This window comes from Nonomuraea aurantiaca (assembly GCF_020215705.1).
Classification (GTDB): Bacteria; Actinomycetota; Actinomycetes; order Streptosporangiales; family Streptosporangiaceae; genus Nonomuraea; species Nonomuraea aurantiaca.
The window spans coordinates 337,050-394,097 of sequence record NZ_JAIWNB010000001.1 but is presented as its reverse complement, the minus strand read 5'-3'; the positions used below and the strand labels follow the sequence as shown (position 1 = coordinate 394,097).

52 protein-coding genes (1 of these 52 cut by a window edge) are annotated in these 57,048 nt (G+C 70.7%); 30 read left to right on the top strand and 22 right to left on the bottom strand.

The window, feature by feature from the left end; translation table 11 throughout:
- Positions 1–241: 241 nt before the first annotated feature.
- The gene (ppgK, locus tag LDL49_RS01860; protein ID WP_225289093.1) at positions 242–955 is read right to left on the bottom strand and encodes a polyphosphate--glucose phosphotransferase; all 714 of its coding nucleotides are present in this window, start codon (positions 953–955) and stop codon (positions 242–244) included.
- A gap of 220 nt (positions 956–1,175) precedes the next feature.
- On the opposite strand from ppgK, the gene LDL49_RS01855 reads away from it, so the two are divergent.
- Entirely contained in the window at positions 1,176–2,204 is a 1,029-nt protein-coding gene (locus tag LDL49_RS01855) for a TIGR03118 family protein (RefSeq protein WP_308016051.1), read from the top strand.
- Between the two features lie 152 nt (positions 2,205–2,356).
- On the opposite strand, the gene LDL49_RS01850 is transcribed toward LDL49_RS01855, so the two are convergent.
- Genes LDL49_RS01850 through LDL49_RS01840 form a run of 3 tightly spaced genes read right to left on the bottom strand, consistent with a single transcriptional unit; the run spans position 2,357 to position 5,097 of the window.
- Complete coding sequence (locus LDL49_RS01850; RefSeq protein WP_225289091.1) at positions 2,357–2,947, bottom strand: HAD family hydrolase; 591 nt, start codon at positions 2,945–2,947, stop codon at positions 2,357–2,359.
- A complete protein-coding gene (locus LDL49_RS01845; RefSeq protein WP_225289090.1) occupies positions 2,944–3,549 on the bottom strand; it encodes a response regulator transcription factor in 606 nt (201 codons plus the stop codon). Before LDL49_RS01845 ends, LDL49_RS01850 begins: the two co-directional genes overlap by 4 nt.
- A gap of 24 nt (positions 3,550–3,573) precedes the next feature.
- Positions 3,574–5,097 carry a carboxylesterase/lipase family protein gene (locus LDL49_RS01840; RefSeq protein ID WP_225289089.1) on the bottom strand — a complete coding sequence of 508 codons (1,524 nt, stop codon included), beginning with the start codon at positions 5,095–5,097 and terminating at the stop codon, positions 3,574–3,576.
- Positions 5,098–5,227: 130 nt separating this feature from the next.
- Here LDL49_RS01840 and LDL49_RS01835 point away from each other — a divergent pair, with 130 nt between their 5' ends.
- Positions 5,228–6,046 carry a DUF4253 domain-containing protein gene (locus LDL49_RS01835; RefSeq protein ID WP_225289088.1) on the top strand — a complete coding sequence of 273 codons (819 nt, stop codon included), beginning with the start codon at positions 5,228–5,230 and terminating at the stop codon, positions 6,044–6,046.
- A 282-nt stretch (positions 6,047–6,328) separates the two neighbouring features.
- Here the strand turns inward: LDL49_RS01835 and LDL49_RS01830 are convergent, their stop codons facing one another.
- Together LDL49_RS01830 and LDL49_RS01825 are read right to left on the bottom strand one after the other, a co-directional pair.
- Positions 6,329–7,159 (bottom strand): SAM-dependent methyltransferase, encoded by an 831-nt coding sequence (locus tag LDL49_RS01830; protein WP_225289087.1) that lies wholly within the window; start codon positions 7,157–7,159, stop codon positions 6,329–6,331.
- A gap of 174 nt (positions 7,160–7,333) precedes the next feature.
- A complete protein-coding gene (locus LDL49_RS01825) occupies positions 7,334–8,548 on the bottom strand; it encodes a helix-turn-helix domain-containing protein (protein WP_225289086.1) in 1,215 nt (404 codons plus the stop codon).
- A 368-nt stretch (positions 8,549–8,916) separates the two neighbouring features.
- On the opposite strand from LDL49_RS01825, the gene LDL49_RS01820 reads away from it, so the two are divergent.
- The 10 genes from LDL49_RS01820 to LDL49_RS01775 are packed head-to-tail and all read left to right on the top strand — an operon-like array spanning position 8,917 to position 18,663.
- On the top strand, positions 8,917–9,576 hold the full coding sequence (locus LDL49_RS01820) for a hypothetical protein (protein ID WP_225289085.1): 660 nt from the start codon (positions 8,917–8,919) through the stop codon (positions 9,574–9,576).
- The gene (locus LDL49_RS01815) at positions 9,573–11,168 is read left to right on the top strand and encodes an MFS transporter (protein WP_225289084.1); all 1,596 of its coding nucleotides are present in this window, start codon (positions 9,573–9,575) and stop codon (positions 11,166–11,168) included. The genes LDL49_RS01820 and LDL49_RS01815 overlap by 4 nt, the downstream gene beginning before the upstream one ends.
- 11 nt (positions 11,169–11,179) lie before the next feature.
- Positions 11,180–11,509 (top strand): hypothetical protein, encoded by a 330-nt coding sequence (locus LDL49_RS01810; RefSeq protein ID WP_225289083.1) that lies wholly within the window; start codon positions 11,180–11,182, stop codon positions 11,507–11,509.
- Between the two features lie 30 nt (positions 11,510–11,539).
- Entirely contained in the window at positions 11,540–11,737 is a 198-nt protein-coding gene (locus tag LDL49_RS01805) for a tautomerase family protein (RefSeq protein WP_225289082.1), read from the top strand.
- On the top strand, positions 11,737–12,126 hold the full coding sequence (locus tag LDL49_RS01800) for a glutamyl-tRNA reductase (RefSeq protein WP_225289081.1): 390 nt from the start codon (positions 11,737–11,739) through the stop codon (positions 12,124–12,126). The genes LDL49_RS01805 and LDL49_RS01800 overlap by 1 nt, the downstream gene beginning before the upstream one ends.
- Positions 12,123–12,851 carry a maleate cis-trans isomerase family protein gene (locus LDL49_RS01795; RefSeq protein ID WP_225289080.1) on the top strand — a complete coding sequence of 243 codons (729 nt, stop codon included), beginning with the start codon at positions 12,123–12,125 and terminating at the stop codon, positions 12,849–12,851. The genes LDL49_RS01800 and LDL49_RS01795 overlap by 4 nt, the downstream gene beginning before the upstream one ends.
- Positions 12,848–14,038: an FAD-dependent oxidoreductase gene (locus tag LDL49_RS01790; protein ID WP_225289079.1), complete on the top strand. Its 1,191-nt coding sequence runs from the start codon at positions 12,848–12,850 to the stop codon at positions 14,036–14,038. Before LDL49_RS01795 ends, LDL49_RS01790 begins: the two co-directional genes overlap by 4 nt.
- A 1-nt stretch (position 14,039) precedes the next feature.
- Complete coding sequence (locus LDL49_RS01785; RefSeq protein ID WP_225289078.1) at positions 14,040–14,840, top strand: aspartate/glutamate racemase family protein; 801 nt, start codon at positions 14,040–14,042, stop codon at positions 14,838–14,840.
- A 5-nt stretch (positions 14,841–14,845) separates the two neighbouring features.
- Positions 14,846–15,823, top strand: coding sequence for a porphobilinogen synthase (hemB, locus tag LDL49_RS01780; RefSeq protein ID WP_225289077.1), 978 nt, complete (start codon positions 14,846–14,848; stop codon positions 15,821–15,823).
- A 59-nt stretch (positions 15,824–15,882) separates the two neighbouring features.
- Entirely contained in the window at positions 15,883–18,663 is a 2,781-nt protein-coding gene (locus LDL49_RS01775; protein WP_225289076.1) for a hypothetical protein, read from the top strand.
- Between the two features lie 43 nt (positions 18,664–18,706).
- On the opposite strand, the gene LDL49_RS01770 is transcribed toward LDL49_RS01775, so the two are convergent.
- Positions 18,707–20,623, bottom strand: a complete 1,917-nt coding sequence (locus LDL49_RS01770; RefSeq protein ID WP_225289075.1) for a Xaa-Pro dipeptidyl-peptidase — start codon at positions 20,621–20,623, stop codon at positions 18,707–18,709.
- Between the two features lie 186 nt (positions 20,624–20,809).
- Between LDL49_RS01770 and LDL49_RS01765 the strand changes: the two genes are divergently transcribed.
- Both LDL49_RS01765 and LDL49_RS01760 read left to right on the top strand, forming a co-directional pair.
- Complete coding sequence (locus tag LDL49_RS01765; RefSeq protein ID WP_225289074.1) at positions 20,810–21,451, top strand: thermonuclease family protein; 642 nt, start codon at positions 20,810–20,812, stop codon at positions 21,449–21,451.
- 90 nt (positions 21,452–21,541) lie between these two features.
- The gene (locus LDL49_RS01760) at positions 21,542–22,201 is read left to right on the top strand and encodes a FadR/GntR family transcriptional regulator (RefSeq protein WP_225289073.1); all 660 of its coding nucleotides are present in this window, start codon (positions 21,542–21,544) and stop codon (positions 22,199–22,201) included.
- Between the two features lie 25 nt (positions 22,202–22,226).
- On the opposite strand, the gene LDL49_RS01755 is transcribed toward LDL49_RS01760, so the two are convergent.
- From LDL49_RS01755 to LDL49_RS01725, 7 genes are all read right to left on the bottom strand, one after another.
- On the bottom strand, positions 22,227–22,865 hold the full coding sequence (locus LDL49_RS01755; protein WP_225289072.1) for a class I SAM-dependent methyltransferase: 639 nt from the start codon (positions 22,863–22,865) through the stop codon (positions 22,227–22,229).
- A gap of 140 nt (positions 22,866–23,005) precedes the next feature.
- Complete coding sequence (locus tag LDL49_RS01750; protein WP_225289071.1) at positions 23,006–23,410, bottom strand: nuclear transport factor 2 family protein; 405 nt, start codon at positions 23,408–23,410, stop codon at positions 23,006–23,008.
- Between the two features lie 553 nt (positions 23,411–23,963).
- Positions 23,964–24,293 (bottom strand): nitrite reductase small subunit NirD, encoded by a 330-nt coding sequence (nirD, locus tag LDL49_RS01745; RefSeq protein WP_225289070.1) that lies wholly within the window; start codon positions 24,291–24,293, stop codon positions 23,964–23,966.
- Positions 24,290–26,722, bottom strand: coding sequence for a nitrite reductase large subunit NirB (nirB, locus tag LDL49_RS01740; protein WP_225289069.1), 2,433 nt, complete (start codon positions 26,720–26,722; stop codon positions 24,290–24,292). The genes nirD and nirB overlap by 4 nt, the downstream gene beginning before the upstream one ends.
- Positions 26,719–28,113, bottom strand: coding sequence for an FAD-dependent oxidoreductase (locus LDL49_RS01735; protein ID WP_225289068.1), 1,395 nt, complete (start codon positions 28,111–28,113; stop codon positions 26,719–26,721). The genes nirB and LDL49_RS01735 overlap by 4 nt, the downstream gene beginning before the upstream one ends.
- The gene (locus LDL49_RS01730) at positions 28,110–30,131 is read right to left on the bottom strand and encodes a molybdopterin oxidoreductase family protein (RefSeq protein ID WP_225289067.1); all 2,022 of its coding nucleotides are present in this window, start codon (positions 30,129–30,131) and stop codon (positions 28,110–28,112) included. Before LDL49_RS01730 ends, LDL49_RS01735 begins: the two co-directional genes overlap by 4 nt.
- Before the next feature lie 10 nt (positions 30,132–30,141).
- The gene (locus LDL49_RS01725; RefSeq protein ID WP_225289066.1) at positions 30,142–31,452 is read right to left on the bottom strand and encodes an MFS transporter; all 1,311 of its coding nucleotides are present in this window, start codon (positions 31,450–31,452) and stop codon (positions 30,142–30,144) included.
- Positions 31,453–31,762: 310 nt separating this feature from the next.
- Between LDL49_RS01725 and ligA the strand changes: the two genes are divergently transcribed.
- From ligA to LDL49_RS01705, 4 genes are all read left to right on the top strand, one after another.
- Positions 31,763–33,844: an NAD-dependent DNA ligase LigA gene (gene ligA, locus LDL49_RS01720; RefSeq protein WP_225289065.1), complete on the top strand. Its 2,082-nt coding sequence runs from the start codon at positions 31,763–31,765 to the stop codon at positions 33,842–33,844.
- Between the two features lie 466 nt (positions 33,845–34,310).
- Positions 34,311–34,898 (top strand): dihydrofolate reductase family protein, encoded by a 588-nt coding sequence (locus tag LDL49_RS01715; protein ID WP_225289064.1) that lies wholly within the window; start codon positions 34,311–34,313, stop codon positions 34,896–34,898.
- Entirely contained in the window at positions 34,895–35,233 is a 339-nt protein-coding gene (locus LDL49_RS01710) for a YciI family protein (RefSeq protein WP_225289063.1), read from the top strand. Before LDL49_RS01715 ends, LDL49_RS01710 begins: the two co-directional genes overlap by 4 nt.
- On the top strand, positions 35,230–36,612 hold the full coding sequence (locus tag LDL49_RS01705; RefSeq protein WP_372470289.1) for an RNA polymerase sigma factor: 1,383 nt from the start codon (positions 35,230–35,232) through the stop codon (positions 36,610–36,612). The genes LDL49_RS01710 and LDL49_RS01705 overlap by 4 nt, the downstream gene beginning before the upstream one ends.
- Positions 36,613–36,694: 82 nt before the next feature.
- Here LDL49_RS01705 and LDL49_RS01700 read toward each other — a convergent pair whose 3' ends face one another.
- The 6 genes from LDL49_RS01700 to LDL49_RS01675 all read right to left on the bottom strand — a co-directional run bounded on the left by LDL49_RS01700 (position 36,695) and on the right by LDL49_RS01675 (position 41,401).
- A complete protein-coding gene (locus LDL49_RS01700) occupies positions 36,695–37,189 on the bottom strand; it encodes a cupin domain-containing protein (RefSeq protein ID WP_225289062.1) in 495 nt (164 codons plus the stop codon).
- 75 nt (positions 37,190–37,264) lie between these two features.
- Positions 37,265–38,800 carry an MFS transporter gene (locus tag LDL49_RS01695; RefSeq protein ID WP_225289061.1) on the bottom strand — a complete coding sequence of 512 codons (1,536 nt, stop codon included), beginning with the start codon at positions 38,798–38,800 and terminating at the stop codon, positions 37,265–37,267.
- Entirely contained in the window at positions 38,797–38,988 is a 192-nt protein-coding gene (locus LDL49_RS01690; protein WP_225289060.1) for a hypothetical protein, read from the bottom strand. Before LDL49_RS01690 ends, LDL49_RS01695 begins: the two co-directional genes overlap by 4 nt.
- A 67-nt stretch (positions 38,989–39,055) precedes the next feature.
- Positions 39,056–39,526, bottom strand: coding sequence for a carboxymuconolactone decarboxylase family protein (locus LDL49_RS01685; protein WP_225289059.1), 471 nt, complete (start codon positions 39,524–39,526; stop codon positions 39,056–39,058).
- 400 nt (positions 39,527–39,926) lie between these two features.
- Positions 39,927–40,235, bottom strand: a complete 309-nt coding sequence (locus tag LDL49_RS01680) for a cupin domain-containing protein (protein ID WP_225289058.1) — start codon at positions 40,233–40,235, stop codon at positions 39,927–39,929.
- A gap of 197 nt (positions 40,236–40,432) precedes the next feature.
- Positions 40,433–41,401: an NmrA/HSCARG family protein gene (locus LDL49_RS01675; protein WP_225289057.1), complete on the bottom strand. Its 969-nt coding sequence runs from the start codon at positions 41,399–41,401 to the stop codon at positions 40,433–40,435.
- Positions 41,402–41,495: 94 nt separating this feature from the next.
- On the opposite strand from LDL49_RS01675, the gene LDL49_RS01670 reads away from it, so the two are divergent.
- Positions 41,496–41,969 carry a MarR family winged helix-turn-helix transcriptional regulator gene (locus LDL49_RS01670; RefSeq protein ID WP_225289056.1) on the top strand — a complete coding sequence of 158 codons (474 nt, stop codon included), beginning with the start codon at positions 41,496–41,498 and terminating at the stop codon, positions 41,967–41,969.
- A 159-nt stretch (positions 41,970–42,128) separates the two neighbouring features.
- Here the strand turns inward: LDL49_RS01670 and LDL49_RS01665 are convergent, their stop codons facing one another.
- Both LDL49_RS01665 and LDL49_RS01660 read right to left on the bottom strand, forming a co-directional pair.
- Positions 42,129–42,551 carry an antibiotic biosynthesis monooxygenase family protein gene (locus tag LDL49_RS01665; RefSeq protein WP_225289055.1) on the bottom strand — a complete coding sequence of 141 codons (423 nt, stop codon included), beginning with the start codon at positions 42,549–42,551 and terminating at the stop codon, positions 42,129–42,131.
- A 681-nt stretch (positions 42,552–43,232) separates the two neighbouring features.
- Positions 43,233–43,970 carry an SDR family NAD(P)-dependent oxidoreductase gene (locus tag LDL49_RS01660; RefSeq protein ID WP_225289054.1) on the bottom strand — a complete coding sequence of 246 codons (738 nt, stop codon included), beginning with the start codon at positions 43,968–43,970 and terminating at the stop codon, positions 43,233–43,235.
- 284 nt (positions 43,971–44,254) lie between these two features.
- On the opposite strand from LDL49_RS01660, the gene LDL49_RS01655 reads away from it, so the two are divergent.
- The 11 genes from LDL49_RS01655 to LDL49_RS01605 all read left to right on the top strand — a co-directional run.
- A complete protein-coding gene (locus LDL49_RS01655) occupies positions 44,255–47,014 on the top strand; it encodes an ATP-binding protein (RefSeq protein WP_225289053.1) in 2,760 nt (919 codons plus the stop codon).
- Positions 47,015–47,137: 123 nt separating this feature from the next.
- Positions 47,138–47,914: an SDR family NAD(P)-dependent oxidoreductase gene (locus LDL49_RS01650; RefSeq protein WP_225289052.1), complete on the top strand. Its 777-nt coding sequence runs from the start codon at positions 47,138–47,140 to the stop codon at positions 47,912–47,914.
- Between the two features lie 43 nt (positions 47,915–47,957).
- Complete coding sequence (locus LDL49_RS01645) at positions 47,958–50,210, top strand: ATP-binding protein (RefSeq protein ID WP_225289834.1); 2,253 nt, start codon at positions 47,958–47,960, stop codon at positions 50,208–50,210.
- A 141-nt stretch (positions 50,211–50,351) separates the two neighbouring features.
- A complete protein-coding gene (locus tag LDL49_RS01640; RefSeq protein ID WP_225289051.1) occupies positions 50,352–51,536 on the top strand; it encodes a low temperature requirement protein A in 1,185 nt (394 codons plus the stop codon).
- A gap of 9 nt (positions 51,537–51,545) precedes the next feature.
- The gene (locus LDL49_RS01635; protein ID WP_225289050.1) at positions 51,546–51,968 is read left to right on the top strand and encodes an FAD-dependent oxidoreductase; all 423 of its coding nucleotides are present in this window, start codon (positions 51,546–51,548) and stop codon (positions 51,966–51,968) included.
- A gap of 78 nt (positions 51,969–52,046) precedes the next feature.
- The gene (locus LDL49_RS01630; protein WP_225289049.1) at positions 52,047–52,889 is read left to right on the top strand and encodes a class I SAM-dependent methyltransferase; all 843 of its coding nucleotides are present in this window, start codon (positions 52,047–52,049) and stop codon (positions 52,887–52,889) included.
- A complete protein-coding gene (locus tag LDL49_RS01625; RefSeq protein ID WP_225289048.1) occupies positions 52,823–53,053 on the top strand; it encodes a hypothetical protein in 231 nt (76 codons plus the stop codon). The genes LDL49_RS01630 and LDL49_RS01625 overlap by 67 nt, the downstream gene beginning before the upstream one ends.
- Positions 53,046–54,692 carry a ferritin-like domain-containing protein gene (locus LDL49_RS01620; RefSeq protein WP_225289047.1) on the top strand — a complete coding sequence of 549 codons (1,647 nt, stop codon included), beginning with the start codon at positions 53,046–53,048 and terminating at the stop codon, positions 54,690–54,692. Before LDL49_RS01625 ends, LDL49_RS01620 begins: the two co-directional genes overlap by 8 nt.
- Before the next feature lie 20 nt (positions 54,693–54,712).
- Entirely contained in the window at positions 54,713–55,429 is a 717-nt protein-coding gene (locus tag LDL49_RS01615; protein WP_225289046.1) for an alpha/beta fold hydrolase, read from the top strand.
- A 42-nt stretch (positions 55,430–55,471) separates the two neighbouring features.
- A complete protein-coding gene (locus LDL49_RS01610) occupies positions 55,472–56,386 on the top strand; it encodes an RNA polymerase sigma-70 factor (protein ID WP_225289045.1) in 915 nt (304 codons plus the stop codon).
- 46 nt (positions 56,387–56,432) lie between these two features.
- On the top strand, positions 56,433–57,048 hold the 5' portion of the coding sequence (locus LDL49_RS01605) for a sigma-70 family RNA polymerase sigma factor family protein (RefSeq protein ID WP_225289044.1). Its footprint extends 56 nt past the window's final position; only the first 616 of its 672 coding nucleotides appear in the window; it begins with the start codon at positions 56,433–56,435; the stop codon falls past the right edge of the window.

Here is a 57,048-nt window from a genome sequence, read left to right as displayed (position 1 = left end):
GCCCACTCTCCCCAGAGTTGTCGTCTTGGACGACCACGGTCACTAATGAGACTCCCGAGAAGCCCATCAGGTTGCGCTCCGGACCAACCTTTCTTGATCACCCAGGTCGGAGCGTTGCGAAGCAGATGGTCTCACCGTCTCGTACCGGCGCCCGGCCCGCTCCACCGGAGGAGCGTCCCCCTGGATAGAGGCCGGCCACGGGCGGCGGGTGGGGATCACCGTGCCGTGCCGTAAAGAAGTGTCATTTGACGGCGAGAGCCGCTCCTATGATGCCCGCGTCGTTGCGCAGGCGAGCGGGGACGACGGCGGTATCCACGTGCACGTACGGGAGGAACTTGTCGGCCTTCTTGCTCACCCCGCCGCCGATGACGAACAGCGACGGCGAGAAGAGCATCTCCACGTGCCGTAGATACTCCTCCACCCGCCCGGCCCACTTCTCCCACCCGAGGTCGTGCTCCTCGCGCGCGTGATCGGAGGCCCGGCGCTCGGCGTCCTTGCCGTGGATCTGCAGGTGCCCCAGCTCGGTGTTGGGTACCAGGACGCCGTCGACGAACACCGCGCTGCCGATGCCCGTCCCGAACGTCAGCATGATGACGGTCCCCATCCGGTCTTTGCCCTCGCCGAACCGCATCTCCGCGATGCCGGCCGCGTCGGCGTCGTTGAGGACGGTCGCGCCGTCGAAGAGCTTCCCCGCGTCGACGCCGATCCAGGAGTGGTCGACGTTCGCGGCCGTCATGATCACGCCGTCCACGACCACGCCGGGGAACGTGACGCCGACCGGCCCCGTCCAGTCGAAGTGCTTGACGATCTCCACCACGACCTCGGCCACCCCGCGCGGCTTGGCCGGCTGCGGCGTGGGGATGCGCAGGCGCTCCTCCGTCAGCCGTCCCGACGCGGTGTCCACGGGGGCGCCCTTGATCCCGGATCCGCCGATGTCAATGCCCAAAACTTCCATGTACCTCAACTCCCCAGGAAAACGCTCGATTGACGTCCGAGGCCAATATTTCTGACCGTTACTGAACCGCACTTGCGTCCCCCACGTATCTCCGGCCACAAGCGCTAACAAGGAGGCACGGATGCGGCTCCGCATCATCACACTCTGCGCTGGTGCGGTCGTCTTGAGCACGACCCTCACCGCCCCCGCACAGGCAGCGACGAATACCAAGTTTGACGTCGTGAATCTCATTTCCGACATCCAGGGGAAGGCAGCAGTCCACGATCCTAAACTGGTCAACCCGTGGGGACTGGCCATGGGCAAGACCCTGTGGGTCTCCGACACGGGCACCGGCACCGCGACCGTCTACTCCGGAGCGGGCAGGAAGGAGGCGACCGAGGTGGCCATTCCCGGTGGCGCTCCGACCGGCCAGGTGTTCAACTCGGGCGAGGGCTTCACCGTCAAGGGCAAGCCCGCCACGTTCATCTTCGCCAGCCCGAGTGGCGCGATCACCGGCTGGAACGCCGAGGTGGACCCGAAGAACGCGATCATCGCGGCCTTCACCCGGGGCGCCGACTACAAGGGCCTCGCGATGGTGAACACCGACGACGGCGACTTCCTGCTGGCCGCCGACTTCGCCAACGGGCGCCTCGCCGCGTGGAACTCGGAGTTCGAGAAGATCAACCTGTCCCGCAGGGCGTTCAGGGACCCGTCGGTTCCCTCCAATTACCACCCGTACAACGTGACGTTCAGCGGCGGCAGCGTATGGGTCGCCTATGCCCTGCGTGACTCGGAGACCGGGAAGTCCATCGCGGGCGCCGGCAAGGGTTTCGTCAGCCGCTTCAACGTGAACGGGCGCCTGGTCGGGCGCATCGCGCGTACCGGGCTCAACGCCCCTTGGGCCGTGACCGCCGCGCCGAAGCAGTTCGGTGCGTTCGCCGGATCGGTCCTGGTCGGCAACTTCGGCGACGGGACGATCCACGCCTACCGCGGCAACCGCCACCTGGGCGCGCTGCGCGATGGCAATGGCAAGACCATCTGGCTGCCGGGCCTGTGGGACCTTGAGCCGGGCACCGCCGCCACCGGCGGCGAGAACGCCCTGTGGTTCTCGGCGGGCATCGATAAGGCCCAGCACGGCCTGGTGGGCGTGCTCCGGCCCGCAGGCTCGGGATCGCAGGTAAGCACACCGTCGACGAGCCCCACGCCGACGAACCATTCGTCGCACAAGCCGACGACGACGTCCAGCCAGTCTCCGTACGGGAGTTACTGACCGGACCCGCTGAACGTTTCCGGCACGGCAGGCGCGAGCCGTGCCGGAAACAAGCACTTGTTTTATACGAGTTGTGTACGTCTTTTATGCGGCTTGGATGGGATATCACGCATCCTGTGCAAGTCCATAGGCATTTATGATCGTTCTTCCCACTAGTCGAAGAGCCCGGTGAGCGCGGGAGCCAGGTCGGCGATGCTCCGGTAGTGCACGCCGGTCATCCCCAGGGCTGTGGCGCCCGCCACGTTCTCCAGCCGGTCGTCGACGAACAGGCAGCGTTCGGGCGCGGCGCCCGCCACTTCGGCCGCGAGCTCGTAGATCCGCCGGTCGGGCTTGGCCACCCCCACCCGGGCACTGCTGACCACCGCGTCGGCGAAGTAGGCCAGCCCGAGCCCCTCCAGGTGCTCCTCCAGCGTGTCCATGGCGTTGGTGACCAGCACCACGGGCACCCGCTCCTGCGCCCGCGCCAGCAGCCCCCTGACCTCCTCGTCCACCCAGAACGGCACCGCCGCGAACTCGGCGACCGCCTGGCGGGCATGCTCGTCGCCGCCCAGCGCCACGACGACGGCCTCGACCCACTGGGCCTCGGTGATGTGACCGAGCGAGGCGGGGCCGATCAGGTCCGGATCGAAGGCGGTCTTCCTCAGGGGCAGGCCGTAACGGGCCTCGATGTCGGCCTGAACCGCGTGGTCGAAATGGCGGAGCACTCCATCGAGATCACAGAGAACCGCGTCAAATAGGGTCACAACCACCCATTGTGCCGTGCCAGCTGGGCGGCCTCGATCCTGTTCCGGGTGTTCGTCTTGCCGATGGCGGACGACAGGTAGTTGCGTACCGTGCTCTCCGAGAGGTGCAGCCGCGCCGCCACGTCCGCGATCGTGGCGCCGCCGAGCGCCGCGGCCAGCACGTCGCGCTCGCGGTCCGTGAGCGGACTGGGCCCGGCGTTCAGGGCGGCGGCGGCCAGGGCGGGATCGAGGATCCGCTCCCCCGCCATCGCCCGCCGGATCGCCGCGGCCAGTTCCTCCACCGGCCCGTCCTTGACCAGGAACCCCGCCGCCCCCGCCTCCATCGCCCGCCGGAGATATCCCGGCCTGGCGAACGTCGTCACGATCAGCACCACGCACTCCGGCAGCGCGGCCCGCAGTACGGGCAGCACGTCGAGCCCGCTGCGGCCGGGCAGCTCGATGTCGAGCAGCGCCACGTCCGGCCGATGCTCCGTGGCGGCCGGCACGATCGCGTCGCCGGAGGACACCTGGGCGACGATCTCCAGGTCGTCCTCCAGCCCGAGCAGCAGCGCCAAGGCGTCGCGCATCATCCCCTGATCCTCGGCGATCATGACCCTGATCACGGCGGCTCCCCTCGCGCTGCGCGTCTACTTCCAGAAGGCCAGCTGGTGCTCGGCAGCGTAGTCGACCGGCCGGACGGCCCCCGGAGCCAGGGACAGGGTGCCGGACGAGACCCGCGGCCAGGCGGACAGCCCGCGGCCGTTGGGGTCGCCGGTGCGGGCGAAGTTCGTCCAGTAGCTCATCATCTGCCTGGACAGCCGCTCCTGGGCGGGCGACAGCTCGGCCTTGGCCTCCGGGAAGATGTACGGCAGGTCGCTCGCGTGGTAGGCGCCCCAGTCGAAGTCCGCCTCCAGCGGCAGGAACATCGGCGCCTTCCGGTCGGCGAACTCGTAGCCGTAGACCGGCGCCTTCTTGGCCAGCAGCGCGTTCTGCTCATGGGTGGACCGGGCCCACATACGATCGGTCAACACGGTAGCCCAAGCAATACTCGGCGACTTATAGCGATTTACCGGATATTTCCGGGCAATTCTCTCAGCCTTCGCCCCGAACGCATCTTTTAGCAATTTCCGGTAATCCGGAGAGGTGCCCTGGACGTCGTAATTCATCCCGACAAAGATCCGGTGTTCGTCCTTCGTCGTCCCGGCCAGGACCGGCATCGGGCTGGTGTGCCCCTTCCGCATCGCGTCGGCCGGCGACTCGGGCAGGACGTCGTTGCCGTACGCGTACGACTGGAAGGCGTTCATGATCTGCGGGACCTCGAGGATCTTCTTGACCGGCAACGCGCGCAGGCACGCCAGGTCCGAACAGCCCAGCTGCTTGGCGTACACCTCTCCTATAGCGCTCACCTGTGCGGCGGGCCGCCACGCGAAGGACGGCAGGGCGGGCACGCCCGGCACCACGCTGTTGGCGGGCATGTCCATCAGGGTCTCGCCGCTCTGCATGATCGCCCGCTGGAACAGGCCCTTGGCGCCCGGCGAGGCGAGCTGGCCGCCGATCGACAGCGCGCCGTAGGAGATGCCGAAGGCGGTCACGTTGCCCGGGTCGCCGCCGAAGGCCGCCGCGTTCCGTTTGACCCAGCGCAGCGCCTCCTGCTGGTCCTGCAGGCCGTACGTGCCCGAGTCGCGCAGCCCCGGATAGCCGAATCCGCTGAACACGCCCAGCCGGTAGTTGATCGTCACGACCACCACGCCCTTGGCGGCCAGCTTCCGGGCGTCGGAGAAGTGGCCCGCGCCCACCGCGCCGTCGCCGTGGATCCATACCATGACCGGCCGGCGGGTGCCGGGGACGGCGGGCGTGGTGACGTTTAAGAACAGGCAGTCCTCGTTGTCGCTGCTGGTCTGCGCGTAGACGGTGCCGACCTGCGGGCACAGGGCGCCCGGCTTGGTGGCCTCCCGCACCCCCTGCCACGCGGGCGCGGGCTTCGGCGCCTCCCAGCGCGCCGCCGTGGCGTACTTGATGCCCTGGAACAGGCGGTTCGTCGCGGTCACCGTGCCACGGACGGCTCCCGACGCGGTCTCGACGACCGCCGGATCCGCGACGGGGCGTGTTGCGCCGACGGACGTTTCGCCGCACCCCGTGAGGAGTACGGCCAGTGTGAGCAGAATCTTCATGCCTCCACAGTCTCGGAGGCGGGGCGCCGGCAGAAGGTTCGCCTGTACGCGATCGCCCAGGACAAAAGTCCTGACGCAACGGTCGGCATTACCATCTCCGAGACAGGATTCGGTGGCGAAACGGTAGGGCATGAACGATCATCAGCTGCCACGTGAGGTGTGCCAGCTGTTCGCCGACGGCGGCAGAGGGCGGCTCCTGCCGGTCAGCCTGCCCGAGGGCGACGTCGTCTGGCCCGACCCCGGCTACACGCACCAGGGCGAGGCGTCCAGGCCCGCGTTCTGGATGAGCGACGCGGCCGTGGCGGGCGACGACTGGGCCCGGTTCCGGGCCGCCCACCCGCGCAGCGGGCTGTGGCCCGTCCTGCTGGACGAGTCCGCCCAGCCCTGGTCGATCGGCCAGATCGTGCCGGACGAGGCGCTGATGATCGACCACTTCACGGCCGAGGGGTTCATGGCCGAGGTGTGGCAGGAGTGGGTCTCCCAGATGCCACCGGACGCGCTGGCGGAGCTGGAGCCGTTCGGCGCGCTCTGCCCGGGTCCTGCCCCGCCGGGGGTGCTGCGCGCCGACCCAGGCGCGGTCGCCGACTGGTACGCCCGTGAGCTGTCGTCCAGGGGCCTGCCGCTTGGCCTGGTCGCCGCGCACCGGGGTGCCGACGCGCTGGCCGTGATGGGCTGGCAGGGGGCTTTGCACCACAACGAGTGGATGGTGCCGCTGGCGGCGGTGGTGCGCAGCTGGGAGGACCGGTTCGGGATCCGGGTGGTGGGGGTGGGCTTCAACACGCTGGAGCTGAGTGTCGCCGCGCCGCCGGTGGAGCCGGAGCACGCGCTGCACGTGGCGGCCGAGCACTGGACCTTCTGCCCGGACAACGTCGTCCAGGGGCCGGGGGATCTGCAGAGCTACGCCGAGCAGATCATCGGGCGGCACTACTGGTCGTTCTGGTGGGATTAGGGCGGGGGCTCGTCACGCGACCGTCTCGATCCTTGTGACGGCCCGTCGTGGCTGGGTTCCTTGGGAGGGGTACCCCCTCCGGGGGAACGGAAGGTCCCGTCGTGGCTGAGGTCCTTGAGAGGGATACCCCCTCCGGGGGAGCAGAAGGAAACGGCCCGACGTGCTGGCGTCCCTAAGCGGGGGCAAGGAAGGAGACGGTCCGAGGGCCCCGCCGAATCGTCGGGCCGGGCCCTCGGGGGCGGGCGTCCGTGTGACGGCCGCGAAGGCGCCGTGGCCGGTGGGTCAGGGAAGGCGGGCCACGGCGCCGTAATTGCCCGACGAGCTCGGCTGGTCCGCGCACACGGAGTCGCCGTCGGGTCGCCATTGCGGGACCCACACCAGGCCCGGTTCCAGCAGCTCCAGCCCGTCCAGGAAGGCCGCCACCTCCGCACGTGAGCGGATCACGTGTCCCGGCAGCGTCATCGCGAGCAGGTCGTTGATGGCGGGCAGCAGCTCGGCGGGGATTCCGTCGAAGGTGGTCTGCAGGATCGCCAGGTAGCTGCCGTCCACGACCGCGTGGCACAGGCGTTTGATCACGAAGGAGGCCAGCTCGTCGTCGGTGAGGCTATGGGTGGACAGGAGCAGCACTCCCACGGGCCGCTCCCAGTCGATGAACCGGGCCACGACCTCGTCGGCGAGCATCTCGTCGATCTGCCGGATGTCGCCCTCCACCACCCGTACGAGGTCGTTGAGTGGCTCGATGGTGACGCGGGCACTGGCCAGTATCAAGGGGTCGTTCTCGACATAGACGACGCGCACATCGGACGCGGCGGACGCGCCACGGGCGACGTCGTGTAACTGACGTCCGGGCGGCAGCGCGCTGGGCACGCCACTGCCGATGATCAGGAACTGGTCGATGCCGGAGCCGGCCAGGTGGGCGACCACCCGCGCCAGGTAACGCAGAACAGCTCGCGCGGCGGAACCGGTGACCGGAACCGCCTCGTCGTAACGGCGCACCGCAGCACTGTCAACCTCGAAGTGGTTCTTCCCTCCCGCGGCGGCGTCGAGTATTCGGGTGACACTCGCGCGGGTGGTGTCAAGGTTGGTCAGATTTCGGATGGCACGCTGACGCATTTGAGTGTTGCCCCTTTCCCCTCGCCGTATCTCACGGGAAAGTCGGTCCCACTGACCCCACTCAATTTGGCCCAACAATACCAATGATCCATCAACCTCAGGATCTGACAATACGAAGAACAATATTTGTTGGGAAATATCCATTTCCCGTTTTTCGTGCTAGGGAGTGTCAGATCACCGGTGGCTCAGACGGTCACGGTGCGCATACAGCAGCTCGTGCGTCTCGTCGCCCATGGTGGTGGAGACCGACAACTTGGTAAACGCCTGGTGGTAGGCCTCCACCGCGGTCGCGTCGGTGATCACTTCATCCGATTCGATGGCGTGGGCGCAGGCCACATCGGGCTCGAAGGCCTCCGGGAAGCGCCACATGGTGAACGGACCGCAACGGGGCAGGAAGATCGGATCGTCGATCGGCACGACGTGCAGGGAGATGTTGGGCCGCTTCGCGTACTCGATCAGCCGGTCGAGCTGAGCGGCCTGCGTCTCGGGGTCGGCGATCGAGCGCAGCAGGACGCTCTCGTCGATCACCGCCCACAGCACGGGCCCGTCGCCGTGGTTCAGCAGCGCCTGGCGGGACCGGATCAGGCGCACCGCCGCGTCGGCCGACGTCTGGCCGAGGCCGGCGCTGCCCGACACCTCGATGGCGGCCCGCGCGTAGGCCTCGGTCTGCAGCAGCGGGGGGACGATCTGGGTCTGGTACGTGCGGATCAGCGACGCCCGCTGCTCCAGGGCGTAGGTGGCGGCCATCCAGACGGGCACGGAGCCGGCGTCGTACCAGGAGGGCGGGCGTTCGCCGCGGGCCAGCGACAGGACGTATTCGCGGGTGGGCGGGGCGGTCACGCCATAGAGGGTGAGCAGGCGCTCGACCGTGACCGGCGCGGGCGCGACGCGGCCCTCCTCTATCGCGCCGATGGCGGCGGCCCCTCTGCCCAGGGAGGTCTCGACCTCCTCCGGCGACATGCGCGCGATCAGCCGCAGGTTGCGCAGGCGGTCGCCGAGCGCCTCACGCTGCGGCGCGGTCAGCGGCGCGGCCGCCTCGGGGATCTCCGCGGTGGCGGGGGGCTGGTCGGGCAGTCCCTCGGCCGCGCGCGCGAGCTCTATCACGCCGCGCAGGATGGTCAGCGACCCGTCGGACAGCCCGGCGGCCGACGCGCCGATGGCGGCGGCCCGCAGCTGGAGCTCCTCGACCGCGCCCGATTCCGTGGCGTCCTCGCCCAGCAGCCAGCCCACGCTCACCTGGAGGCAGGCGGCCAGGGCGCGCAGCACCTGGAGGGTCGGGTTGGTCTGCTTGCCCGTGCGCAACTGGCTGACATAGGCACGCGTGATCGGGATGCCGGCTTCGGTGAGGGCCGCGGCGAGTTGCGCCCCCGTGAACCCGCGCTTGCTCATAGCGAGACCGAGTCGCTCGGCGAAGTTCGCCACTCGTACCTCCCAGCCGCCAGGAGCCTCCAGCGTAAAGGAAGCCTGGCTCGCCGTCCCCTGCCCTGCGGGGCGCGAAACTCCGCAGGGGGAGGTCAACATATACGAAAACTGTCAGTTGACACAACGAGCCGGGTACACCCACTATCGTACTGATCGTGGTAAGTGAGACTTGACAGCCGGAGGGTTCTGGAGAGTCTCCGGCGAGGAGGTGGCCGGACGTGACCGTCGATTCCGTCGATTCCAAGGTCCGTTCCTGGTTCTCGAAGAATCCGGCTCCCCCCGCGCAGGCCGGCGTGATCAGACGCGTCTGCGCTCGGGCGGCCCCTGAAAGGAACGTGATTCATGTAGCGGAGCTGCCACTTGGCGGCGTACAGGTCTGGGTGGAGGACACCCCTGACCGCTGGAGCGTGCAACACCGGATGGCCCGCGAGCTGAGGCTCGCCGGGTGGCACACGGAGGCGAGCACCGACCGCCTGCTGGTGCTCGGTTGGAGCGCCGACTGCCTGCACCACCGCGCCCGCATGCTGGCCTCGGCGCTGAAGGGGCGGCTGGCCGACTTCGACCAGACCGCGGTCATGGCCGTCATGATCGCCAACCCGCTGAAGGACCGGGACCTGTCCATCGACGAGATCGTCCTCGAGGTGGAGGAACAGCTCAGCCGCTCGCTGCGCTGGCCTGACCGGCTCGCCGATCTCGACGGCCTCGAACGCACCGCGACCGTGGAGTCGCTGCGGCTCCGGCTGGCGCAGATCGCCGGCCTGGAGGCCAAGGTGGCCCGCCGCTGTGCCGAGCACCTGAGCCTGGCCACGCAGGTCGCTCTCACGCTGGCCGGCGGCGAGGTGCCGACCAGGATCCGCGAGAACGGGCGGGACGTCGGCCTGTCCGAGCGGGTCGTCGCCGCGAGCGTGCCGAACAACAGCCCGGCAACGGTTCCCGCCGAACCCGCCCCGGCCCCGGTCGAGCCCGAACTCAGCTACGCGGAGTCGGCCCGATGACCTTGACGCCCATCCGCGAGGGCGTCGCCGGTCCCACGATGGTGCCCGCGATGCCGCCGGCTCGCCGACTCCGGGGGCGATTCGCCGTACTGCGGCTGGTCGCCTCCGGGGTGGTGGTCGCGATCATGGCGGACAGCACCGCGACGACGCTGGCGATCCCCGTGCTCAGCCGCGACCCGCTGGCGGCCGCGCTGCCGCTGTCCGAGGTCACCTGGGTGAGCACGGTCAACTTCGCCGCGGTCGCCGCACTGCTCGCCACCGCCGGACGCTTCGCCGACCTGCTGGGCAGGCGCAGCGTGCTCGCGCTCGGACTGGCCCTGTACGGGCTGGGCGCGACGACGGTCATCGCCGCCCCGTCCTGGACGCTGCTCCTGGCCGGACGGGTGGCGCAGGGAGTGGGCGCGGCGCTGATGTTCCCCGCCTCGCTGGCGCTGCTGCTCGGCGAGCTGCCCGCCAACCGCCGTGCCGGAGCCATCGCGCTGTGGAGCGCGTCGTCCGGCATCGGGGCCCTGGCCCTGCAGGCGGGCGGTGGCTGGCTGCTGACCGAGTACGGCTGGCGCGGCCTCTACCTGCCCGGCGCGGGACTCGCGGCGGCGCTGCTCATGCTCACCCCCGCGCTGCCCCGCAACCGCGGCACCAGGCAGGGCGTACCCGACCTGTTCGGCGCGGTCCTGCTGATCGGCGCGGTCGCGGGAGCGGTGCTGGCCATCTCCCAGGGCAGCCTGTGGGGCTGGACCTCCGCGCGCACGCTGGCGTGCGCGGGAGGCGGCGGGCTGCTGCTGGCCGGGGCCATCGCGATCTCGTGGCGGCATCGCGCCGGAGCGATCGACATGAGCCTGTGGCGGCGTCCCGGCTTCCTGTGGGCCGGCGCCACCTCCTGCATGTACGGAGCCGCGTCCTTCGTCGTGCTGGCCATGGGGCCGCTCTACCTGCGCAACGCCGAGTTCGACGCGAGCACCATCGGCCTCTGGCTCACCCCGATCTCCATCGCCATGATCGTGTCGAGCCCGATCGCCGCACCGATCAGCCGGCGCATCGGCATCAACGGCGTCATCTACGGCGGGGCCCTCATCCTCGGCACGGGCTGCGCGCTGATGCTGGCCCAGCCGTACCCGAACCTGTGGTGCCTGCTGGGCGCGGTCATGCTGGGCACCGGGTTCGGCTTCCTGTCCACCGGAACGTTCATGGTCGGCTCGATGGCCGCCGATCCCACCCAGTACGCCTCGGCGGTCGGCGCGATCAACACCGCACGCATGCTCGGCGGAGCCATCGGCGTGGCCGGCGCCTCGGTGCTGGTCGACCATCCCATGCTGGCCGGACCGATGCCGGGCTTCTCCACGGTGCTGGTGGCCTGCCTGGCGGTGGCGGTCCTGCTCGGCGTCGCGGCGCTGATCCGGGTAGCCGTCGCGGCCACCAGCAACCGGCCACGCCGTCCCTCCCTGCGCGAAGCGGAGGCGGAGCTGGTCGTGCTGCGCGGCCTGCTCGCCGAGCTCCGCGACAGCTTCGTCCAGGTCCGCAGCGAGGCCGAGCACGAGCTGGCCCGCTTCGGTGTCCGCGATCCGTCCGAGTTCCGGGCCCTTGACCAGCGCTGATAGGAGTGATCATGCTCGCGAACGAGACCCGCAGGCCGTACCCGCATCCCTACGAAGTGCGTTCGCCCAGGCACGTACTGCCGTCCAGTGCGGTGCCCGACACAGACGACACACAGCCCGCGAGGATTCCACGCCAGAGCATCCCAGCACAGACGATCCCTCGACAGGCCATACCTACGCAGACCGTACCTACGCAGGCCATCCCCACCCAGGCGGCCCCCGTGCCTCCGCAGGCCCCGCCCGAGCTGACGGCGCGCACCGTCCATCGGCTTCGCCACATACGGCAGGTGTCGGACCAGGCGATCAGCGTGATCGACCAGGTGCTTCACCACGTGCCCTGAACCCCCCAGGCTCCTTCGCAGGAGGTACTCATGCTCACCATCCAGGTCGAATCCCCAGCAGGACTAGCAGTCGACAGGCAACGGGAGTTCGCCGATACCGTGATCGGGGCAGCGGTGGATCTCCTAGGCGTGGAGCGCGGCGAGATACAGCTCGTCCTCACCGACCGGGACGAGGCGCGGGCGCGTCGAGAGGCGGCGTTCTGGGCCGCGGCTTGGTCGGGTTGCTGATGCCCGCCACCCTGACCCGCAGGGCCACCGCCGGCGAGGGCGAGAACGTCCTGGGGGCGTCGTTCCGCTGCCCTTACGGTTCCAGAAGGGTCACCACGGTGCCGGTGCCGCCTACCGTCCCCGTCGTACAAGCACTGAAGCGCAAGGCGGCCGCCGTCACGGACGCCGAGCTCGGGCGGCTGGCCTCCCGTGCCCCCGGCCTGGACGCGGCCGCCCGCGCCGAGATCAGGGACGCCGTCCAGCGAGTGGTCGACGCCTTCCTGTGCGAGCCGATCAACCGGGTGACCAGCTACGCCGGCTCCCCCCTGGGAGAGAGCTACGCGGACGCCTTACGTGAGCTGTTCTCCCTGGAACTGCCCGCCTTCGGTCCGGCCGGGAGCGCGGGATGAGCCGGGGCCGGGTCGGCGTGCTCGTACCGCCGGCGAACCCGTCGGTGGAGCCCGAACTGGCGCGCCTGTTCGGGTCCCGGGCCGACATGTACGTCAGCCGCTTCCCGGTACGCCCCGGCCTCACCCTGGCGGAGCGGCTGGAGAGCTACAACGAGGTCCTGCCCGCGATGATCTGCTCGTTCGGCGACCTGCCGCTCGACGCCCTGGTCATGGCGTGCAGCGGCTCGCGATATCTGTTCGCACCCGAGGAAGATCGCGCGAGGTGCGACAAGCTGAGCGGTGAGGCGGGCATCCCGTTCGCCTCGGCGACCCTGGCGACGCGGGAGGCGCTGGAGCACATCGGGGCGCAGGAGTTCGTGCTCGTCTCGCCGTATCAGCCCTGGCTCACCGAACTCGCCGAACGGTTCTGGGCGGCGGCCGGCCTGCACGTCTCCCGCGTGATACCGGTCAGGGCGCAGGGCGGCTTCGCACCGTACGCCGTCACACCGAACGAGCTGGTCGAGCAGGTGGAGCAGGCCGGCGTGCCGTCCGACGCGGTGGTGCTGTTCAGCGGCACCGGGATGTCCACGCTGCCCGCGCTGGGCCCCCTGGGCGCCGGAAACGACCGAGTCCTGCTCACCTCGAACCTGTGCAGCGCCTGGTGGGCGCTGGCGCACGCGACCGGTCAGCCGGTCACGCTCAGCCGGGTGCCGCACCGCCCGGTGGCACAGGGCCGGCCATCATGAACGGCGTCACGGTGGTCGGCGCGGGCCCGGTCGGGCTGACCGCGGCGCTCACCCTGGCCCGCGCCGGAGTGCCGGTGATGGTGCTGGAACGGGAGCCGGGCCTCGGCCGCCAGTCGCGCGCCTCGACCTTCCACCCGGCCACGCTCGACCTGCTGGAGGAGCTCGGGATCGCCACCGCGCTGATCGCCCGTGGCCGGGTGGTGGAGCGGGTGCAATGGCGTGACCGGGCGGGCCGGGTGCTGGCCGAGATGCTGATGGGCAGCCTCGACGGCCTGACCGAGCACCCGTTCCGGCTGCACGCCGAGCAGTCCACGCTCACCGCGCTGCTGCTGGAGGCGCTGTCGGCCTACCCGGAGGCGGACGTGCGCTTCGGCACCCCGGTCGACGGAGTGGCCGAGGGCGGCACGGGCGTCCGGCTGCGCATCGGCCGTACGTGGGCGCGGGCCCGGTACGTGGTCGCGGCGGACGGCGCGCACAGCACCGTGCGCAGCTCGCTCGGCCTGCCGTTCCCCCGCTCGGAGTATCCGACGCAGGCGCTGCGGGTCTTCACCGACTCGCCGCTCGACGCGCTGCTGCCCGGCCTGGCGCCGCTGACCTACATCCGCGACTCCCGGCAGTCGTGCAGCCTGCTGGCGCTGCCCGATCACTGGCGGATCATCATCAGGATCCCGCACGATGCCCGCGACCCGCTCAATCCCCAGAACGTGGCCAAGCTGCTGTTCCGTGCCCTGCCCACGGAGCAGGCGCCGATCCGCGTGATCGGGGCCGACCGCTACAGCCTGGCCCGCGGCGTGCTGGGCGACTACCGGTGCGGGCGAGTGCTGTTCGCCGGTGACGCCGCCCACCTGACCTCCACGGCCGGCGGCCTGAACATGAACGCCGGCATCCACGACGCCGTCGAGATCGGCCAGGTGCTCGCGGCCGTGCTCGGCGGATTCACCGCACCCGCCGCGCTGGACGCGTGGGCCTGGCGGCGGCGCACCGTACTGGTCAACCGGGTGATCCCGCGCAGCGAGGCGCGGGTGGCCGGTGTGCAGGACCGGGACAACACCAAACTGGCGGCGGCCATGGCCGGACTGCGCGCCATCGCCGGCGATCCGGAATCCACCCGCGCCTACCTGGCGCAGGCCTCGATGCTCGACACCGTTCCATCTGGCCCGACCCCCCATCACGTGAGGCACGGCTGACATGCGCATCTGGTTCCAGAAACACACCGTCGAGGGTCGTTCCGCGCTGCTGGACAAGCTCTACGCCGAGCACTTATCCAAGATCACCGAATCCGGCACCGAGGTGGAGATCCACACGCTGCCGGCCGACACATACGGCACCGACCTGCCCGAGCACCTGGTCGGATACGGGCAACTGGGACTGCTGTTCGGCAACTACTTCGCGCAGACGGCCGTGGCGGCAGAACGCGACGGGTGCGCGGCCTGGATCAGCGGCGCGGGGCAGGACCCCGGGCTGGCCGCCGCCCGCTCGCGCGTGTCGATCCCCGTGGTCGGCTACGGCGACGCGGTCTGGCAGGCGGCGCGCATGGAACGCCACCGGCTGGGCCTGATCGGCTTCATCCCGCATCTGGCCGAGCCCATCACCGACAACATCCGGGCGGCGGGCGCCGACCTGGCCTCCTATCAGGTGGTGGAGGACGGCACCACCCTCGTCCAGCGGGCCCTGGCCGAGGACTTCGGGCCGCTGCTGGCCGCCTACACCAAGGCCGCGAAACGGGCGGCGGACGCGGGGGCGCAGTGGCTGGTCCCCGCCGAAGGCATCCCGAACGAGATCCTCGTCCACCTCGGGGTGCACGAACTGCACGGCCTGCCGGTGATCGACCCGGACGGGCTGGCGGTCAAGACGGCCGAACACCTGTGCCACCTGCGCCGGCTCAACATCACCGCGCGCAGCACCGCCGGCTACTGGTTCCGGCTCCCGCCCGCGGACGCCATCAGGCACGCGGAACGTGTTTTCCTCGGCAAGGTAATCGGAGGCTAGAACCCATGAGCTTCCCCGCGGACCGTCCCCGCCGCCTGCGGCGCACCTCCGCCCTGCGCGGCCTGGTCGCCGAAACGCGACTGCACCCGGCCGACCTGATCCAGCCACTGTTCGTCCGCGAAGGACTCGACGAACCCCGAGAGATCCCCAGCATGCCCGGCCAGGTCCAGCACAGCCGCGACAGCCTGCGCAAGGCCGCCTCGGCCGCGGCCACGGCCGGCGTCGGCGGCCTGCTGATCTTCGGCATCCCGGCCGAAAAGGACCCCGACGGCTACGGCGCCTGGGACCCCTACGGCATCGCGCAGCTGGCCATCGCCGACGTCGCCGCCGAGGTCGGCGACGCCACCGTGGTGATCAGCGACATCAACCTGGACGAATACACCGAACACGGCCAGGTCGGCGTCCTCGACGCGACCGGCGACGTCGACAACGACGCCACCCTGCGCGCCTACGCCCAGGTCGCCATCGCCCAGGCCAACGCCGGCGCCCACGTGGTGGCCCCGAGCGGCATGATGGACGGCCAGGTCGCCGCCGTCCGCCAGGCACTCGACCAGGCCGGACACCACCGGGTGGCGATCCTGGCCTACGCCGCCAAGTACGACTCCGCCTTCTACGGCCCGTTCCGCGACGCCGTCGAATCGCGGCTGACCGGCACCCGCTCGACCGCCCAGCAGGACCCCGCCAACAGCCGCGAGGCGCTGCGCGAGGTGCTCCTGGACATCGAGGAGGGGGCCGACATGGTGATGGTCAAACCGGCGGGCCTCTACCTGGACGTCGTACGCATGGTGGCCGACGCGGTCAACGTGCCGGTCTCCGCCTACCAGACCTCCGGTGAGTACGCGGCGATCGAGGCCGCCGCCGCCCAGGGGTGGCTCATGCGCGACCGGGCCATCCGGGAGAGCCTCACGGCGATCCGCCGGGCGGGCGCCGGAAGCGTGATCACCTACTGGGCCACGGAGATCGCGGAGCAGTTACCCGGCTGAGGCTTCTGGAGGCTCTTCTGGACGCTTTTGGTGACGGTACGAAGGAGGTGGCACGGGTGATGTGGCGGACACTGACCGACGACGTACGCGAGGAAATCCGCGAGCTGTGCGACGAGTACGGATCCCACCTCTATGACTATTGCCGCACGGAACTCGCCCAGAGCGAGGCCGAGCTGGCGGTCGCCGGGACGCTGCTGTCGGCGTACGGCCACACGCACCGGGTCGTCGACTCCTCTCTGGTGCGGCCGTGGCTCTACGGGCTGGCCCGGGCGCATCGCGCGGCGGTGGCCGGCCCGGCGAGCATCGGCTCGTGGTCGCGTTCCGGCCGGATGCCGGACCTGCTGCCCGAGGCCCTGCGCGCGCTGGACGGCCCGCAGCGGGAGTTGCTGGACCTGTCCGTACGGCACGGTCTCGCGCATCAGGAGATCGCCGTGATCTTCGATGTGACGCCTCCCGACGTGGACGCCATCGTGAGCGAGGCGGCCCGTGGGGTCGAGCGCTGGTTCTCCGCCGTCATCGCCGCCCGGGCGGCCAACGGTTGCGGCCAGCTCGCGGCCAAGGTGTCGGCCTGGGCGACGACGCCCACGCGGCGCAACCGGGCCCGCATCAGCCGCCACATCCCCATCTGCCCCACGTGCCGGGCGGCGCCCCGGGCCGTGGTGGCCGCCACACTGCTGCGCGAGCTGCCCATCGCCACCGCTCCCCCCACGCTGCGCGACCGCCTGACGTGGGCACAGCCGCTTCCGGACGCGGGCGAGCTGTGGCGGGTGGACGGGTTCCCCGTGCAGGTTCGGGGGCTGGTCGAGGCCGCTCCGATGTTGATCTCCCCGATCGCCGACCCCACGGCGGCGATCAGGGGTAGCGCCTGGCCGGCGGCGGGCGCGGCTGCCGCCGGCCAGGAACGCAAACCTCACCGGAGCCATCGCGCCCCCGCCCCTGCTCCATCCCGCTCCAGCATCCCCACCCCTGCCCCACCTCGCTCCGGCACCCCGGCGTCTCCCCCAGCCCGCTCTGACACCCCGGCGTCTGCCCCAGCCCGCAGCGACGCCCCGGCCGCCATCCCGCACCAGCGGTCCGATCCGGATGCGATCGCGGCGGCTCACGACCACGAGACCACCGTTCCGCTCGCCCGGAAGCCCGCTGCCGGGCTCCTCCCGCGACGCACCCCGGCCACCGGCCCATCCGCTCCCGGCCTCCTGGCCGCTCCCGTCTGTGAGGCGCCTGCCGCTCCCCCACGTGACGCCCCGGCCGGCCCCCCACCCGAGCCGGTCTTGCGGCTGCCCGGGCTGGTCATCGGCGGGCCGCCCGTGCTGAGCGCCCCTGTCGGCGTCCCGTCCGCGCGCGACGCGTCGAACGGCCAGGCACTCCTGGACAGGGCGAACGGCCAGGCCTTGCCCGACACGTCGAACGGCCAGACGCCGCGCGACACGCCGAACGGCCAGGCGCCGCCCGCCGCGTCCGATCGTGGACCGGCCGGTGCCGGTCCGCGTGGTCGTCACCCCTTCGGGGATCGCCAGCGGGACGTCCTGGTGGCCACCGCCCGCGACCGGCAGGGCGTCTTCGTCGCGGCCAGCGGCACCCGCCGGGACACCCCCGCCACCAGAGGCCGCCCGGCCCCGTCAGCCCCGGCCAGCCGCCGGGACGCCACGACCACGAGCCCGCCCCGGGACGCGTCCACCTCCGGTAACCGCCGGGACACCCCCGCTCCCGACACCCACCGGAACGGACAGTTCGCCGCGACGGGCACCCGCCCCGGCGCCCAGAACGCGTCCCCCGCTACGGACGCCCTGATCGCAAGCACCCACCGGGACGCCCTGATCACCGCCCCCGGCACCCGCCGGGACGCGCCGTTCCCCATGACGGGCACCAACGCGGACGCCCGCGCGGAGGCCCTGTTCACGACCGCGGCCACGCTCCGAGACGCCCTGATCATCGCCACCGGCGAGCACCGAGACCTGCTGGTCGCGACCCAGAACACGGCAGGAGACGACGAGCCGGACGGTCCGGGGTCGGAGTTCTGGCGTGACCGTCAGGACGACCAGCAGACCGAGTTCTGGCGCAACCGCCCGGGCGAGTACGAGTCCGACGGCCGGTTCTCCATCCGGTCCATAGCCACAGTGGGGCTGCTCGTCGGCGCCGGGATGCTGGTGGCGAGTCTCGCCTGGTCCGGCATCCAGAGCCGGCACCGCCCCGACACGCCGGAGACGCACACCACCAAGCTGTCGGGCCCCGGCTCCGCTCCGGCCGTACCGCCGGGGAGCACCCCCAACGTCATGCTCAACCCCACAGTGGTCCCCCCACCCACCGACGTGACAGCGGCCCCGATGGCCACCGCCATGCCGTCCAACCCGGAATCCAAGCTCAGCGACACCGCCACCGGCGAGATCCGGCCGCAGAAGGTGGCCCTGGCCGACCCCAGACCGCCGGTCGCGCGGCTGTCGCCGTCGTCGATCAACCTGGGCACCCGCCGTACCGGATCATTCGGGCTGGTCTGTCCGGGAAGCTGCAGGATCACCACGGTGTCCGGTACGAAGGGGATCGCGGTCTCCGCGCACGCGTTCCGCGTCCAGGCGCCCGCGTCGCGGCCCGGCTGCCCCGGGCCGCCCGCCACCGAGTTCGGCAAGGTCACCGTACGGTGGACCGGCACGTCCAGCGGCGACGGCCAGAGCACCACGGGCCTCGTCCGCGGCAGCGGCACTCTCACCCTGCGCCTGTCCTGGACCGTCGCCAACGCCAAGGGATCGTACGTGTCCGACGGCAAGGGCAGCGGCTACTGGACGAACTGCGGCCGGCCCGCCACCGGCGGAGTCCAGCACCAGCCGCTGCCCGGCTCCGGCTGAACCTCCATGTGGTGGCGGGAGGTCCCGCCACCACATCGAGAGCCTAGAAGAAGGAGTTCTCCGGCTCCGGCAGGTCGATCCGCGCCGGTCCGCGGAACTGGGTCGTGTCCTTGGGCACGTCCACCAGCGGCGCCCCCTGCGTGAACGGCACGACCACACTGCTCCTGGACAGGTCGAGCGTGACGTTCGCGCCCGTGCCCGCCTCAGAGGTGTACGTCGCGTCGGTGCCCGCGACCACCAGGGCGATCCGGTGTCCCTTCCGGAAGGTGTAGTCGTGCGGCAGCGTCTGCCACTTGACCCTGCCCCACGTACCGACCGGCAGCGGGGACGACGCGCTGAGCGAGTCGCGGTTCTGTACGTCGATCCAGCCGCGGGCGACGATCTCGGCGGGCCGCGTCACGGTGTTCGTGGCCACCTTGTGGTAGCAGGCGTCGTCGGCGGCGGTGCTGTCGCCGTGGCAGTCCTCCTCGGCGAGCGTGGTGATGCCCTGGCCGCGTCCCCAGTCGACGCGGGTCGCGTCGCCGAAGTCGACGAGCAGGGCGGTCAGGTTGGCGGCCGGCTTGTCGAGCTTGACCCGCAGGTCGGCCGTGGGCGTACCGGACAGGCGCAGGTCGAGCGGGAGCGCGCCGCTGGTGAACGCCACCCGGCCCGGCTTGGCCGTACCGACGTCGGCGATCATCTCCTCCTCCTCGAGCGGCACGTCCGTGAAGGACGCGCCGGCATCGCGCCTGGCGGCGACGAGGCCGAGCGAGCCGTCGGCGGCCGGGCGGAGCGGGACGTTCGTCGCGAACGGCGCCGGCCAGTCGCGCTGGGTGATCCACTGCGTCGGTCCGGTCTGCACGTCGGCGCGCGGGGCGTTCATGATCCCGTTGCGTACGCCCTGCAGCCAGTAGTCGAACCAGCCGTGCAGCGTGTCCACCCACACGTCCCTGCGGCCCTCGAAGTCGAACGGGTCCACGTGCTGGTACTGGCCCACCCAGATCTTGCGCGGTACGTTCCGCTTCGCCAGGGCCTGCCACCAGGTGGAGAAGTTGTCCGGCTTGACGTTCAGGTCGTTGGCGGTGTGCACCACGAAGACGCTGGCCCTGACCTTGGAGGCGTCGCCGAGCAGGCCGTTGACGTAGTCGCGCTCGGCCCAGAAGGCGTTGTAGTCGCCGGTGTCGTCGCCGTCCTCGGCGTCCATGCGATCCCGTACGGCCTGGCACTTGGGTTCGGGGTCAGTGTCGATGTAGTTGGCCAGCCAGGAGGCGTAGTCGTAGTTGTAGACCACGCCGTTCGAGCGCTGGTACTTGTACCAGGAGCTGATCGCCGAGATCGGCACGATCGTCTCCAGGCCGCGCACTCCGGTGGCGGCGACGGCGTTGGCCAGCGTGCCGTCGTAGGACTTGCCGATCATCCCGGCCTTGCCGGTGGTCCAGTCGGCCACGGCCTGGGTGCCGTCCGCGCGGTAGGCCTTGGCCCGGCCGTTCAGCCAGTCCACGACGGCCTTGCCGCCCAGGACGTCCGCCTTGCCGCCGATGTCGGGGCAGCCGTCGGACTTGGTGGTGCCGAGCATGTCGACGTTCAGGACGGCGTAGCCCCGTGGCACGAAGTAGTTGTCATAGAAGAGCGGAAATTTCGTGACATTACCGGCGGCGTCGTAGACCTTCCGCTCGGCCTCGTTGCCGCGTCCAGAGTTGTCGTAGTACGGACTCTCGTCGATGATCACCGGCACCTTGAGCCGGGGACCGGACTCCTTGGGCCTGATGATGTCGACGCGTACCCTGTCCAGCCGGCCGTCGGAATCGCTGTCGACGCTCGACTCGACGTAGACGTATTCGCGGACGGCGTCCGCGTAGGAGAAGACCGGCTGCGTGCGGCCGTTCTCAACGGTGATCCTGGGTCCGGCGGCCGCTTGCGCGGGACTCGCGATCGCCATGGTGAGGGCGACGGCGATGAGGGCCGGGCGTAATTGAGGCACGCGTGTCCTCCGAGACGATGGGCGCCAAAGTACCCGCAATCTCTCACCCGACAGGGGGCCTGACAAGATCCGGTGCGCCTACGTGCAGGGGCGTGTCGGGCGGATATGGCCGCATCCGGCCAGTGACGTGAGTGCACCTCCGTGAGTAATGAGGCGTCCTCTCCATCCCGATCCCCTGGAGGGCCCATGCGCATTCTCAGCCTCACCGCCGTCGTCCTGCTCGCCGTTCCCGCTCCCGCGTACGCCGCCGGACCTCCCGCCGGAGTGCCGAAGGGCGCGATGAGCGTACGTGTGGCCAAGATCGTGAACGGCGACACGATCGACGTCACCACCGGCGACGGCAAGAAGACCCGCGTCGTGTTCCTGGAGTCGGACGCTCCCGCCCTTGGCCAGTGCTGGGCCAAGGCTGCGACCCAGCGCACGGCGGCGCTGCTGCCGGTCGGCCGGCTCGCGTACGTCGTCGCCGACAAGAAACCCACGGACGGCTCCGGCCGCCGGCTGTTCTACGTGTGGAACGCCAAGGGCGTGCACGTCAACCGCAACCTCGTCCGCTACGGCTACGCGAAGGCGCTCCTGGTCAAACCGAACGATCGCTACATCACGGTGATGCGGAGCGAGGAGGCCGTGGCCAAGCGGCAGAAGCTGCGCATCTGGTCCGGCAAGTGCGACACCGGCACCACGACCCCCGCCCCGACCGGCGATGACCGGCGCTTCCGGACCTGCGGTGAGGCGAACGCCGCCGGGTACGGCCCGTACCGGAAGGGTGTGGACCCCGAGTACGCCTGGTACCAGGACCGCGACGGCGACGGCCTCGTCTGCGAGCGCTAGACCCTGGGGGCAGGGCCGATGACCGATCACGTGGCGGCCGCTTAGGATACGGTTTCCCTTAGGCAATCACTGAGATGCGGCGAACGGCTCATGCGAAACGTGGCGCGGACCTCCCTCGTGGACGCCGCGATCGAGGAGCTCCGCGGGGAGATCACCAGCGGCGCGTGGCCGGTGGGGACCAAGATCCCGTCCGAGCTCCGGCTCGCGGAGACCCTCGGCATGAGCCGGCTCTCGGTGCGGGAGGCCGTACGCGTGCTGGCCCACTCCGGGCTGCTGACCACCCGCCAGGGCGACGGCACCTACGTCACAGCGGTCGACGAGTCGCAGGTCGCGCTGGGCAGGCGGCTGGCCAAGGCGGCCGCGATGGACATCATCGACGTGCGGCGCGGCCTCGACATGGTGGCCGCCCGGCTGGCCGCCGGGAAGCGGACCGAGGAGGATCTCACCGGCCTGCGGGAGGCGCTCGTCCGGCGGGACGCGGCCGGGCGGGCGGGTGACGTGGACGCCTTCGCCGACGCGGACGTCGACTTCCACCTGCGGGTGGCGGACGCGGCGCACAACCCGCTGCTCGGCGACCTCTACCGGAGCATGAGCGACGCGTTGCGCGACAGCGTCCGCCACATGGAGCAGGCGGCGCTGGTGCTCGACGGGTCGCATGAGGAGCTGCTGCGGGCGATCGAGGACGGCGATCCCGGCGCCGCGGTGGCGATCTCCGTCGCCATCCTCGACCAGCAGGAACGCGACCTGTGACGACCAGGGCCGGTGGGCTCGGCGGCTAAGGTCTGCGGGCCAGGCCGAGGATGTGGGTCAGGGCAGGCGAGCCCGGCGTAGCCCGGTGGACGAACCGGTCGGCGTCCTCGATCACGAACCCCGCCTCCCGGATCGCCGTCGCGGTGTCCCGGTTGGGGCGGCAGTCCCCGGCAATCCGCCGCCACAGCGGAGTGATGAGATCCTGCAGCACGCCCCGGATCGGGTTCGCCGAGCGTACGTGCTCGAAGAAGCGCAACTCGCCGTCCGGTCCGAGCACCCTGCGCAGCTCGGCCAGCAGCACGGCCGGGTCGGGGACGGAACACAGCACCAGCGACACCACGGCCGCGTCGAACGACCCGGCGTCGTACGGCAACGAACCGCCATGCCCCCGCACCACCGTGACGGGCACGGGCGCCAGGGCGGCGGCCCGCTCCCCCAGCGCGCGCAGCCGGTCCTCCGGCTCGATGGCGACGACCTCGGTCACCTGCGGGGGATAGTGCGGGAAGTTCAGCCCGTTTCCGGCGCCCACCTCCACCACCCGCCCGCTGAGCCCGGACAGCAGCCGGCGCCGCAGCCCGGTCATGCCGTTCCGCTCGGCCTCGGCGCTGAGCCGCTCGTACATGCGGGCGAAGCGCGGATGCTGGAACGCCGAAAGATCCTGCATGCCCCCAGGCTAAGTCGCCCCCCGGCCCACCGCGCATGCCCACTGGCATGGGCATGGCCGCCACTGGGGCGGCCATGGTCTCGCTCGGGGCTGGTTCCGTCAGGGGCTTATGGACACGGATGGGTGTGTCACCGGCCCGCTCACTCCGAGGCGCTGTTGTTGATGAAGCGCTCGATCTTCCACTCGCCGCCGGACTTCTTGAGAATGAAGAACTCGCGGTACTTCTCGCTGCCCTCGGTGCTGGTGGTCCGGACGAAGGCCACGCCGTCGACGACGCGTGCCTCGTCGAAGGTGTGCGTGGCGATCATCTTCGTCTTGAACAGTTCCTTGAACAGCGTGGTCAGCGCGTCGGTGCCCTGCGCGGTCGGCTTGCCCTCCACGGCCGCCATGCCGTCGGTGGCGAACGCCTCGACGGCCTTGTCCGCCTCTCCGGCCTTGGCGGCGTCGAAGTACGCCTGTACGGCCGCGCGCGGCGAGGTCATCGGCGCCGCCGGCCCGCTCTCGGAGGCCGATGGTTCGGGGCTCACGCCCGACTCGGATGGCATCGGGCTCATGGTGCCCGTATCCGATTCGTACGGTGACGGGCCTGATTCGGAGGGCATCGGCGATGCGGCCGCGCCCATGAGTCGCATATCGTTACCGCCCGCGGCACAGCCCGTGACGAGCAACGCCGGGACGACTGCCGCCAGCAGGAGTGCTCTGGCCTGGGATTTTGTGCTCATAGCGGGGTGATTCCCCGTAAAAGCCGTCCCGAATGCACCATTTATCCACTTCGGACGACCCCTTTACCAGCAGCCGCCTCAGCCCCGGGGATTGCTCACAGTAACCTTCACAGGAGTTGATGAGATCGTTCAGAGGTTGGATCGTTGCCGGGCCGCGACCAAACCGCCGCCGCCTCGCCGATAGCGTCCCACGAGTGCCGCACCTGGAGACGATCCTGAGCACTACCCCCGAACCCCTCCCCCAACGCGACGATGCGGAGCGCTGCGACAGCATCGACTCCGACCGGCGCTGTGTCCTGCCGGTGGGACATCAGGCCGCCCACGTGTACCCACCGGCGGACGTATTGGCCGAACCATAGAAGCGACCGGGCGTCCGCTAGGCGCCCGTACCCACCTGTACCAGCCCGGCCTCCACCCGTATCGGATAGACCGGGACGGAGAACTCCGGCTCATCCAGACACACCCCGCTCACCAGCGAGAAGACCTGCTTGTGCAGGGGCGACGCCACAGTCGGCTCCCCCTGCCGGGTGCCGACGATGCCCCGTGAGAGCACCTGCGCCCCGCTGAACGGGTCCAGGTTGCCGATCGCGTGCACCGTGCCGTCGAACGTACGGAAGACGGCCACCTGCCGGCCGTCCACCAGAGCGCAAACCCCGCGCTCCGGCAGCAGCCCCTGATAGCCACAGACTGGGATCCAACCACTCATCGGACAGCCACCTCCACGGGCTTGATCTGGTCGCGTTCGGTCTCGAAGACGATGGACGGGTCAGGGACGCCGGGCGCGTTGACGAAGCTGACGAACCTGCCGAGCTTGTCCGGGTCATCGATGGTCGTCTGCCATTCGTCCACGTACGTGGCGACGTGGTGCTCCATCTGGGCGTCCAGCTCGGCGCAGATCCCCAGGGAGTCGTCGATGATCACCTGCCGCAGGTAGTCGAGGCCGCCGTCGAGCGACTCCAGCCAGGCGGCGGTGCGCTGCAGCCGGTCGGCCGTCCGGATGTAGAACATGACGAACCGGTCGATCGTCCTGATCAGCTCCTCGGTGGTCAGATCCGCCGCGAGCAGGTCGGCGTGGCGCGGCTTGAAGCCGCCGTTGCCGCCGACGTACAGGTTCCAGCCCTGCTCGGTGGCGATGATGCCGAAGTCCTTCGACCGGGCCTCCGCGCACTCACGGGCGCAGCCGGACACGGCCGACTTGAGCTTGTGCGGCGCGCGCAGGCCGCGGTAACGCAGCTCCAGGTCGATGGCCAGGCCGACGGAGTCCTGGACGCCGTAGCGGCACCAGGCCGAGCCGACGCACGACTTCACCGTCCGCAGCGCCTTGCCGTACGCGTGGCCCGATTCGAACCCGGCGTCCACGAGCCGCCGCCAGATCTGCGGCAACTGCTCGACGCGGGCCCCGAACAGGTCGATCCGCTGCCCTCCGGTGATCTTGGTGTAGAGGCCGAAGTCGCGGGCCACCTCGCCGATCACGATGAGCTTGTCGGGGGTGATCTCGCCGCCGGGGATACGCGGGACGACCGAGTAGGTGCCGTTCTTCTGGATGTTGGCCAGGAAGGCGTCGTTGGTGTCCTGCAGGGCCGCCCGCTCGCCGTCGAGGACGTGCCCGTTGTGCAGCGAGGCGAGGATCGAGGCCACGGCCGGCTTGCAGATGTCGCAGCCCCTGCCCTGCCCGTGCGCGGAGACCAGCTCCGAGAACGTGGTGATGCCGCGCACCCTGACGATGTCGTACAGCTCGGCCCTGGAGTAGGTGAAGTGCTCGCACAGCGCCTTGCTCAGCTCGACCCCGGACTTCTCCAGGAGCTGCTTGAGCATCGGCACGCAGCTCCCGCAGGTGCTGCCCGCCCGCGTGCACGCCTTGATCCCGGGCACGTCGGTGAGCCCCTTGTCGGCGATGGCGGTGCGGACCGTCCCCGCGCAGACGTTGTTGCACGAGCACACCTGCGCGTCGTCGGGCAGGTCCAGCTCCATCCCCGACCCGGTGAACAGCAGGTCGGACGGCGCCGCGGGCAGCGGCTTGCCGACGAAGGGCCGCAGCGACCCGTACGGCGAGGCGTCGCCGACGCAGATGCCGCCGAGCAGCGTCTGGGCGTCGTCGCTGATGAACAGTCTCTTGTAGACGCCGGCCACCGGGTCCATGTAGGTGACGTCGAGCGCCCCGTCCATCGCGCCGAACTGCGCCACCTCGACTCCGAGCAGCTTCAGCTTGGTGGACATGTCGGCCCCCTCGAAGGTGGCGGCCCCGCCCAGGATGCGGTCCGCGGCCACCTCCGCCATGGTGAAGCACGGCCCGACCAGCCCGTACACCATGCCGCCCGCCAGCGCGCACTCGCCGATCGCGTAGATCGCCGGGTCCGAGGTGCGCATCCCGGCGTCCACCGCGATGCCGCCGCGCTCACCGACGTCCAGCCCGCTGGCGCGGGCGAGCTCGTCGCGCGGCCTGATCCCGGCGGAGAAGACGACGATCTGGGCGTCGAGCAGCGTTCCGTCGGGCTTGCGCAGCCCGGTGACACCGCGCTCGCCCGCGACGATCTCCTGGACGCCCGCGCCGGCGTGCACGCTGAGCCCGAGCCCCTCGATGTGGCTCTTGAGCACCGAGCCGCCGCCCTCGTCGACCTGCCGCGGCATCAGCCAGGGGCTCATCTCCACGATGTGCGTCTTGAGTCCCAGCCCGCGCAGCGCGTCGGCGGCCTCCAGGCCGAGCAGTCCGCCGCCGACCACCACGCCCTCGGTCGCGTCCTTGGCGGCCATCCTGATCGCGTCCAGGTCGTCGATCGTCCGGTAGACGTAGGCGTGCTCCGCGCCGGGCACCGGCGGCACGAACGGCGCCGACCCGGTCGCCAGCACGAGCACGTCGTACGGCTCGGCCGAACCGTCGGCCAGCGTGACCGTGCGCGCCGCGCGGTCGATCGCGGTGACGCGCCCGCCGAGCCTGGTCACCGTGCCCGGCGGCACCGGGTAGGTGAGGTCCTCGACGCTGGTCCCCGACAGGTAGGAGGTCAGCGCCACCCGGTCGTACGCGGGGCGGGGCTCCTCACCTATCACCGTGACCTGGCCACCGAAGCCCCGCTCGTGCAGCGTTTCGACGAGCCGGTGGGCGGTGGGTCCGTAACCGACGACAACGATCTTGTTCATGCCGAGATCCCTTCCTGCTCACACAGCCAGCCGACGATGCCCTCCACGGCATCCCGGCACGTCCCGCACCCGGTCGTGGCCCTGGTCGCGGCCGCCACTCCGGCCACGTCCCGCGCGCCGGCCTCCCAGCACGCCCTGATCTGGCCCTTGGTCACGTTGTTGCACTGGCAGACCTTCGCCGCGTCGGGCATCAGCACCGGGCTGTCGGCCACGGTGACCGCCCCCAGGCCGGGGAACAGCAGCCCGGCCCGGTCGCCCGGCAGCGGGCCGCCGCGGTCGAACAGCTGGGTGAGCGTGCCGACGGCGTCGGTGTCACCCAGCAGGATCGCGCCGACCAGCCGGCCGTCGCGGATGACGAGCTTGCGGTACGTACCGCGGGCCCGGTGGGTGAAGCGCACCACCTCGGCGTGCTCCTCGGTGAGGTGGGTCTCGCCCATCGCGGCCAGCTCGACGCTCCTGGCCTTGAGCCTGGTCACCAGCCGCGAGCCCCGGTAGAGCGCCTTGCCGCCGGTGATGATCTCCGCGGCGACGGCCGCCTGCTCCCAGGCGGGGGCGACCAGGCCGTAGACGGTGCCGTCGTGCTCGGCGCACTCGCCGATGGCGAACACCGCCGGGTCCTCGGTACGCATCTCGTCGTCCACGACGATGCCCCGCCGTACGGACAGGCCCGACTCCTTGGCCAGTGCCGTCATGGGCCGCACGCCGCAGGCCAGCACGACGAGGTCGCCCTCGACCAGCTCGCCGTCGGCCAGCCGCACGCCCTCCTCCAGGATCGCCTCGGCCGTCACACCGGTGCGGATGTCCACGCCCAGCCCGGTGAGCGTCTCGCCGAGCACCAGCCCGGCCTCGGCGTCGAGCTGCCGCTCCATCAGGTGGCCGGCCAGGTGCAGCAGCGTCACGGGCAGGCCGCGCCCGGCGAGCCCGCGCGCGGCCTCGATGCCGAGCAGCCCGCCGCCGACCACCACCGCCCTGCGCCCGTGCTCGGCCGCCGCCAGGATGCGGTGGCAGTCGTCGAGCGTGCGGAACGGGATCGCCAGCTCGGCTCCGGGCACCGGCGGGACGATCGCCTCGCTGCCGGTGGCCATGACCAGCACGTCGTACGGCGTGCTCCGCCCGTCGGCGGTGATCACCGTCTGGGCGCTCCTGTCGACGCGCACCACCTCGGTGCCGAAGACGGCCTCGACGCCGTGCGAGGCGTACCAGCTCGGGTCGAGCAGCCGCACCTGGTCGGGACCCGAGCTCCCGGCCAGGACGTTGGACAGCAGCACCCGGTTGTAGGGCTGCCAGGTCTCGGCCCCGAACACGGTGACCGGCATGTGCGGATCACGTGCCCGCACCTCGCCGACCAGCCGCGATCCGGCCATTCCGTTCCCCACTACGACGAGCCTCATGCCACCTTCTCCACCCTGACGGCGCAGACCTTGAACTCCGGCATCCGCGATGACGGATCGAGCGCGGGATTGGTCAGACGGTTGGCTCCCTCCCAGTGGAACGGCATGAAGACGGTGTCGCGCCTGATCGTGTCGCTGACCCTGGCGACCCCGGTGCTCTCGCCCCGCCGGCTGAGCACCCGCACGACGTCTCCGGCGGTGATGGCCAGCTGCTCGGCGAGGTCGGGATGGAGCTCGACGAACGGCTCCGGCGCGGCCTTGGTCAGGGCGGCGATCCTGCGGGTCTGCGCGCCGCTCTGGTACTGGGCGAGCACGCGGCCCGTGGTCAGGTAGACCGGGTAGTCGTCGTCGGGCTCCTCGGCCGCGGGCCGGTGCTCGACGGGCACGAACCTGGCGCGGCCGTCGGGGGTGGCGAAGGAGTCGAGGAACGGGCGCGGCCGGCCTGGGTCGTCCGGCGAGGGACAGGGCCAGAACACGCCGGTCTCCTCGGTGATCCGCTCGTAGGTGATGCCCGCGTAGTCGGCCGCCCCGCCCGCGCTGGCGCGGCCCAGCTCCTCGAACACCTCGCGCGGCTCGGCCGAGAACCGGTGGCCGAGCCGGCCGGCCAGCTCGCGGATGATCTCCAGGTCGCTCCTGACCCCTTCGGGAGCGGGTACGGCCTGGCGGCGCAGCAGGACCCGGCCCTCGAGGTTCGTCATCGTGCCGGTCTCCTCGGCCCACTGCGTCACGGGGAAGACCACGTCGGCCCGCGCGGCCGTCTCCGACAGCACGATGTCGCAGACCACCAGCAGGTCCAGCGCGTCGAGCCGCTCGGTCACGTGCGCGGAGCGCGGCGCGGAGACCACCGGGTTGGAGCCGAAGACCAGCAGGGCGCGCGGCCCCTGGGGCGTCCCGAGCGCGTCGAGCAGCTCGTAGGCCGAGCGTCCTGGGCCGGGCAGCTCCTCGGGTCGTACGCCCCAGATCGCCGCGACGTGCTCGCGGGCGGCCGGGTCGTCGATCTTGCGGTAGCCGGGCAGCTGGTCGGCCTTCTGACCGTGCTCCCTGCCGCCCTGGCCGTTGCCCTGCCCGGTCAGGCAGCCGTACCCGGAGCCGGGGCGGCCGGGCAGGCCCAGCGCCAGGGCCAGGTTGATGAACGCGGTGACGGTGTCGGTGCCCTTGGCGTGCTGCTCGGCTCCCCGACCGGTGAGCACGGCGGCCCGTCGGGCCGAGGCGAGTGCGCGTACGGCTTCGCGCATCCTGCCCACCGGCACGCCGGTGACGCGCTCGACCCGCTCGGGCCACCAGGACGCGAGCGACGTGCGGACCTGCTCGAAGCCCGAGGTCCTGGCGGCGACGTAGTCCTCGTCGACGAGCCCTTCAGCGATGACCAGGTGCAGCAGCCCGAGGGCGAGCGCCAGGTCGGTGCCCGGCGTGGGCTGCAGGTGCAGCCAGGCCAGCTTGGCCGTCGCGGTGCGGCGGGGGTCGATGACGATGAGCCGCGGCCCGGTCAGGTGGCGGACGAAGGGCGGCATGGTCTCGGCGACGTTCCCGCCGGCCAGCAGGACGACGTCGGTCTCGGCCAGGTCGGTGATGGGGAACGGCAGGCCGCGGTCCAGCCCGAACGCCCTGAGCGAGGCGGCCGCGGCCGACGACATGCAGAAGCGGCCGTTGTAGTCGATCTGGCTGGTGCCGAGCACGACCCTGGCGAACTTGCCGAGCTGGTAGGCCTTCTCGTTGGTCAGCCCGCCGCCGCCGAACACGGCCACTCCGTCGGGGCCGTGCACGGCGCGTATGGCGGTCAGCCGGTCGGCCACGTAGTCGAGGGCGGTGTCCCAGGCCACGGGCCGGCCGTGGAGCAGCGGCGTGGTCAGGCGCTCGCCGTTGGTCAGCAGCTCGGCCGCCGTCCAGCCCTTCTGGCACAGGGCGCCGCCGGAGTTGGCCGGGATGTCGGTGCGCGGGGTGATCGTGATGTCGGTGCCCGTGGCGGTGATCGTCATGCCGCACTGGAGGGCGCAGTACGGGCAGTGGGTCGCGGTCACCACGGAATCCTCAGACACGGGCGTCGGCCAGGCTGCTGACGAGCGAGACACCGACCTTGCGCGTGTAGCACCACCAGGTGAGCGTGAAGCAGGCCACGTAGAAGACGCCGAACCCGACGAACGCGGTGGCCGGGCTGCCCGTCTGGGCGAACGACATGCCGAACGCGCGGTTGATGAGGAAGCCGCCGAGCGCCCCGACCGCGGAGATGATCCCGATGGCGGCGGACGCCTGCCGCTTGCCGTACATCAGGGCCTCCTCGCCGGTGCCGCGCTCGGCCACCGCCTTGGCCTGGAAGATCGCCGGGATCATCCGGTAGGTGGAGCCGTTGCCGATGCCCGCCGTGAAGAACAGCACCAGGAAGGACAGGAAGAACAGCCAGAAGTTGCCCGAGGTGCTGCCGAGCCAGACCAGCACCACACCGACGCCCATGGCGGCGAAGTTCCACAGGGTCACCGGCGCCCCGCCCTTCTTGTCGGCGAGCCAGCCGCCCACCGGCCTGATCAGCGAGCCGACCAGCGGGCCGACGAACGCCACCGCCGCCCACGGCGAGCCGGGGAACAGGCTCTTGGCCAGCAGCGGGAAGGCCGTCGAATAGCCGATGAACGAGCCGAACGTGCCGATGTACAGGAACGACATGATCCACGTCTGCGCCCGCCCGGCCACCGCCAGCTGCTCGCGCGGCTTGGCCTTGGCAACCGTCAGGTTGTCCATGAAGAACCAGGCGCACACGGCGGCCACGACGACCAGCGGCACCCAGAACCAGCCCGCGGCGGCCAGTCCGAACCCACCGATCACCAGCGGCATGACCAGCTGCACGGAGCTGACCCCGATGTTGCCGCCGGCCGCGTTCAGCCCGAGCGCCACACCTTGCCGCGAGCGCGGGTAGAAGTACGTGATGTTCGCCATGCTGGAAGCGAAGTTGCCGCCGCCGACCCCGGCCAGCGCCGCGATCACCAGGAACATCCAGTACGGCGTGCCCGGATCGCTGACCGCGAGCCCGAGCAGCACCGTCGGGATGATCAGCAGCAACGCGCTGACCGTGGTGAACGTGGCCCCGCCGAACCTGGCCGGGCCGAAGGTGTAGGGGACGCGCAGCACGGAGCCGACGAGGTTGGGCAGCGCCACCAGCCAGAAGAGCTGGTCGGTGGAGAAGTCGTAGGCGCCCATCTTGGCGGCCACGATGCTCAGCAGCGTCCACACCGTGAACCCGAGGTGTTCGGCCAGGATCGAGAAGGCGAGATTGCGCCGGGCGATCCGCTTGCCGGAGCCTTCCCAGAAAGTCTTGTCGTCGGGGTGCCACTCGGCGATCCAGCGCGCCATCGTTCCTCCTACACTCGGCCCACTCGGCCATTCAGCCACTCGGCCTCTCGGCGTCGAGAACTCGAATGTAGGAATCGCGCGTTACGCACTTTGACAATCCGTGGCTGTGCGTTCGTTACATGTAACTCACTGGCGTAACGGGCAATACACATGTGTCACTGAGGAAACCTGTTGTTAATCTCCCGGTCCCCCATGGGCGCGACCGCCGGTGCCGCGCACGCCCGAGGCGGCGCTGGGGACACGTTCGGCCGGTCGGAAACCGATCGCGAGCTGGTCGGAAAATGTCGGTGCCGAGCGAGATGATGTCACCATGACCGACGCGCCCCCGAGCACTCTGCTCGCTGATCAGACCGCCTACGCCGAGGCCGTTCAGCTTGCCCTGGACGCCGCCGCGGCCTACTACCGCGACGGCACGTCGACGCTCGACGACGACGCCTACGACCGGCTGGTCCGGGGCATCCAGGCGTACGAGGCCGAGCACCCCGACGAGGTGCTGCCGACCTCGCCGACGGGCAAGGTGGCCGGTGGCGCCGTGGTCGGCGACGTGCCGCACACGGTCCCGATGCTGAGCCTGGACAACGTCTTCGGCGCCGAGCAGCTGGCCGACTGGGCCGCGTCGCTGGAGCGCAGGCTGGGCCGGCCGGTCACGGCGTGGAGCGTGGAGCCGAAGCTCGACGGGCTGGCGATCGCCGCCCGCTACCGTGGCGGGCGGCTGACGCAGCTGGTCACCCGGGGTGACGGCGTCGCGGGCGAGGACGTGAGCCACGCGATCGGCACCATCGTGGGGTTGCCCGCCAGGCTGGCCGAGCCGGTCACGGTGGAGTTGCGCGGTGAGGTGATGATGACCGCGGCCCAGTTCGAGCAGGCGTGCGCCAAGCGCCAGGCGCACGACGGCACCACGTTCGCCAACCCGCGCAGCGCCGCCGCCGGCACGCTGCGCGCCCAGGACCGGCCGTACGTGTGCGAGCTGACCTTCTTCGGCTACGGCGCGCTGCCGCTCCCCGACGACTCTTCCGAGCCGGCCACGCGACTGCGCGAGCTGGCGCACAGCGAGGTCATGGGGTGGGTCGCCGGGCAGGGCGTGCAGACTCCGGCCGTCACCGACGTCGGCGGGATCGTCGCCACCAGCCTGGAGCAGGTTCAGGAGCGGGTCGAGCAGATCGCCGCCAAGCGGGCCGACCTGGCCTTCGGCATCGACGGCATCGTGATCAAGTGCGATCTCGCCGCCGACCAGGCGCAGGCGGGCTTCAGCTCACGCGCGCCCCGGTGGGCGATCGCCTACAAACTGCCCGCCACCGAGAAGATCACCAAGCTGATCGGCGTCGAGTGGAACACCGGCCGCACCGGCATCATCGCCCCCCGGGCGGTGCTGGAGCCGGTCGAGCTCGACGGCAGCGTCGTCACCTACGCCACCCTGCACAACGTCGCCGACATCACCCGGCGCGGCCTGATGCTCGGCGACAGCGTGACCGTCTACAAGGCCGGCGACGTCATCCCGCGAGTGGAGGCCCCGGTGGTGCACCTGCGCACCGGTGACGAGCGGCCGATCGAGATCCCGCAGGCCTGCCCGTCGTGCGGCGACGCCATCGACAGCTCGCAGGAGCGCTGGCGATGCGTGCGCGGGCGCCAGTGCCGGGCGATCGCCTCCATCGCCTACGCCGTCGGCCGCGACACGCTCGACATCGAAGGTCTGGCGGAAAACCGGATCCAGCAGATGCTGGACGCCGGCCTGATCGTCGACTTCGCCGACCTGTTCTTCCTGACCCGCGAGCAGCTGCTGGACCTGGAGCGGATGGGCGAGACCAGCACCGACAACCTGCTGGCCGCCATCGAGCGGGCCAAGGGGCAGCCGCTCAGCAGGGTGTTCTGCGCGCTGGGCGTGCGCGGCACCGGCCGCTCCATGAGCCGCCGCATCGCCCGCCACTTCGGCAGCATGGACGCCATCCGCACGGCCGACGCGGAGGCGATCCAGGCGGTGGAGGGCATCGGCCCGGAGAAGTCGCCGGTGGTGGTGGCCGAGCTGATCGAGCTGGCCGACCTCATCGACAAGCTGGTCAAGGCCGGGGTCACCATGACCGAGCCCGGCTGGACACCCCCCGCCGACCCCGGAGCCGACCCCGAGGCGAGCGACACGTCCGCGTTGCCGCTGGCCGGGATGTCCGTCGTGGTCACCGGCGCGATGAGCGGAGCCCTGGAGGCACTGAGCCGCAACCAGATGAACGAGCTGATCGAACGCGCGGGAGGCAAATCCTCCTCCAGCGTCTCGGCGAAGACGTCCCTCCTGGTGGCCGGCGAGAAGGCGGGCTCGAAGCGGACCAAGGCCGAGAGCCTGGGCGTCCGGATCGTCGCCCCGGAGGAGTTCGCCGAGCTCGTCGGCCCGTACATCCCGTAATGCCGGCGGGACCGGCGAACGACCGCCGGGGTTCGGCGACTCCAGCGTCTACAACGCCGACAAGCACGGCGGCAGCCGCATCAGCCACCACGCGTGCTGGACCTTCCCCGATGAGACCAACCGCGCCTCGCTGGATGCCCTCGACCAGAACGGGCTCTGACCGCGACCTTCCTCCGCCGGAACGGGCTCTGACCGCGATCTTTTCGCCGCGACCACCCGCGCCACGGGTGGCCGCCCCAGGGGCGACCGCGATCGAGGCGGGGAAGCCCGGCCTCCCTCCTGCGAGGTGACGGCGTGCGTGCTGTGAGATGACGGCGTGCGTGGCGAAGCAGGAAGTCATGGAGCGCGCTCGACAGCGAAGTGACATTTTCTGAGCTCGCCTGTCGATTCGGGCCGTCCCTGTTCGTGTGAAGGGTGAGACGCCGGCGCGAGGCCGGCACCGAATCCGATCCGGCAGGAGCCCGCTATGAAGATTGTCGTGACCAGCAGCGTGACGCTCGACGGGGTGGCGCAGGCGCCGGGCCGTCCGGACGAGGACCCGCGCGGCGGCTTCAGCCACGGCGGCTGGGCCCGGCCCTACAGCGACCACGTCATGGGCGAGGTCATGGGCCGGCGGATGGCCGAGGAGGGCAGCCTGCTGCTGGGCCGGCGCACGTACGAGGACTTGTTCGGCTACTGGCCCAAGCAGAACGACGGCAACCCGTTCACCGAGGTGCTCGACCGGACACACAAGTACGTGGCGTCGCGAACGCCGTCCCAGCCGCTGCCATGGGCCAACTCGACCCTGCTGGACGGCGACGCGGTCGAGGCCGTGGCCGGGCTGCGGGCGCAGCCCGGCCCGGCCCTGGGTGTCATCGGTAGCCTGGACCTGGTCCGGCAGCTCGCTCGCCGTGATGTGATCGACGAGTACGTCCTGCTGATCCACCCGCTGGTCCTGGGCACCGGCAGCCGGCTGTTCGCCGACGACGGCGTCTCATGCCCACTGCGGCTGACGGACAGCGTGACGACCACCACCGGCGTGGTTATCGCCACCTACCAGAGGGAGGCCCGATGACCGAGTACCTGCTCAGCGTGTACCAGCCGGATGGGCCGCCACCGGCCCCGCCGGTCCTCGACAAGATCATGAACGACCTCGAGGCGCTGAACCAGGAGCTGCGGGCCGCCGGCGCGTGGGTCTTCAGCGTGGGCCTCTACCCACCGACCACGGCCACGGTGCTCCGCGCCCAGGGCGACGACGTACTGATGACCGACGGCCCCTTCACTGAGGGCAAGGAACACGTCGGCGGCTTCACCGTGATCGAGGCCCCGGACCTGGACGCGGCCCTCGTCTGGGCGGGAAAGATGGCCCAGGCCACCACCCTGCCCATCGAGGTCCGCCCCATCCGATGACACCGGACCCGACGCCGCCCGACCCGGTAACGCCCGGTCTGACGCCCCTCGACCCGGTGACGCCCGACCCGACGCCCCTCGGCCCAACACCAGCCGGCCCGGTGACGCCCGATCCCACACCGCCCGACCCGATCACGCGGAACCCGATGACACCCGATCCGATGACGCCGGATATCGAGGGCGTGTTCCGGGAGGAGTACGGGCGGGCTGTGGCGGTCCTGGTGCGCGTCTTCGGCGACATCGATCTCGCTGAGGAAGCGGTCCAGGACGCCTTCACCGAGGCGGTCAAGCGGTGGCCGTCCACCGGCCTGCCGCCCAGCCCCGATGGCTGGATCATCACCACCGCCCGGAACCGGGCCATCGACCGGCTGCGCCGCGAGGCGAGCCGCGACCGGCGGTACGCCGAGGCCGCCCGGCTGCACGTCCCCCACGAACCGGCCGAGGAGGGTCCCGTGCGCGACGACCGGCTGCGTCTGATCTTCACCTGCTGCCACCCCGCGCTGGCCCCTGCCGCCCAGGTCGCCCTCACCCTGCGGCTGCTGGGCGGCCTGTCCACCGCGGAGATCGCGCGCGCCTTCCTGGTCCCCGAGCCGACCATGGCCCAGCGCCTGGTCCGAGCCAAAGGCAAGATCCGCGACGCCCGCATCCCCTATCGTGTGCCCGCCGACGCCGACCTCCCGGCCCGGCTGCGATCCGTGCTGGCCGTGGTGTATCTGATCTTCAACGAGGGCTACACCGCGAGCTCCGGCGAGCGGCTGACCCGCGAGGACCTCGCCGCCGAGGCGATCCGGCTGGGCCTCCTGCTGGCCGCGCTGATGCCAGACGAGCCCGAGGTCCTGGGATTGCTCGCGCTGATGCTGCTGATCGAGTCGCGACGGGCCGCCCGCACCACTCCAGACGGCGACCTGGTGCTCCTGGCCGACCAGGACCGGGCCCGCTGGGAGCACTCCCTGATCGCGGAAGGTCAGGCCATCGTCCGAGCCTGCCTGCGGCGCGGCCGGCCCGGGCCGTACCAGATCCAGGCCGCGATCAACGCGGTGCACAGTGACGCGCCGTCGGCCGCGGCCACCGATTGGGGGCAGATCCTCCAGTTGTACGACCAGCTCGCCGCCGTGGCCCCGAGCCCGGTGGTCGCATTGAACCGGGCGGTGGCGGTGGCCGAGGTCAACGGGCCGTCAGCGGCACTCGCCCTGGTCGACGACCTCGACCTGGACGGCTTCTACCTGTATCACGCGATCCGCGCTGACCTGCTCCGCCGCCTGGGCCGTGGGGCGGAGGCGGCACGGGCGTATGAGGCGGCGATCGCCCGCAGCGGCAACGCGGCCGAACGCGCCTTCCTGCACCGTGCGGCTCTGGCGGCGAATCCGGCCTCAGACTGAACCGAGCGCCTTCTACCACTGATCGCGCCCTGGTACGGGGATTCCTCATCTCCAGCGGCGCGGCGCTGGGCGCCAACCGCTCCTACTCCACAAAGTACGAGTCGTGCTTGTCGAAGAACGTGGCACGCTCCTCCTCCGAAGCGTGTGCCAGGTGCGACACCTGCTCGAAGTACTCCTCGCGCGGGGCCCCCGGGGTGAACAGCAGCAGCATGTCGGCCGGAGCGTCGGAGTCGTTCCGGAAGGCGTGCAACCCGCCCTGGGGCACGTGCAGGAAGTCTCCCTTGCGGGCGTCGACCCACCGCACACCGTCGAACACGCGCACCGTGCCGTCCAGGATGTAGAACGACTCCGAGATCCGCTTGTGGAAGTGCGTCTTAGGGCCGCCCGCCCTGGGCCGCATCTCCACCCGGTACAGCCCGAACTCACCCCGGGTGGTGCCGGTGGTCGCCAAATAGTGGAGGGCGTCCTTGCCGGTACCGCTCTCACCGATGTCCGGTGGTGCGGTGGCCGGACGGAAGACGGCGCTGACCTCACCGTCCTCACCCCAGTACCTCTGCTCCGGGTACGGGTACGACATGTCTTGATCCTTTCGTGTACGGCAGGACCCGCGGGCATCCACCGGTGTGGACGGCCGGGAGTCCCCCGCCGGGTCTCAATCGATGGTTTGGTGATGGGCGAAGCGGGACACCAGCGGCGGTTCCATCAGCCAGCTGTGGGTCCGACCGTGCGGCCGGTGCGAGGCCGCGGCGGTCCGCTGCAGCATGCCGAAGGCGATCGACGCACCGATGGCCACCAGGCCCGCGCACAGCGGCATGGCCCGGCTGAACGACGTATCGAAGGCTGCGTCCGAACGGTAGGCGTCCGGTCCCATCCCGACCAGTAGCGGCAGTGCCGCCACAGCCACTAGCCCGGCCGCCCGGGCCGCAGCGTTGTTGATGCCGCTGGCCAGCCCGGCGTTCGAGGCGCTCACCGAGGACAGCAGGGTCACGGTCAGCGGAGCGACCATGACCACCATGCCGGCTCCCATCACCAGCAGGGCGGGGAGGACGTCGGTCAGGTAGGACGCGCCCGGCCCGACCCGCAGCATCATCAGCATGCCCGCCCCGCACACCAGCGGGCCGATGGTGAGCGGGATCCGCGGCCCCAGACGCTGGGCGAGCGCCCCGGAGCCGGAGGAGAACAGCAGCATCAGCAAGGTGTTGGGCAGCATCGCCGCACCGGCTGCCAGCGCCGAGTAGCCGACGACGATCTGCAGTTGCAGAGCGGTCAGGAAAAAGAACCCGCCCGTGCCCGCGTAGACGCACAGGGTGATCAGGTTGACGGCGGTGAACTGCCGGGACGAGAAGATGGCCGGCGGAATCATCGGGTCGACACTGCGCCGTTCCACAGCGAGGAAGGTGGCACCCGCCACCACGCCGCCGACGGCCGCGATGACGGCCACCAGACCGCCGTGGCGCGCCTCGGTCAGCGCGTAGGTGGCCAGAGCGAGCGCCAGGGCGCCCAGGACGGCGCCGGGTACGTCGAAACCGAGCCGCCGTCGGACCTCCGCGTCGGCCGCGACGACGGCGTCCTTCGGGGGCGTGCCCACGGACTCGGGGACATGGCGCAGCGCGACGGGCACACACAGCAGCGCCGGGACGATGCTCAGCAGGAAGGTCCAACGCCAGCCGGGGCCGTCCACCAACCACCCGCCCAAGAACGGCCCGAGGGCCGCGCCGATACCGCCGAAGCCCGACCACAGGCCGATCGCGCGCGGCCGGTCGTCCGGGTGAAAGGATGCCTCGATGATCGCCAGTGAGCCGGGGGTGAGCAGTGCGCCGCCGACGCCCTGCAGGGCCCGGGCAGCGATCAGCGTGGTGGCGTCCGGAGCCAGGCCGCACAGCAGGGAGGCCGCCGCGAACCACACGATGCCCACGACGAAGATGCGCCGCCGCCCGAAACGGTCGCCCAGGGACCCGCCCAGCAGGATGAGGCCCGCCAGGGTCAGCATGTAGGCGTTCACCGTCCACTGGAGGACGGCGATGTCAGCTCCGAAGTCGTCGCCGATATGCGGCAGCGCGACGTTGGTGACGGTCGAGCCGAGCAGTACGACACTGGACCCCAGCACGGTGGCCAGCAGGGTCCACCGGCCACGGGCACTGCTGACGCGGAGGGAGGCGGCGCCGTCTGTGGCGGTGGAGTGAGTCATGGTGTGTCCTGGCGTCGTCCGACGAAGCGCTCGCGGCCGGCGTTCTCCCGCCGCAGGTGGATGTCGTAGGGAAAACCGTGCAGAAGCAGCACGGTGTCGTTCGCCGCAGGGCCCGTCTCGTAGCAGGCAACGTCGAGTACGTCGGTGCGGACCCGGCGGAGCGGCGCAAGTGTGTGGTGTTCGGACATGCGAGCCTCTGGTTTCTGTTGCCCGTGGGACGGACGGTATGTGTCCGGGCGGGTCGGAGCGGCCGACTCAGCCGAACATGCCCGGTGTGTAGTCGCCGGCGGGCTGCCGGTTGATGACGTTGATGCGGTTGTAGGCGTTGATGACGGCGATCAGTGAGATGAGAGCGGCGAGCTGGTCATCGTCGTAGTGCTTCGCGGCGTTCGCCCATGCCTCGTCCGACACGCCGCCCGCGCCGTCCGCGATGCGCGTGCCCTGCTCGGTCAGCTCCAGCGCCGCGCGCTCCGCGTCAGTGAAGATCGTGGCCTCGCGCCACACGGCCACCAGGTTCAGACGCTGCTGTTCCTCACCCGCGGCGAGGGCGTCCTTGGTGTGCATGTCGGTGCAGAAACCGCAGCCGTTGATCTGGCTGGCACGGATCTTCACCAGCTCCTGAGTAGCGACCGGGAGGGCCGTCCGCACCGCCGCGCCGGTCGAGCTGAGGTGCTTCATGACCTTGCCGGCGAGGGCGTTGCCGAAGTAGTCGATACGCGCTTCCATGACGGATCTCCCTGGGTACGGAATGGTTACCACCTAATGACCGGGAGCCTCCCGAATCTGTGACAACCCGCGCGTACACCGGCACGGAACACGTGTGAAGATAACCGGTGTTTGCGGCCCCGACCTCGAGAACCACCGACGTGTGCAGCTGCTGGCATCGAACGCGTGGGCGAAGGCCGTCGGCCCGGCGACCGCGGCCGTCCAGGTCGATGAGCAGCCGCTCTCAGCAGCGCCGATGCTTCATCGTGCCAGCGCGGTTCTTCCCGTGTCGTGGGGCACGCGCGCTGGATCGTTCTGGACTTCCATCTACACTTGGTGGTCATTTCAACACTTGGAGTGATGCCCTGATCCCGGCGGAGTGGCCGGCGTCACTCCGTCAGGGCTGGTGCGGGGTGGTTTCCTACTGGAAGTCGCACCCCGGGTTCGGCGCGTCCACCGAGAGCGGCGCGCCGTGCGGGCTCACGTGCAGCACTTCCATGACGACGGGCTTGTCGCCCCGGCGCTGGCCGATGTGGACGTGGTCGGAGCCGCTGGGCTCGACGATGGTCTGCCCGGCCTGGTACACGCCGTCGGACTCGCAGGTGGAGTCGAAGTGGCTGAGCGTTCCCTGGCGGATGACGCCGTAGAGGGTGCCGTCGTGGTAGTGCCAGCCGGTGCTGCCGCCCGACTCGACCGTGATCTCGCGCAGGATGTAGTCCTGGTCACCCACTGTCCTCTGGAAGAGGACCGTGGCGTCGACCCCGCTGCTCGGGGGGTGCGTTCGCCGTGCCGGGAAGCAGGGCGAGGCTCGTGGCGGCGGCGGTCGGCGCGAGTCCCATGCGATGGGGCTTGTTCATCTCGTCCCTTCTGAGGCATGGCCGCCGTGCGCTTGGGGGGCGACCACGCGCGGGGAGGGACGGGTGCCGGTCAGCGCGGGATGGTGTCGTGGTGGGCGGCCAGCCACGTGTCGAACGACTGCAGCCTCGGGTTGAGGTTGCGCAGCAGCTCGAAGTCGATGAGCTCGGCGATGTCCGGGGCGGCCGCGATCAGGTACTGGAGCATGTTGCCGACCTCGCCCGCGCCCGGGAACCCCGCGGCCCGGATCATGTCGGGGCTGACCGCCTGGTAGGTGACGGGCTCGCCGAGCGCCAGGCTCAGCGCGGCGGCGTACTGCTCGCCGGTGAGCACGGACCCGGCGACGCTCACCCGCCTGCCGGCCATCCCGATCCCGTGGCGGAAGATCCCCAGCGCGGTCCTGCCGACGTCCTCCGCAGCTTGCGCGGCCACCCGCGCCTCGCCGAACCCGAGCGGCAGCACCAGCGCGCCCGTCTCGTCACGCCGGGGCGCGAACATGTCCCGGAACGCCTCGTAGTAGACGTTCGCCTGCAGGAAGGTGGTGGGCACGCCCGACTCCAGGAAGAACCGGTCGGCCTCGGCCTTGCCGTCGGCGTGCGGCACCTTATACGAGCCCTCGAAGCTCGGCGTCCCGTCGCCCGGCCGGAAGTAGCCGCGGGTGTCGGACAGCGTGGACCAGACGAAATGCCGTACGCCGGCCTCCTGTCCGGCCCGCGCCGCGTTGCCGGCCTGCTCCCGCTCCTTGGTGGTCGCGGGCCGCGCCCGCTCCTCCTCGGGCGTGCGGGGCTCCCAGAAGTTGGTCACCACGAAGGCGCCGTGGGCGCCGTCGAACGCCTTGCGCAGGCTGCCCGCGTCGTCGAGATCGGCCCCGACGACCTCGGCCCCGAGCGCGGCCAGCTCCCTGGCCCGCGCCGAACCCGGGTCCCGGGTCAGGGCTCGCGCGGCGAACCGCCCACTGCGGTCGTCGAGGATCGCGCGGACCAGCCCGCCCCCTTGCGCTCCGGTCGCGCCCACCACGGCGATGATCTGCTGCTCGCTCACAGAGACAAACCCCTCACGTGTTCAGGTTGATGTATCAACCCGTTCACCATACAGCGCCAGGTTGATACGTCAAGCAACGGGTAGAGTGGGGGTCATGGGATGGGAAGAGGAGCTCGGCGAGGCCGACCGGATGTGGCGCACGTACATCGAAATGGCCAAGCACCTCAACTCGCATCTGCAGCAGCACCTGCAGCGCGAGTGCGACCTGTCCGCGGCCGACTTCGAGGTCCTGGTCCGGCTCACGGAGTCGGAGCGGCGGGAGATGCCCGTCGCGGAGGTGGCCGCCGCGACCCAGTGGGAGAAGAGCCGCCTGTCCCACCAGCTCACCCGGATGGCGCAACGCGGGCTGGTCGAGCGAGTGGACTCCAACGACCGCCGCTACCCCGACGTGCGGCTCACCGACAAGGGCTACGCGGCGATCAACAAGGCCGTCCCCGAGCACACCGAGATGGTTCACGCCCTGTTCGTCGACGTGCTGGGGCCCGAGCGGCTGGCCGGCTTCGCGCAGGCCTGCGCCGACGTGCTCCGCGCACTCGACGAGCACCGGGAGCGGGACTGCTCGTTGTGATCACGAAGTAGCCGTCGGCGTTGGGCACGGGCCTGACCGATGCGGAAGGGACCGGCGTAGTCCGGAAGGCCGGGCGAGTCGGTCGCGGCGGCGGTGGGAACTGCGGCGGCGACCGACGTGCGCCTCAAGAACGTGCGGCGGTTGGTTGTGCTCGTCTCTTCAGGAGGGGTGAAGTTCGACAACGACGCGATAGCTGGCAGGTTCTGAGGTGATGTGAAGGCCCGGATCGTCGAACATGCGCTGCAGCGAGGCATGCCACTCGGGATTGCCGGTGGCTTTGTCGAGCGCGGTGCCCGAGGTCCACTCGGCGATGTGGACGAACCGCGCCTCAGGCGCGTCGGCGAGCGGCCTGTGCAGGCGGGAGCGGAGGAAGCCGGGCTGGGTCGACATGATCCGGGCGTTCTCCTGGTACACCTCGACGAAATAGTCGGCTTCGTCCGCCGGCACGGTGTAGCTCTTGATCACAGTTACCGGCCCGTCAACGCCGGTCTTCGATTCCAGGGATTGACTCATACCCATGGAGACCGGCGACGCCTCGAATTTGTGACACCAGCCGGCTGTTGACCTCGATGCCTCAGCCATCAAGCCGACTCGGGTGAGGGCCTCCGCTTGGCGGTGGTTTTCGCCTGGTCATCCGTTTTGTGTTTCCGTAGGGCGTGTCGTGGACGCCCGAGGCGCTTGGGTGGGCGTCGGCTTCCATGGGCCCAGGGCGGTGTGGTCACTCGTTCCGTGCTCGGCGGGGTGTCTTTGCGCTGGTCAGCCGGATGCTGGGAGCGCAGCGCACAAAGGCTTTTCGGGCAGGTGAGGAACGCGCTCTTCCAGGGCCAGATGGCGCTGATCTTCAAGATCCTGGGGCGGGCGTGGGTACGCGGCCAAGTCTCCACGGCTTGGTGGCATCCCGGTTGCGCCGCATGGCCTCTTCTAATAGGGGGAGCGCGCACGTACGCCCTCACGTGCGTGATCGCTGGAGCGACCGCGTCACACCCGCCGCCTCGCGGGGGACGACGGGAGCGGCCATGGACCGTCCCTGCGTGCGCGGGGGGCACGGGCACGTACTGCGTGCCAATGAGCCGGTCGAGGGACCATCCCCGCGGCTGAGGTTGAAGCCATCCGCGCCTCCGCCGCCCAGCAGCGCATGCGTACGGCCCTGGCCGAGTGGGAGGAGGCGGACGCCGTCGCCTGGGAAGCACTCGCTCGCGCGGACGACGGCGACCGCCCGCGCTGAGCAATCCGAGCAGACCGCCGAGGGCCGGTGTCACTCCCCTATTGGGTCTGGTCGGTCGGGCGGATGAGGATCTCGTTGACCGCGACGTGCTCAGGCTGGGTGACCGCGTACACGACGGCGTTGGCGATGTCCTCGGGCTGCAGGGTACGCATGGAGGCGGCCATGTTCTGCGCGGCGGCCCGCATCGTGGGGTCCGTGTTGTGGCCGGTCAGCTCGGTGGCGACGAAGCCGGGCTCGATGACCACGACACGCACACCCCGGGTGGTGACCTCCTGCCGCAGCGATTCGGAGAAGGCGGTGATGCCGAACTTCGTCGCGGCGTAGACACCGGCGTAGGCCGACGCGATCCGGCCCGAGGTCGAGGAGACCTGCACGATCGTGCCCCTGCGCTCCAACAGGTGGGGCAGACCCGCATGGACCATGTACATCGAGCCGAGCAGGTTGGTCTCGACCATGCGGGTCCATTGCGTGATGTCCGCACCCACGATCGGGCCGTTGAGCATCACCCCGGCGTTGTTCACCAGGACGTCCAGGGCGCCGAAGCGCTCGACGGTCGCCGCGACCGCGGCCCGCACCGACTCTTGGTCGGTCACGTCCAGTTCGAGGGCCAGCACCTCACCGGGCGCCTTGCGCGCCAGCGACTCCAACCGGTCGGCGCGCCGGGCCCCGACCGCGACACGTGCCCCTTCCGCTGAGAGGGCCAGCGCAGTGGCCTCGCCGATGCCCGACGACGCTCCAGTGACGAGGACGACCAGTCCATTCAAGGTGTTGCTCATGTGCTTCCTTTCCGCAGGGGTTCCCAGGTTTCGTCATGCCGCAATAGCTCGGCCGCGCTCAGGACGGGCGAGGAGCGCGGCGGTACTAAGACCGGACAGCCTCCTGGCTTGTGACAGCTGCGGAACACTGCCTCAGTCCCGATGGCGTCGTATCGGAGCTTGTGGACGGCATCCACGACGATGATCTACCGGCTCAGCTGGTGAGACGCAGGTCGTACAACTTGGCCTGGCGCGTGCCTTGGGTGTATTTAACGTCGTGCAACTGGTGCAAAAAGCGGGGGACCGTGAACGGACGTAGGCGGGGCGCCCGGCATGGTCAGAACACCGGGCTGGTCGGGAGGGAGCCGGAGCGCGCTCTCCTCGATCAGACGATCGCGGCCGTCCGCATGGGCGAGAGCCGCGTGCTCCTCGTGCACGGCGCGCCGGGAGTCGGGAAAACAACGCTGCTGGAGTACGCGGCGAACTCGGCGACGGGCATGCGGGTGCTGCGTGCGGCCGGCGTCGAGTCCGAGATGGAACTGGCTTTCGCCACTTTGCACCAGTTGTGCGCACCGCTGCTGGATCAGCTGGAGAACCTTCCCGCACCGCAGCGCGACGCCCTTGAGACGGTCTTCGGGATACGAGGGGGAACGCCGCCCGAACGCTTCCTGGTCGCGCTGGCCGTACTGAGCCTGCTGTCTGACGCCTCGGAGAAGGGTCCCCTGCTCTGCGTGGTAGACGACGCGCAGTGGATGGACCGTGCCTCGGCGCAGGTCCTCGGCTTCGTCGCCCGGCGGCTCCTCGCGGAGTCGGTCGCCCTCGTCTTCGGCTCTCGCGAACAGACCCAGGACCTGCTCGGACTGCCGGAGCTCGAGGTCACCGGCCTGACGGCGGAAGACGCGCACGCCCTGCTGACCTCGGTGACGCACGTCCAGATCGATCAACACGTCCGCGACCGGTTCGTGGCCGAGACCAGGGGAAACCCGCTGGCCCTGCTGGAGCTGCCGCGTGATCTTGCGGTGAGCCGGATGGCGGGCGGGTTCGGCCTCCTTGACGCCGACACGCTGCCCGGCAGGATCGAGCAGAGCTTCCTGGCCAGGATCGAGGGCCTGCCCGCGCAGACCCGGCTGCTCTTGCTGGTCGCCGCGGCGGAGCCGGTCGGTGACCCCTCGCTGGTGTGGCGTGCCGCCGAACGGCTCGGCGTCACTCCCGCGACAGTCCTGGCCGGCGGGACGGACGGGCTGCTGGAGTTCGGCGTGCGGGTGATCTTCCGTCACCCGCTCGTGCGGTCTGCCGTGTACCGCTCGGCGAAGGAAGTGGATCGCCGGGCGGTCCACCTCGCGCTGGCGGAGGTCACCGACGCAAAGGCCGACCCTGACCGCCGTGCCTGGCATCTCGCGTCCGCGGCCGCCGCGCCCGACGAGGGCGTCGCCGCCGAGCTGGAACGGTCTGCCGGCCGGGCACAGGCGCGCGGCGGGCTGGCGGCTGCGGCGGCGTTCCTGCAGCGATCCGTGGCTCTGACCATCGACACCTCGCGCCGTGCCGAGCGTGCCCTGATGGCGGCGGACGCCAGCCTCAGGGCGGGTGACATCGAGGCCGCACGCCGCTTCGCCGACATCGCCGACCGGGATGCCCAGAGCGAGTTCCAGCGCGTACGAGCGCACCTGACACGCGGTCACATCACGTTCGCGACCGGCTTCGACAACCAGGCGCCGCTGATGCTGTTGGCAGCCGCGCGGCGGCTGCAGCCGTTCGACCTGGACCTGGCGCGGGAGACGTACCTCATCGCCTGGGGTTCCGCGTCGTTCGGCGCGGCGAACCGAGGCAGCCTCATGGCCGTCTCCCAGGCGATCAGGGAACTCCCCGCGCCCGAGGGCAGCCCGCGACTTCTGGACCTCGTACTCGAGGGTTTCGCGCTGCTCATTACCGACGGCAGGAGAGCCGCGCTCCCCACATTGCGCAGGGCGCAGGCCGCGCTCGCCGACTGCCCCGTTCAGGAGCTCCTGAAATGGGGCTGGGCGGCCTTCGGCGTGAGCCCGCTCGTCTGGGACGACCTGGCCATGCCCGAGACCCGCGCCAGGGCACTGGACGAGGTGCGCACATCCGGCGCCGTGTCCGACCTTCCCGTCTATCTCCACTCGCTGGGGATACCGATCGTGCTGAGCGGGGACCTCGCCGCCGCGGCCGCGGTCGTCGCGGAAGCGGAAGCCGCCGTCGATGCGACGGGCGTGCCCATGGCGCAGCACACGCAGCTCCTGCTGACGGCGATGCAAGGCAAAGAGGCCGAGGCCATGGAGGTCATAGAGGCCACGATCGAGGAGGCCGGCGCCAGCGGCCAGCTGAACGGTGTCGCCACCGCCCAATGGGCGGCCGCGATCCTCTTCAACGGCCTGGCCCGCTACGGGCTCGCGCTGTCGGCGGCCCATGCCGGCAGCGAGAGCGCCAACCTGATCGTCTCCCAGTGGGCGCTGCCCGAGCTCGTCGAGGCTGCGGCGCGCTCCGGGGACGACGCGGCGGCCCGCGAGGCGCTCGACGGCCTGGCGGACGCGGCAGAACCATGCGACACGGACTGGGCGCAGGGGATCCTGGCTCGCTGCCGTGCGCTGCTGACCGACACCGCCGCCGCGGACGGGCTCTACCGCGAGGCCATCGAACGGCTGGGCCGTACACTTCTCCACCCCGAACTGGCGCGCGCTCACCTGCTGTACGGCGAATGGCTGCGCAGGGAACGGCAGCGGGCCGAGGCACGGATCCACCTGCGGACCGCGTACGAGATGTTCGTGTCGATCGGGATGGAGGCGTTCGCCGAGCGCGCCCGCCGCGAGCTCCTCGCTACAGGGGACCATGTCCGCGAGCGCAAGAGTTCCTCGATGAGCGGCGAGCTGACCGCGCAGGAGAAGCAGATCGCCCTGCTCGTGCGAGACGGCCTGTCCAACCCCGAAGTCGCGGCACGGCTCTTTCTGAGCCCGCGCACGGTGGAGTGGCACCTCCGCAAGATCTTCACCAAGCTCGGGATCAGCTCCAGGAAGCAGCTCGGCGACGTCCTGTCAGGCGGCGAGGCGTAGCCCCGCCGCCGCCGGGGCACTCCCTGGCCCCGGTCGACCAGTGGGACACCCTGGTTCGGCCCGGGGGTCGGCTGCGCGAGTCTCGTCGCGTAGGCAGTTCGGCTGAACGCGGGAGGCACGGTCGTGGGGATAGTTCATGATCAGCCGCTGGACGGCGCCGTCGCGCTCGTCACCGGCGCGAGCAGCGGAATCGGCGCCGCGACCGCATGTCGCCTGGCCCGTGAGGGCGCGGCGGTCGCTCTCGTAGCCCGCCGCCGCGACCGCCTGGACCGGGTCGCGGGCGACATCGCGATGCTGGGCGGTGAGGCGGTCGGGTTGGCGGCCGACATCACCGACCCCGAGCGTGCCGAGGACGTGGTGCAGGACACGCTGGATCGGTTCGGGCGGCTGGACATCCTGGTCAACAACGCCGGGATCATGCTGCTCAACTCAGCGCTGCACACCACCGTCCAAGAATGGGATCGGATGATCTCGCTCAACGTGGCAGGGCTGTTGCACGTCACGCACGCCGCCATCCCGCACCTGATCTACGCCGCGTCGACATCCCCCCGGCAGGTGGCAGACCTGGTGAACGTCAGCTCGACGGCCGGGCGGGTCGCCCGGCCGGGGAGCAGCGTCTACGGCCTGACCAAGTCCGGCGTGAACGCGTTCACCGAGTCGCTTCGCCAGGAACTGCTCGGCGAGCGCGTCCGGGTCAGCGTGGTCGAGCCCGGGACCGTGGACACCGAGCTGGTGAACCACCTGAGCGACACCGTCCGGGACGCGGCCCGCCGGCGGATCGACGGAATCGAAGCGCTGCGCCCGGAGGACGTGGCGGACGCCATCGGCTACATCGTCACGCGAGACCGGCTGGTCGCCATCAACGCGTTGCTGGTCCGCGCCGGCGACCAGACCTGGTAACCGCGTTCGATCGAGGAGACCGAGGAGGACGGATGGTCAGCTCCTGCGCAGGTTGCGGCAGGAATCGGGGTTGACGATCGAGGAGCTTTCGCACGCCTCGGGCGTGAGCGTGCGGGCGATCGGTGACATGGAGCGAGGTGTCAGCCGCAGCCCGCAACGGCGCACGGTGCAGGCGCTGGCCGAGGCGTTGCGGGTGGATGAGGGACAGCGAGCGGAGCTGGCCGAGGCTGCACGGGTGGGGCGGCCGCGGCTGAGCGGCCCGGTCACCGGTGCGGGCCAGCTGCCGCGCGGTACAGGGGATTTCGTCGGCCGCCTGCGGGAGCTCGATCTGCTGCGCGACCTCGCCGAGCAGGCGGAGACCGGGGAAACCGCGGTGGTGGCCACTATCTCCGGTCCCGCCGGGATCGGGAAGACAGCCCTGGCCGTCCACGCCACCCGGCACTTGGGGAAGGCGTTCCCTGACGGCTGCTTCTACGTGGACCTGCGTGGTATGGACAGCGTCCCGCTGGCGCCTGGGGCCGTGCACTCGCGGTTGCTGAAGGCTCTGGGTGTGGTCGAGCGAGGGATCCCGAGCGATGAGGATGAGCGGGCGGGACTCTACCGGGCGGTGCTGGGTCATCGCCGGTGCCTGATCGTGCTGGACAACGCCGCCGATGAGGGACAGGTACGGCCGTTGCTGCCGGCGGGCGGTCCGGGGATGACGATCGTCACCAGCCGCCGCTCGCTGGCCGGGCTGGAGGGAGTGCGGCAGATCCCACTGGACCAGCTGTCCAGCGAGGAGGCGGGCAGGCTGCTGCGGGCTATCCTCGGGGAGGAGCGCGCCGCGACGGATTCCGGCGGCGTGGCCGAGCTGGTCCGGCTGTGTGGGAACCTGCCGCTGGCGGTGCGGATCGCGGGTAACCGGCTGCAGAGCAGGCCTGGCTGGACGATCAGCCAGCTGGCGGACCGATTGGGGGACGAGGAGCGCCGGTTGGAGGCCCTGGCGGTCGGGGACCTGGCCGTGGCCGCAGCGTTCGCGCTGTCCTACCAGCAGCTGTCCGGGACAGCGCGCTGCAGCTTCCGGCGGCTGGCGCTGGCCGCCGCGCCGGACTTCGGGGTGCCGATGGTCGCGGTGCTGGCCCAGGTGGACCTGGTCGAGGCCGAGGACGCTCTGGAGGAACTGGCCGAGCTGGGCCTGCTGAGCTCGCCGTACGCCGGCCGTTACGTCTTCCACGACCTGGTCAGGTTGTACGCCCGCGCCCGGTTGTCGGAGGAGGAACCGATCGAGGCGCAGGAGCGGGCCAGGCGGCGGATGGAGTCGTGGTTGCTGAAGGTCGCGGTGGTGGCCGGCCGCTGGTTCGAGCCCGAGTATGGCGCGCCGCCCCCTGACTGGCGGTCCCTGGTCCCGCTGGGCAGCCAGGAGGAGGGGGGCGACTGGCTGCAGGCGGAGGGCACGGCCTGGCTGGAGGCGCTGCGTTCGGCGGCCCAGCGTGGCGAGCACGCGACAGTGGTGGGGGTGGCCGAGTCGATGCACTGGTTCTCCGACCAGTGGATACGGTGGGGCTACTGGCGCGAGGTGTTCGAGTTGTCGTCGAGCGCGGCGCGGGCTATGGGCGACCGCCTCCGGGAGGCCGTGCACCTGAACTACCTGTCCTGGGCGTTGGCCACGTGCGAGGACCGCGTCGAGGAGGCGGAGGTGGCCGCGCTGCGGGCGCTGGAGCTGGCCCGCGACGTCGGCGACATACGCCAGCAGGGGTGGGCGCTGGTGTACGCCTGGGCGATCTGGCGTACCCCGGGAAGCCTGGAGCGGCACCTCGACTACACCAGGCGCGGCGCCGAACTCCTCCTGCAGGCCGGAGACTTCGAGAGCTATCCCCAGGCGGCGACGTCCTACATCACCGCCCTGCGAAGGGCGGGCCAGATCTCGGAATCCTTGGACCGCAATCTCGCACTGGTGAGGATGCTGAGTGACCCTTCGTACGGCGGTTCCCCCGCCATCACCAGTTTCTCTCTCGGGACCGCCTTGGACCATCTCGGCGCCGCCTACGCCGAGCTTGAGCGCTGGGAGGAGGCGATCGAGGCCTACCAGCAGGCGATGCCGGCACTGCGCGCGCACCCGATCGGCCTGGCGCTGGGCCGCACCCAGGCCAGGCTCGGCTTCGTCTTGTGGCGTGCGGGACGGGTCGAGGAGGCCAGGGAGGCGTACGCAGAGGCGCTGCGGCAGTTCGAGCGGTCCGGTGACGTGGAGAGGGCGGCGGAGGTGCGCGCGGAAGTCGAGAAGCTGGTGTCTAGTGTGTCTGATCCGTTGGGCGGATGAGGATCTCGTGCGCGATCCGGCCCGACGTCGAGGAGTGGCCTCCCTGCTTGTGACAACCACCGCGACGATCTGTCACAGATCGCGACGCCGTCCGGTCTTTTTGGGCGAACCGGACGCCGCAAGAGCGACAGGAGCGTGAGCGTGCCCTCAACCAGGACCACCATCCGGATCCGGGTCAGGATGAGCTCGCGGCCCATCGACGAGCCGCATCGCGCGTCGAGCCAGCTCGAGCTCCTCTTCGATCTCACCTTCGTGGTCGCGGTCGCGGCCATCACGGCGCAGTTTGCGCACGCCATCGCTGAAGGTCATGGCCTGACCGGGCTGGTCCCCTTCCTTCAGGTGTTCTTCGCGATCTGGTGGGCGTGGATGAACTTCACCTGGTTCGCCTCGTCCTACGACACCGACGACGTCCTCTACCGGCTGCTGACCATGGTGCAGATGGCGGGGGTACTGGTCCTCGCCGCCGGCGTGCCCGCCGCGGTCGGCCACTCCGACTACGGGATCATCACTCTGGGCTACCTCATCATGAGGATCGGGCTTGTATCCCAATGGCTGAGGGCCGCGTTCGAAGACCCGGCGAGCCGCCGTACGGGGCTCCGCTACGCCGCGGGCATAGGGCTGGTCGAGTTGGGCTGGTTGCTCCGGCTCGCTCTCGTGGAGGCGGGCCTCCTGCCAGCGTCACTCCAGCTGCCGTTCTTCGCCTGCCTGGTCGTCCTGGAGCTGGCGGTGCCGTGGTGGGCGGAGCGGGTCAGGGCAACCACCTGGCACCCGCACCACATCGCCGAGCGCTACGGCCTGTTCACGATCATCCTGCTGGGCGAGAGCGTCCTGGCCGCGAGCAGAGGGGTTGAAGGGGCGCTCGAAGCGGGTCCCCTCGTCGTCATCGCCGGATCCGGTCTCGTCCTGCTGTTCGCCCTGTGGTGGCTGTACTTCCTGGTCGAGGCAGGGGAGGGGCTCAGCGACCGGCGTCATCGGTCGTACTGGTGGGGGTACGGCCATTTCGGCATCTTCGCCGCGCTGGCGGCTCTTGGCGCCGGGCTCGAGGTGGCTGTGGAGCAGAGCGGGCGCCAGGTGGCGGCATCGTCGATGGCGATCGGCTACGCGGTCGCCATCCCGGTCGGGGTGTATCTCATCCTGCTCTGGGCGGTGCACGCGCTGGTCGACGCGGACTCCGTCATCCCCCGCACTGCCGTGGCAGGGTACGTCGGCGCCGTCGTGTTGTCGCCGCTCGCGGCGCCGTTGATCGGGGTGGCCGCCGTGATCGCGCTGATCGCCGCCGCCTGCGTCGCGCTGGTCGCCGTCGCCATCTGGGCGGCACGTAGCTGAAGGAGCACCATGCGCGCATCAGAGAACAGAATCGCCACGTCCGTCCTGGTCATCGGGACGGGAGGGGCCGGGCTGCGGGCGGCCCTCGAACTCGCCGAGCGCGGGGTGGATGTCCTCGCGGTCGGCAAACGGCCGAAGGCGGACGCGCACACCTCGCTCGCGGCGGGCGGCATCGACGCGGCCCTCGCCACGATGGACCCCGAGGACACCTGGCAGCAGCACGCGGCCGACACTCTCAAGGAGAGTTACCTGCTGGCCAACCCCGAGACGGAGCACGCCGGAGTGGTACGCGACGAGGGTGGCCCCGCACTGCAGGTCAACCTCGTGCGGTCCGGCCCCGGATCGGTGGAGCGGGAGAGCATCCCGCCGATTCCCGCCGAGATCGCGGCGCTCATGCGCGAGGTCTCGACCGTGGGAAAGCTCGTCGAGTAGCCGGATCTTGTCACAAGTGCCGGGGCTGTCCTGTCTTAGCTGGCAATCGGGCCCCATCACTGAACGGGGGAAGTTGTTGTGACCGCGTTGGCGATGGTCGCCGAGTTCGACGATGTCGCGGGCTGGACCGCCGACGCCGTCGAGCTGCTCGGGAAGCGGCATGCCGTACCGGCTGCCTGCCGTGGCAGCGCGAGCCCCGCGGCGCTGGCATGGCTGGCCGAGGCGTGCGAGCTGGCGCCCGGGATGCGGCTGCTCGATGTGGGCGCGGGAGTCGGCGGGCCGGCGGCCTGGGCGGCCGAGCGGTTCGGGGTCCGGCCGATCCTGATCGAGCCGATGTCGGCCGCCGGCCGCGCGGCCGCCCGGCTGTTCGGACTGCCGGTCATCGCGGCCGACGGGCGAGAGATCCCGCTCCGCACGGCAACCGCCGACGCCGCCTGGTGCCTGGGCGTGCTGTGCACCGTGCGGGACAAGGCCGCGGTGCTCAGGGAGATCCACCGGGTGCTCAAGCCCGGCGCCTCGCTCGGGCTCTCGGTGGTCGTGGCCAGGGGCCCGCAGGTTCTCCAGGCCCCCGACGGCAACCACTTTCCCACCTGCCGGGAGCTCGACGCGCTGCTCGAAGGCGCCGGGTTCCAGGTTCTCGAGCAACTCGACCAGCCCGGCCGGGCGCCTCTGTCGTGGTCGCGGCGCGCCGACCAGGTCGCCGCGGTAGTCGCCCGCCGCCACCAGGCTGATCCCGCCTACGCGCTCGCTGCCCGTCAGGGCGAGCGCTTCGCCCGCCTGTTCGCCACCGGCCAGATCGCCGTCCGTCTGATCCACGCGGTCAGCAGGCCGGCCGTACAACCCATGGAGGAGACATGTGCACCCCGAACGGTGAGAACGAGTTCCTGTACGAGCTCCACGTCGAGATCGAGGAGGAGCTGATCATCGCCGAGGCCAGCCACCCGGAGGAGGAGATGGAGCGGCCGGTCACCGAGTGGCTGTACGACCCGACGGACGTCGAGCGCGAGGAGATCGCTCTGCGGGTGCTGCGCGACGCGGTCGTGGTGCTGGCGGACGGCTCGCGGCCGGGTGGCGACATTGCCTGAGCCACGGATCGACACGCTCGACAGCCTCCGCGACCACCTGCAGTGGGCGATCGAGCTGGAGCACGCCACGCTGCCGCCGTACCTGACCGCGCTGTACTCCCTCGACCCGGAGCGCAACCCGGTGGCCGTCGAGGTGCTGAGCAGCGTCTTCGTGGAGGAGATGCTGCATCTGGCGCTGGCGGCGAACCTGCTCAACGCCGTCGGCGGCGCCCCGCGGCTCGACACGCCCGAGATGCTGCCGCCTCACCCCCGCAAGCTGCCCCACGGCGACCTCGAGCTGTCGCTGGTGCCGTTCGGCCCGGAAGCGCTGGAGATGTTCCTGCGCCTGGAACAGCCCGCACCGCCCGGAGCCCCGCCGGAGGACGAGGGCTACGAGACGATCGGGCAGTTCTACGCGGCGATCGAGCAGGGGTTGCGCTACCTGTGCGACACGCTCGGCGAGAAGGAGGTCTTCTCCGGCGACCCGGACCGGCAGGTGGGCGGCGGCCACTTCCGCCATACCGGCGGCAGGCTGGTCGCCGTCACCGACCTCGCCTCCGCGCTGGACGCGCTTGAGGAGATCGTCGAGCAGGGGGAGGGCACCGCCCGCAGCGAGGTCTGGGACGGTGACCAGGACGAGGTCGCCCATTACTACCGCTTCATGGAGCTGAAGCTCGGCCGCCGCTACCGGCGCGGGGACACCCCTGAGTCCGGGCCCACCGGTGAGAAGCTCTCGGTGGATCTCACCGGGGTGTTCCCCATGACGCCCAACCCCACGGACCGCGCCGCGCAGGAGGAGTTCAACCACACCTACTGCGCGATCCTGCACCTGCTGGAGGTGGCCTTCAACGGCAGCCCGAGGATGCTCGCCGTCGCTACCGGGGAGATGTACGCGCTCAAGGCCCAGGCGCAGGAGCTGATGCGGCGGGGCGGTCTCACCTTCGAGTACGTCCCGCCTGAGCTGCGCCGCTGGAGCGCGGGCGACCACCAGCGGATCGTCGTGCTCCGCAACGGGCCGTACGCCGTGTACGGCCGCGTCCCCCTGCGGCGCAAGCGGAAGATCGTCTCCGCCGAGCAGAAGAACGCGCTCACCTGGAAGACCGGCGAGCCGCTGGAGACCGAGGAGACCTATGCGCTGTGCCGCTGCGGCCATTCGGGCGCCAAGCCGTTCTGCGACGGCACCCACGCCGCGATCGGCTTCGACGGCACCGAGGCCGCCCCGATGCGGCCCTACCAGGAGCTGCAGCACGTGCACGACGGCGTCGGCATCTCCGCGCAGCGGGTGGGCGAGCTGTGCATCCACGCCGCCTTCTGCATCGGCCGCGCCAGGCCCATCGCCAAGATGCTCGACGACACCGCCGACAGCGACGTGCGCTCCGATGTCATGGGCCGCATCGATCACTGCCCCTCCGGCTCCTACAGCTACGCACTCGAACGCGGCGGAGAGACGATCGAAGCCGACCTCCCGCGCGCCATCTCGGTGCTGGAGGAGGAGGACGGCCTGGCCAGCGCGCTGTGGGTGACCGGCGGCATACCCATCACCCGGTCGGACGGCCGGCCCGTGGAGACCAGGAACCGGATGACGCTGTGCCGTTGCGGCCACTCCGGCAACAAACCGCTGTGCGACGGCACCCACCGCGAGATCGGCTTCCACGAGTGAACAACCGGAAAGGCAATCCCATGAACCCACCCGTCGTCCTCCTCGTCCACGGCGCCTTCGCCGAGTCGGCCAGCTGGAACCGCGTCATCCAGCGCCTGCGCAGCAACCAGCTCACCACGGTCGCCGTGGCCAACCCGCTGCGCAGCGTGGAGGGCGACGCCACCTACCTGCGCGACGTGATCAACGGCATCGGCGGCCCTGTCGTCCTGGCCGGCCATTCCTACGGCGGCATGGTGATCAGCCAGGCGGCGGCGGGCAACCCGGCCGTGCGCGCCCTGGTCTACGTCGCCGCCTTCGCTCCCGAGCCCGGCGAGAGCGCGCTGCTGCTGTCGAGCAAGTTCGAGGGCAGCACGCTCGGCCAGGCGCTGCAGGCCTACCCGGTGGCCTCCGGCGGCAACGAGCTCCGCATCGACCCCGCGAAGTTCCACCGCCAGTTCTGCGCCGACCTCGACACCGAGGAGGCCGCGCTGATGGCCGCGACCCAGCGGCCGGTGACCGAGCGCGCCCTGTCCGAAAGGCTCGCCGTCGACGAGGCGCCCTGGCGCACCATCCCGTCCTGGTTCGTCCACGGCGACAAGGACCTCAACATCCCGGCCGCCGCACTGCGCTTCATGGCCGAGCGTGCGGACGCTCGCGGCACCCGCGAGGTCGCCGGCGCCTCCCACGCGCTCGCGGCCTCCCAGCCCGACGCCGTGACAGCGACTATCCTCGACGCTGCCGACCACGCGCGAGGCTGACGAACCCCTGCCCAGGCCAACGGGCGAATCGATGTGGGGCACATGAACGCGGAATCCCGGGAACAGGCGGACGCTCTCGATCGGGCGGCGTCCGCCTTCGTCAAGCTGCGCCCGCGGCTGTTCGGCATCGCCTACCGTATGCTGGGCAGCGCGGCAGAGGCCGAGGACATCGTCCAGGAGGTGTGGCTGCGCTGGCAGGACACCGACCGCGAGGCAGTCGCGAACCCGCCGGCCTTCCTCGCGCTGGTCACCACCCGGCTGGCCATCAACCTGGCCCGGTCTGCGCGCGTGCGGCGCGAGTCCTACATCGGCCCCTGGCTGCCGGAACCCGTGGACACCAGTCTGGACCCCACTGTCGGCGCCGAACGCGGCGAAGCGCTGGAGCTGGCCTTCCTTCTGCTGATGGAGCGGCTCAATCCCACCGAGCGCGCCGCTTACGTCCTGCGCGAGGCCTTCGACTACCCCTATCCGCAGATAGCGGAGATCCTGCGGCTCACCCCGGTCAATGTCAGGCAGATCGTGAGCCGTGCCCGCAGGCGCCTGACCGCCGTACGCCACGAGCCCATCGACAGGCTCCAGCACCGGCGCATTCTGGAGACGTTCCTCGACGCCGCCCAGACGGGAAATGTCGGCGCCTTGGAGGAGCTCTTCGCCGCCGACGTCGTCAGCTCCTCCGACGGCAACGGCATCAGGGGATCGGCCAAGTTCCCCGTGCTGGGCAATGAGCGGGTGGCCAGGTTCGTGGCCGCGTTCTCACCGCGGTTCTGGCCGGGCACCGCCATCATGTGGGTCGAGATGAACGGGCTGCCAGGCGTGCTCGTCACCCGGGGCGGCAGCGGCGTCGCCCTGCTCGCCATCGAGGCCTCCAGAGAGGGGATCCACCACCTGTTGTGGATCCTCAATCCGGCCAAGATCGAGGCCTTCGAGCGGTCTCGTAGCCGCTTTGTCACAAGGTAAGGGGCTATCCGGTCTTATCTGCCAACAACGAAGGAGGCGGCAGACCATGACCGAGGCGGGCGCCGAGTCGCTGGCGGAGATGCTTGACGAACGGCAGCACCTGCTCGAGATCGCCCTGTGGATGTTCGGCTCGGACACCACGGCCGACCACGTCGTCCAGGAGACCTATCGCCGCTGGTACGCCCTCGACCAGGAGGAGCGCGCCGCCATCGCGGTGCCACGCGCCTGGCTGACGCGGACAGCGGGCAGCATCTGCCTGGAGCTCCTCGCCGACCCCGACCACGTGCTCGGCGGCCTGGTGACTCCGGCCCAGCCCGTGCCCGGTCCGACCTCGGGTCAGGCCGGATACGGCCAGGCGATGCTCGCCAGGCACGAGCGGGTGGCCCGCAGGTTCGCCGCGGCCTGCCAGGCGGGCGATACCGAGGCGCTGCGGGAAGTCCTGGCCGCCGACGCGATCGCCGTCAGCGATGGCGGCGGCAAGGTGCGCGTCGCCGTACGGCCGACTTACGGCGCGGAGGCGGTCACGCGGGTCGTCACGGCGTTGCTGATCGACCAGCCAGAAACCGAGCCGGCCATCGGGTCGGTGAACGGCAGGACGGGGCTCGTCCTGCGGCGGGCGGGCAAGGCCGTGGCGGTGGTCAGCGTGAGCGTGGCCGGAGCCG

Excerpts from the sequence above, each read along its gene's own strand:
- ppgK (WP_225289093.1), bottom strand. The coding sequence starts at position 955 with ATGGAAGTTTTGGGCATTGACATCGGCGGATCCGGGATCAAGGGCGCC.
- LDL49_RS01840 (WP_225289089.1), bottom strand. The coding sequence starts at position 5,097 with ATGAAGATTCTGCTCACACTGGCCGTACTCCTCACGGGGTGCGGCGAA.
- LDL49_RS01835 (WP_225289088.1), top strand. The coding sequence starts at position 5,228 with ATGAACGATCATCAGCTGCCACGTGAGGTGTGCCAGCTGTTCGCCGAC.
- LDL49_RS01830 (WP_225289087.1), bottom strand. The coding sequence starts at position 7,159 with ATGCGTCAGCGTGCCATCCGAAATCTGACCAACCTTGACACCACCCGC.
- LDL49_RS01825 (WP_225289086.1), bottom strand. The coding sequence starts at position 8,548 with ATGAGCAAGCGCGGGTTCACGGGGGCGCAACTCGCCGCGGCCCTCACC.
- LDL49_RS01815 (WP_225289084.1), top strand. The coding sequence starts at position 9,573 with ATGACCTTGACGCCCATCCGCGAGGGCGTCGCCGGTCCCACGATGGTG.
- LDL49_RS01810 (WP_225289083.1), top strand. The coding sequence starts at position 11,180 with ATGCTCGCGAACGAGACCCGCAGGCCGTACCCGCATCCCTACGAAGTG.
- LDL49_RS01805 (WP_225289082.1), top strand. The coding sequence starts at position 11,540 with ATGCTCACCATCCAGGTCGAATCCCCAGCAGGACTAGCAGTCGACAGG.
- LDL49_RS01800 (WP_225289081.1), top strand. The coding sequence starts at position 11,737 with ATGCCCGCCACCCTGACCCGCAGGGCCACCGCCGGCGAGGGCGAGAAC.
- LDL49_RS01795 (WP_225289080.1), top strand. The coding sequence starts at position 12,123 with ATGAGCCGGGGCCGGGTCGGCGTGCTCGTACCGCCGGCGAACCCGTCG.
- LDL49_RS01790 (WP_225289079.1), top strand. The coding sequence starts at position 12,848 with ATGAACGGCGTCACGGTGGTCGGCGCGGGCCCGGTCGGGCTGACCGCG.
- LDL49_RS01785 (WP_225289078.1), top strand. The coding sequence starts at position 14,040 with ATGCGCATCTGGTTCCAGAAACACACCGTCGAGGGTCGTTCCGCGCTG.
- hemB (WP_225289077.1), top strand. The coding sequence starts at position 14,846 with ATGAGCTTCCCCGCGGACCGTCCCCGCCGCCTGCGGCGCACCTCCGCC.
- LDL49_RS01775 (WP_225289076.1), top strand. The coding sequence starts at position 15,883 with ATGTGGCGGACACTGACCGACGACGTACGCGAGGAAATCCGCGAGCTG.
- LDL49_RS01765 (WP_225289074.1), top strand. The coding sequence starts at position 20,810 with ATGCGCATTCTCAGCCTCACCGCCGTCGTCCTGCTCGCCGTTCCCGCT.
- LDL49_RS01760 (WP_225289073.1), top strand. The coding sequence starts at position 21,542 with ATGCGAAACGTGGCGCGGACCTCCCTCGTGGACGCCGCGATCGAGGAG.
- LDL49_RS01755 (WP_225289072.1), bottom strand. The coding sequence starts at position 22,865 with ATGCAGGATCTTTCGGCGTTCCAGCATCCGCGCTTCGCCCGCATGTAC.
- LDL49_RS01750 (WP_225289071.1), bottom strand. The coding sequence starts at position 23,410 with ATGCCATCCGAGTCGGGCGTGAGCCCCGAACCATCGGCCTCCGAGAGC.
- nirD (WP_225289070.1), bottom strand. The coding sequence starts at position 24,293 with ATGAGTGGTTGGATCCCAGTCTGTGGCTATCAGGGGCTGCTGCCGGAG.
- nirB (WP_225289069.1), bottom strand. The coding sequence starts at position 26,722 with ATGAACAAGATCGTTGTCGTCGGTTACGGACCCACCGCCCACCGGCTC.
- LDL49_RS01735 (WP_225289068.1), bottom strand. The coding sequence starts at position 28,113 with ATGAGGCTCGTCGTAGTGGGGAACGGAATGGCCGGATCGCGGCTGGTC.
- LDL49_RS01725 (WP_225289066.1), bottom strand. The coding sequence starts at position 31,452 with ATGGCGCGCTGGATCGCCGAGTGGCACCCCGACGACAAGACTTTCTGG.
- ligA (WP_225289065.1), top strand. The coding sequence starts at position 31,763 with ATGACCGACGCGCCCCCGAGCACTCTGCTCGCTGATCAGACCGCCTAC.
- LDL49_RS01715 (WP_225289064.1), top strand. The coding sequence starts at position 34,311 with ATGAAGATTGTCGTGACCAGCAGCGTGACGCTCGACGGGGTGGCGCAG.
- LDL49_RS01710 (WP_225289063.1), top strand. The coding sequence starts at position 34,895 with ATGACCGAGTACCTGCTCAGCGTGTACCAGCCGGATGGGCCGCCACCG.
- LDL49_RS01705 (WP_372470289.1), top strand. The coding sequence starts at position 35,230 with ATGACACCGGACCCGACGCCGCCCGACCCGGTAACGCCCGGTCTGACG.
- LDL49_RS01700 (WP_225289062.1), bottom strand. The coding sequence starts at position 37,189 with ATGTCGTACCCGTACCCGGAGCAGAGGTACTGGGGTGAGGACGGTGAG.
- LDL49_RS01695 (WP_225289061.1), bottom strand. The coding sequence starts at position 38,800 with ATGACTCACTCCACCGCCACAGACGGCGCCGCCTCCCTCCGCGTCAGC.
- LDL49_RS01690 (WP_225289060.1), bottom strand. The coding sequence starts at position 38,988 with ATGTCCGAACACCACACACTTGCGCCGCTCCGCCGGGTCCGCACCGAC.
- LDL49_RS01685 (WP_225289059.1), bottom strand. The coding sequence starts at position 39,526 with ATGGAAGCGCGTATCGACTACTTCGGCAACGCCCTCGCCGGCAAGGTC.
- LDL49_RS01670 (WP_225289056.1), top strand. The coding sequence starts at position 41,496 with ATGGGATGGGAAGAGGAGCTCGGCGAGGCCGACCGGATGTGGCGCACG.
- LDL49_RS01665 (WP_225289055.1), bottom strand. The coding sequence starts at position 42,551 with ATGGCTGAGGCATCGAGGTCAACAGCCGGCTGGTGTCACAAATTCGAG.
- LDL49_RS01660 (WP_225289054.1), bottom strand. The coding sequence starts at position 43,970 with ATGAGCAACACCTTGAATGGACTGGTCGTCCTCGTCACTGGAGCGTCG.
- LDL49_RS01635 (WP_225289050.1), top strand. The coding sequence starts at position 51,546 with ATGCGCGCATCAGAGAACAGAATCGCCACGTCCGTCCTGGTCATCGGG.
- LDL49_RS01625 (WP_225289048.1), top strand. The coding sequence starts at position 52,823 with ATGTGCACCCCGAACGGTGAGAACGAGTTCCTGTACGAGCTCCACGTC.
- LDL49_RS01615 (WP_225289046.1), top strand. The coding sequence starts at position 54,713 with ATGAACCCACCCGTCGTCCTCCTCGTCCACGGCGCCTTCGCCGAGTCG.
- LDL49_RS01610 (WP_225289045.1), top strand. The coding sequence starts at position 55,472 with ATGAACGCGGAATCCCGGGAACAGGCGGACGCTCTCGATCGGGCGGCG.